The sequence below is a fragment of the Aeromicrobium sp. Leaf272 genome (assembly GCF_001422865.1).
Lineage (GTDB): Bacteria > Actinomycetota > Actinomycetes > Propionibacteriales > Nocardioidaceae > Aeromicrobium.
Genome location: NZ_LMMY01000013.1, coordinates 555,241 through 610,061 on the forward strand (window position 1 = coordinate 555,241; position 54,821 = coordinate 610,061).

Annotated in this window: 57 protein-coding genes and 1 riboswitch (1 of these 58 running past the window's edge); of the genes, 30 read left to right on the forward strand and 27 right to left on the reverse strand. The window is 70.9% G+C overall.

The features are described 5' to 3' along the window. Positions 1 to 275: 275 nt before the first annotated feature. The 3 genes from ASF38_RS11930 to ASF38_RS11940 all read right to left on the reverse strand — a co-directional run bounded on the left by ASF38_RS11930 (position 276) and on the right by ASF38_RS11940 (position 3,228). The gene (locus tag ASF38_RS11930; RefSeq protein ID WP_056576280.1) at positions 276 to 1,775 is read right to left on the reverse strand and encodes a S8 family serine peptidase; all 1,500 of its coding nucleotides are present in this window, start codon (positions 1,773 to 1,775) and stop codon (positions 276 to 278) included. Positions 1,776 to 1,949: 174 nt separating this feature from the next. Next, positions 1,950 to 2,507, reverse strand: a complete 558-nt coding sequence (locus ASF38_RS11935) for a dihydrofolate reductase family protein (RefSeq protein ID WP_056576283.1) — start codon at positions 2,505 to 2,507, stop codon at positions 1,950 to 1,952. A 52-nt stretch (positions 2,508 to 2,559) separates the two neighbouring features. Further along, a complete protein-coding gene (locus tag ASF38_RS11940) occupies positions 2,560 to 3,228 on the reverse strand; it encodes a hypothetical protein (protein WP_056555527.1) in 669 nt (222 codons plus the stop codon). Between the two features lie 143 nt (positions 3,229 to 3,371). Here ASF38_RS11940 and ASF38_RS17260 point away from each other — a divergent pair, with 143 nt between their 5' ends. Then, on the forward strand, positions 3,372 to 4,673 hold the full coding sequence (locus ASF38_RS17260; RefSeq protein ID WP_156366907.1) for a DUF2786 domain-containing protein: 1,302 nt from the start codon (positions 3,372 to 3,374) through the stop codon (positions 4,671 to 4,673). A gap of 60 nt (positions 4,674 to 4,733) precedes the next feature. Here the strand turns inward: ASF38_RS17260 and ASF38_RS11950 are convergent, their stop codons facing one another. Together ASF38_RS11950 and glnA are read right to left on the reverse strand one after the other, a co-directional pair. Continuing rightward, positions 4,734 to 4,988, reverse strand: a complete 255-nt coding sequence (locus ASF38_RS11950; protein ID WP_055965630.1) for a WhiB family transcriptional regulator — start codon at positions 4,986 to 4,988, stop codon at positions 4,734 to 4,736. A 241-nt stretch (positions 4,989 to 5,229) separates the two neighbouring features. After that, positions 5,230 to 6,651: a type I glutamate--ammonia ligase gene (gene glnA, locus ASF38_RS11955; RefSeq protein ID WP_055965632.1), complete on the reverse strand. Its 1,422-nt coding sequence runs from the start codon at positions 6,649 to 6,651 to the stop codon at positions 5,230 to 5,232. Positions 6,652 to 6,850: 199 nt separating this feature from the next. On the opposite strand from glnA, the gene ASF38_RS11960 reads away from it, so the two are divergent. After that, positions 6,851 to 7,234, forward strand: a complete 384-nt coding sequence (locus ASF38_RS11960) for an RDD family protein (protein WP_055965635.1) — start codon at positions 6,851 to 6,853, stop codon at positions 7,232 to 7,234. A gap of 15 nt (positions 7,235 to 7,249) precedes the next feature. Here ASF38_RS11960 and ASF38_RS11965 read toward each other — a convergent pair whose 3' ends face one another. Genes ASF38_RS11965 through lipA form a run of 3 tightly spaced genes read right to left on the reverse strand, consistent with a single transcriptional unit; the run spans position 7,250 to position 9,266 of the window. Further along, on the reverse strand, positions 7,250 to 7,603 hold the full coding sequence (locus tag ASF38_RS11965) for a hypothetical protein (RefSeq protein ID WP_056576286.1): 354 nt from the start codon (positions 7,601 to 7,603) through the stop codon (positions 7,250 to 7,252). Then, positions 7,603 to 8,307, reverse strand: coding sequence for a DUF4191 domain-containing protein (locus ASF38_RS11970; protein WP_055965639.1), 705 nt, complete (start codon positions 8,305 to 8,307; stop codon positions 7,603 to 7,605). Before ASF38_RS11970 ends, ASF38_RS11965 begins: the two co-directional genes overlap by 1 nt. Before the next feature lie 20 nt (positions 8,308 to 8,327). Then, positions 8,328 to 9,266 (reverse strand): lipoyl synthase, encoded by a 939-nt coding sequence (lipA, locus tag ASF38_RS11975; RefSeq protein WP_200914523.1) that lies wholly within the window; start codon positions 9,264 to 9,266, stop codon positions 8,328 to 8,330. Positions 9,267 to 9,372: 106 nt separating this feature from the next. On the opposite strand from lipA, the gene ASF38_RS11980 reads away from it, so the two are divergent. From ASF38_RS11980 to ASF38_RS11995, 4 genes are all read left to right on the forward strand, one after another. Next, a complete protein-coding gene (locus tag ASF38_RS11980) occupies positions 9,373 to 10,644 on the forward strand; it encodes a sensor histidine kinase (RefSeq protein ID WP_156366908.1) in 1,272 nt (423 codons plus the stop codon). Further along, positions 10,641 to 11,294, forward strand: coding sequence for a response regulator transcription factor (locus ASF38_RS11985; RefSeq protein WP_056576292.1), 654 nt, complete (start codon positions 10,641 to 10,643; stop codon positions 11,292 to 11,294). The genes ASF38_RS11980 and ASF38_RS11985 overlap by 4 nt, the downstream gene beginning before the upstream one ends. Before the next feature lie 134 nt (positions 11,295 to 11,428). Continuing rightward, complete coding sequence (locus ASF38_RS11990) at positions 11,429 to 12,307, forward strand: ABC transporter ATP-binding protein (protein ID WP_055965646.1); 879 nt, start codon at positions 11,429 to 11,431, stop codon at positions 12,305 to 12,307. Next, positions 12,304 to 13,497 carry an ABC transporter permease gene (locus ASF38_RS11995; RefSeq protein WP_056576296.1) on the forward strand — a complete coding sequence of 398 codons (1,194 nt, stop codon included), beginning with the start codon at positions 12,304 to 12,306 and terminating at the stop codon, positions 13,495 to 13,497. Before ASF38_RS11990 ends, ASF38_RS11995 begins: the two co-directional genes overlap by 4 nt. A 4-nt stretch (positions 13,498 to 13,501) precedes the next feature. Here the strand turns inward: ASF38_RS11995 and lipB are convergent, their stop codons facing one another. Further along, entirely contained in the window at positions 13,502 to 14,230 is a 729-nt protein-coding gene (gene lipB, locus ASF38_RS12000) for a lipoyl(octanoyl) transferase LipB (protein WP_056576299.1), read from the reverse strand. Between the two features lie 68 nt (positions 14,231 to 14,298). Between lipB and ASF38_RS12005 the strand changes: the two genes are divergently transcribed. Beyond that, complete coding sequence (locus tag ASF38_RS12005) at positions 14,299 to 14,724, forward strand: hypothetical protein (protein WP_056576302.1); 426 nt, start codon at positions 14,299 to 14,301, stop codon at positions 14,722 to 14,724. Here the strand turns inward: ASF38_RS12005 and ASF38_RS12010 are convergent. From ASF38_RS12010 to lpdA, 4 genes are read right to left on the reverse strand one after another with little or no spacing between them, the layout of a single operon-like run. Beyond that, entirely contained in the window at positions 14,716 to 15,222 is a 507-nt protein-coding gene (locus ASF38_RS12010) for a DinB family protein (protein WP_056555787.1), read from the reverse strand. The two genes, ASF38_RS12005 and ASF38_RS12010, sit on opposite strands and share 9 nt — an antisense overlap. Continuing rightward, on the reverse strand, positions 15,212 to 16,117 hold the full coding sequence (locus ASF38_RS12015) for a TIGR01777 family oxidoreductase (protein ID WP_056576305.1): 906 nt from the start codon (positions 16,115 to 16,117) through the stop codon (positions 15,212 to 15,214). Before ASF38_RS12015 ends, ASF38_RS12010 begins: the two co-directional genes overlap by 11 nt. Before the next feature lie 9 nt (positions 16,118 to 16,126). Beyond that, entirely contained in the window at positions 16,127 to 18,049 is a 1,923-nt protein-coding gene (sucB, locus tag ASF38_RS12020) for a 2-oxoglutarate dehydrogenase, E2 component, dihydrolipoamide succinyltransferase (protein WP_056576308.1), read from the reverse strand. Between the two features lie 19 nt (positions 18,050 to 18,068). After that, positions 18,069 to 19,496 (reverse strand): dihydrolipoyl dehydrogenase, encoded by a 1,428-nt coding sequence (lpdA, locus tag ASF38_RS12025; protein ID WP_156366909.1) that lies wholly within the window; start codon positions 19,494 to 19,496, stop codon positions 18,069 to 18,071. A 149-nt stretch (positions 19,497 to 19,645) separates the two neighbouring features. Between lpdA and ASF38_RS18490 the strand changes: the two genes are divergently transcribed. Beyond that, on the forward strand, positions 19,646 to 20,248 hold the full coding sequence (locus ASF38_RS18490; RefSeq protein ID WP_200914511.1) for a hypothetical protein: 603 nt from the start codon (positions 19,646 to 19,648) through the stop codon (positions 20,246 to 20,248). Between the two features lie 10 nt (positions 20,249 to 20,258). Here ASF38_RS18490 and ASF38_RS12035 read toward each other — a convergent pair whose 3' ends face one another. The 3 genes from ASF38_RS12035 to ASF38_RS12045 are packed head-to-tail and all read right to left on the reverse strand — an operon-like array spanning position 20,259 to position 23,588. After that, positions 20,259 to 20,708 (reverse strand): ASCH domain-containing protein, encoded by a 450-nt coding sequence (locus ASF38_RS12035; RefSeq protein ID WP_200914512.1) that lies wholly within the window; start codon positions 20,706 to 20,708, stop codon positions 20,259 to 20,261. Further along, the gene (locus tag ASF38_RS12040) at positions 20,705 to 22,126 is read right to left on the reverse strand and encodes a serine hydrolase (protein WP_235497667.1); all 1,422 of its coding nucleotides are present in this window, start codon (positions 22,124 to 22,126) and stop codon (positions 20,705 to 20,707) included. Before ASF38_RS12040 ends, ASF38_RS12035 begins: the two co-directional genes overlap by 4 nt. Then, a complete protein-coding gene (locus ASF38_RS12045) occupies positions 22,119 to 23,588 on the reverse strand; it encodes a leucyl aminopeptidase (protein ID WP_235497669.1) in 1,470 nt (489 codons plus the stop codon). Before ASF38_RS12045 ends, ASF38_RS12040 begins: the two co-directional genes overlap by 8 nt. Positions 23,589 to 23,651: 63 nt before the next feature. Between ASF38_RS12045 and gcvT the strand changes: the two genes are divergently transcribed. Together gcvT and ASF38_RS12055 are read left to right on the forward strand one after the other, a co-directional pair. Next, positions 23,652 to 24,767 carry a glycine cleavage system aminomethyltransferase GcvT gene (gene gcvT / locus ASF38_RS12050; RefSeq protein WP_056555550.1) on the forward strand — a complete coding sequence of 372 codons (1,116 nt, stop codon included), beginning with the start codon at positions 23,652 to 23,654 and terminating at the stop codon, positions 24,765 to 24,767. A 78-nt stretch (positions 24,768 to 24,845) separates the two neighbouring features. Then, positions 24,846 to 25,040 (forward strand): hypothetical protein, encoded by a 195-nt coding sequence (locus tag ASF38_RS12055; RefSeq protein ID WP_055965659.1) that lies wholly within the window; start codon positions 24,846 to 24,848, stop codon positions 25,038 to 25,040. A gap of 48 nt (positions 25,041 to 25,088) precedes the next feature. On the opposite strand, the gene ASF38_RS12060 is transcribed toward ASF38_RS12055, so the two are convergent. After that, positions 25,089 to 26,075 (reverse strand): YafY family protein, encoded by a 987-nt coding sequence (locus tag ASF38_RS12060; RefSeq protein ID WP_056576311.1) that lies wholly within the window; start codon positions 26,073 to 26,075, stop codon positions 25,089 to 25,091. Between the two features lie 100 nt (positions 26,076 to 26,175). On the opposite strand from ASF38_RS12060, the gene ASF38_RS12065 reads away from it, so the two are divergent. Then, complete coding sequence (locus ASF38_RS12065) at positions 26,176 to 26,631, forward strand: VOC family protein (RefSeq protein ID WP_056576314.1); 456 nt, start codon at positions 26,176 to 26,178, stop codon at positions 26,629 to 26,631. A 31-nt stretch (positions 26,632 to 26,662) separates the two neighbouring features. Here ASF38_RS12065 and ASF38_RS12070 read toward each other — a convergent pair whose 3' ends face one another. From ASF38_RS12070 to ASF38_RS12080, 3 genes are read right to left on the reverse strand one after another with little or no spacing between them, the layout of a single operon-like run. Beyond that, positions 26,663 to 27,229 (reverse strand): DUF3043 domain-containing protein, encoded by a 567-nt coding sequence (locus ASF38_RS12070; protein WP_056576317.1) that lies wholly within the window; start codon positions 27,227 to 27,229, stop codon positions 26,663 to 26,665. A 33-nt stretch (positions 27,230 to 27,262) separates the two neighbouring features. Continuing rightward, entirely contained in the window at positions 27,263 to 27,871 is a 609-nt protein-coding gene (locus ASF38_RS12075; protein ID WP_056555559.1) for a hypothetical protein, read from the reverse strand. Then, positions 27,861 to 29,078 (reverse strand): SGNH/GDSL hydrolase family protein, encoded by a 1,218-nt coding sequence (locus ASF38_RS12080; protein ID WP_162237355.1) that lies wholly within the window; start codon positions 29,076 to 29,078, stop codon positions 27,861 to 27,863. The genes ASF38_RS12075 and ASF38_RS12080 overlap by 11 nt, the downstream gene beginning before the upstream one ends. A gap of 118 nt (positions 29,079 to 29,196) precedes the next feature. Between ASF38_RS12080 and ASF38_RS12085 the strand changes: the two genes are divergently transcribed. The 11 genes from ASF38_RS12085 to ASF38_RS12135 all read left to right on the forward strand — a co-directional run bounded on the left by ASF38_RS12085 (position 29,197) and on the right by ASF38_RS12135 (position 39,766). After that, the gene (locus ASF38_RS12085) at positions 29,197 to 29,910 is read left to right on the forward strand and encodes a PspA/IM30 family protein (RefSeq protein WP_055965671.1); all 714 of its coding nucleotides are present in this window, start codon (positions 29,197 to 29,199) and stop codon (positions 29,908 to 29,910) included. Then, positions 29,885 to 30,781, forward strand: a complete 897-nt coding sequence (gene htpX, locus ASF38_RS12090; RefSeq protein ID WP_056576549.1) for a zinc metalloprotease HtpX — start codon at positions 29,885 to 29,887, stop codon at positions 30,779 to 30,781. The genes ASF38_RS12085 and htpX overlap by 26 nt, the downstream gene beginning before the upstream one ends. A 27-nt stretch (positions 30,782 to 30,808) precedes the next feature. Next, positions 30,809 to 31,381 (forward strand): hypothetical protein, encoded by a 573-nt coding sequence (locus tag ASF38_RS12095; protein ID WP_055965673.1) that lies wholly within the window; start codon positions 30,809 to 30,811, stop codon positions 31,379 to 31,381. A 63-nt stretch (positions 31,382 to 31,444) separates the two neighbouring features. Further along, entirely contained in the window at positions 31,445 to 32,713 is a 1,269-nt protein-coding gene (locus ASF38_RS12100) for an aminotransferase class I/II-fold pyridoxal phosphate-dependent enzyme (RefSeq protein WP_055965675.1), read from the forward strand. Positions 32,714 to 32,718: 5 nt separating this feature from the next. Next, positions 32,719 to 33,819, forward strand: coding sequence for a glycerate kinase (locus tag ASF38_RS12105; RefSeq protein WP_056576320.1), 1,101 nt, complete (start codon positions 32,719 to 32,721; stop codon positions 33,817 to 33,819). Between the two features lie 112 nt (positions 33,820 to 33,931). Then, the gene (locus ASF38_RS12110; RefSeq protein WP_055965679.1) at positions 33,932 to 34,324 is read left to right on the forward strand and encodes an iron-sulfur cluster assembly accessory protein; all 393 of its coding nucleotides are present in this window, start codon (positions 33,932 to 33,934) and stop codon (positions 34,322 to 34,324) included. Positions 34,325 to 34,428: 104 nt separating this feature from the next. Continuing rightward, positions 34,429 to 35,412: a carbohydrate kinase family protein gene (locus ASF38_RS12115; protein WP_055965681.1), complete on the forward strand. Its 984-nt coding sequence runs from the start codon at positions 34,429 to 34,431 to the stop codon at positions 35,410 to 35,412. Positions 35,413 to 35,534: 122 nt separating this feature from the next. After that, positions 35,535 to 36,380, forward strand: coding sequence for a cytochrome c oxidase subunit II (gene coxB / locus ASF38_RS12120; RefSeq protein WP_055965683.1), 846 nt, complete (start codon positions 35,535 to 35,537; stop codon positions 36,378 to 36,380). Further along, a complete protein-coding gene (gene ctaD / locus ASF38_RS12125) occupies positions 36,380 to 38,134 on the forward strand; it encodes a cytochrome c oxidase subunit I (protein WP_055965685.1) in 1,755 nt (584 codons plus the stop codon). The genes coxB and ctaD overlap by 1 nt, the downstream gene beginning before the upstream one ends. Positions 38,135 to 38,137: 3 nt before the next feature. Beyond that, positions 38,138 to 38,542, forward strand: a complete 405-nt coding sequence (locus ASF38_RS12130; protein ID WP_311209294.1) for a cytochrome c oxidase subunit 4 — start codon at positions 38,138 to 38,140, stop codon at positions 38,540 to 38,542. Positions 38,543 to 38,581: 39 nt separating this feature from the next. Further along, a complete protein-coding gene (locus ASF38_RS12135) occupies positions 38,582 to 39,766 on the forward strand; it encodes an Ig-like domain-containing protein (protein WP_235493017.1) in 1,185 nt (394 codons plus the stop codon). Positions 39,767 to 40,423: 657 nt separating this feature from the next. Here the strand turns inward: ASF38_RS12135 and ASF38_RS12140 are convergent. The 4 genes from ASF38_RS12140 to ASF38_RS12155 form a co-directional block, all read right to left on the reverse strand. Next, positions 40,424 to 42,127 carry a cytochrome bc complex cytochrome b subunit gene (locus ASF38_RS12140; protein WP_055965689.1) on the reverse strand — a complete coding sequence of 568 codons (1,704 nt, stop codon included), beginning with the start codon at positions 42,125 to 42,127 and terminating at the stop codon, positions 40,424 to 40,426. Next, positions 42,124 to 43,188 (reverse strand): ubiquinol-cytochrome c reductase iron-sulfur subunit, encoded by a 1,065-nt coding sequence (locus ASF38_RS12145; protein WP_055965691.1) that lies wholly within the window; start codon positions 43,186 to 43,188, stop codon positions 42,124 to 42,126. The genes ASF38_RS12140 and ASF38_RS12145 overlap by 4 nt, the downstream gene beginning before the upstream one ends. Further along, on the reverse strand, positions 43,185 to 44,021 hold the full coding sequence (locus ASF38_RS12150) for a c-type cytochrome (RefSeq protein WP_055966474.1): 837 nt from the start codon (positions 44,019 to 44,021) through the stop codon (positions 43,185 to 43,187). The genes ASF38_RS12145 and ASF38_RS12150 overlap by 4 nt, the downstream gene beginning before the upstream one ends. A gap of 97 nt (positions 44,022 to 44,118) precedes the next feature. After that, complete coding sequence (locus ASF38_RS12155; RefSeq protein WP_055966478.1) at positions 44,119 to 44,697, reverse strand: heme-copper oxidase subunit III; 579 nt, start codon at positions 44,695 to 44,697, stop codon at positions 44,119 to 44,121. Between the two features lie 69 nt (positions 44,698 to 44,766). Here ASF38_RS12155 and ASF38_RS19400 point away from each other — a divergent pair, with 69 nt between their 5' ends. Both ASF38_RS19400 and trpD read left to right on the forward strand, forming a co-directional pair. Then, positions 44,767 to 45,189 carry a response regulator transcription factor gene (locus ASF38_RS19400; RefSeq protein ID WP_056555574.1) on the forward strand — a complete coding sequence of 141 codons (423 nt, stop codon included), beginning with the start codon at positions 44,767 to 44,769 and terminating at the stop codon, positions 45,187 to 45,189. After that, on the forward strand, positions 45,186 to 46,232 hold the full coding sequence (gene trpD / locus ASF38_RS12165; protein ID WP_056576324.1) for an anthranilate phosphoribosyltransferase: 1,047 nt from the start codon (positions 45,186 to 45,188) through the stop codon (positions 46,230 to 46,232). Before ASF38_RS19400 ends, trpD begins: the two co-directional genes overlap by 4 nt. Before the next feature lie 24 nt (positions 46,233 to 46,256). Here the strand turns inward: trpD and ASF38_RS12170 are convergent, their stop codons facing one another. Beyond that, entirely contained in the window at positions 46,257 to 46,532 is a 276-nt protein-coding gene (locus ASF38_RS12170; protein WP_055965697.1) for an Lrp/AsnC family transcriptional regulator, read from the reverse strand. Continuing rightward, positions 46,529 to 48,256: a DEDD exonuclease domain-containing protein gene (locus tag ASF38_RS12175; protein WP_235493018.1), complete on the reverse strand. Its 1,728-nt coding sequence runs from the start codon at positions 48,254 to 48,256 to the stop codon at positions 46,529 to 46,531. The genes ASF38_RS12170 and ASF38_RS12175 overlap by 4 nt, the downstream gene beginning before the upstream one ends. Before the next feature lie 560 nt (positions 48,257 to 48,816). Between ASF38_RS12175 and ASF38_RS12180 the strand changes: the two genes are divergently transcribed. From ASF38_RS12180 to ASF38_RS12190, 3 genes are all read left to right on the forward strand, one after another. Further along, complete coding sequence (locus ASF38_RS12180; RefSeq protein ID WP_055965699.1) at positions 48,817 to 49,038, forward strand: hypothetical protein; 222 nt, start codon at positions 48,817 to 48,819, stop codon at positions 49,036 to 49,038. Between the two features lie 124 nt (positions 49,039 to 49,162). After that, a riboswitch (cyclic di-AMP (ydaO/yuaA leader) is annotated at positions 49,163 to 49,323 on the forward strand. A gap of 127 nt (positions 49,324 to 49,450) precedes the next feature. Then, entirely contained in the window at positions 49,451 to 50,317 is an 867-nt protein-coding gene (locus ASF38_RS12185) for a C40 family peptidase (protein ID WP_200914514.1), read from the forward strand. A 50-nt stretch (positions 50,318 to 50,367) separates the two neighbouring features. Further along, positions 50,368 to 51,609 (forward strand): hypothetical protein, encoded by a 1,242-nt coding sequence (locus ASF38_RS12190; protein WP_056555581.1) that lies wholly within the window; start codon positions 50,368 to 50,370, stop codon positions 51,607 to 51,609. Here the strand turns inward: ASF38_RS12190 and ASF38_RS12195 are convergent. Then, positions 51,576 to 53,363: a long-chain fatty acid--CoA ligase gene (locus ASF38_RS12195; RefSeq protein WP_056555584.1), complete on the reverse strand. Its 1,788-nt coding sequence runs from the start codon at positions 53,361 to 53,363 to the stop codon at positions 51,576 to 51,578. The genes ASF38_RS12190 and ASF38_RS12195 overlap by 34 nt on opposite strands. Positions 53,364 to 53,464: 101 nt before the next feature. Between ASF38_RS12195 and ASF38_RS12200 the strand changes: the two genes are divergently transcribed. The 3 genes in view from ASF38_RS12200 to ASF38_RS12210 are tightly spaced (each overlapping or abutting the next) and all read left to right on the forward strand, a layout consistent with a single transcriptional unit that may run on beyond the window. Then, positions 53,465 to 53,917, forward strand: coding sequence for an SRPBCC family protein (locus ASF38_RS12200; RefSeq protein WP_056555586.1), 453 nt, complete (start codon positions 53,465 to 53,467; stop codon positions 53,915 to 53,917). Beyond that, positions 53,910 to 54,242, forward strand: a complete 333-nt coding sequence (locus ASF38_RS12205) for a hypothetical protein (protein ID WP_156366910.1) — start codon at positions 53,910 to 53,912, stop codon at positions 54,240 to 54,242. The genes ASF38_RS12200 and ASF38_RS12205 overlap by 8 nt, the downstream gene beginning before the upstream one ends. Next, positions 54,239 to 54,821, forward strand: partial view of an ROK family glucokinase gene (locus tag ASF38_RS12210; protein WP_056576329.1) — the 5' portion only. 437 nt of this gene lie beyond the right edge of the window; only the first 583 of its 1,020 coding nucleotides appear in the window; it begins with the start codon at positions 54,239 to 54,241; its stop codon lies off the right edge, out of view. Before ASF38_RS12205 ends, ASF38_RS12210 begins: the two co-directional genes overlap by 4 nt.

Below are 54,821 nucleotides of genomic sequence, written 5' to 3' on the forward strand. Positions count from 1 at the left end.
ATCGGTCACCGTGAGGCGCCCGGTCGTGCTCGTGCTGGTGGTCGGGGGCTTCGTGGTGCCGCCGTCGTCGGACGTGATGCCCAGCTCCGAGACGGCCAGCCACACGAGGGCGAGGATGCCGACGCCCCAGACCAGCCGGCCGGCGCGGGAGGGGGCGGAGCTCACCGGCCCAGCATGGCAGCGGACGGGTGCTCCGCGGGTGGAACGACACGGAGCGGCCCCGAGCGCGTGGCTCGGGACCGCTCCGTCAGGTGGTGCAGTCCGTCAGGCGGGTGCTACCGGACGGCGTCGAGCGCGTCGACCATGCCGTTGCCGGCATAGCTGTTGTTCGCCGCCGACCCCTTGCACGGGGCTCCGCCGGCACCGATCGCCTGCTCCGGCGCGCAGGGCCGCTGATCGGCCTGCTTGGCCAGCTGCTTCAGCATCTTCTTCGGACCCCAGGTCGGGTGCTGCGACTTCATCAGCGCCGCCACGCCCGCCACGTGCGGCGACGCCATGGACGTGCCGCTCTTGAGGCCGTAGCCGTTGTCCTTCACGATCGTCGACAGGATCGACGAGCCGGGAGCCGCGACGTCGATGATGTTCAGACCGCGGTTGGAGAAGTACGACAGCTGGGTCTCGTTGGTCGCACCGATCCGCGCGTACGACGAGACGGTGACGACGTCGGGCAGCTCGGTCGGGATGTCGAGGCACCCGTTGTTGATGGTGCGCTCGATCGGCGTGCTGTCGTTCGGGCTGGTGTCGTTGGTCGTGTTGTTCGTCAGGTCGGTGCCGGAGTTTCCGGCGGCCGCGACGTGCAGCGCGCCCTGGTTGGTCGACCACTTCACGGCACGGCCGACGGCGTCGAGCACGGCGCCCTGGTCGGCCTGGTCCTTGCACCAGTACTCGAACGGGTCGATGTAGTAGCTGTTGTTGGTGACGTCCATGCCCTTGAGGCCGGCCCACATGAAGCCGCAGATGGCGTACTCGGGGTAGATGAATCCGTCGTCGTTGACGACCTTGACCGAGGCCATGCGCACGTTCGGCGCGACGCCGGTGATGCCGACGCCGTTGCGGTCGGCGCCGATGGTGCCGGCCACGTGGGTGCCGTGGTCGCTGGTGGTCGGCTGCCAGCCGGTGGCCGAGCGGTCGACCGTGCCGGCGTCGGTGCAGTTGACCGAGTTCTTGACGTCGATGTTCGCGGCCAGGTCGGGGTGGTCGGCGTCGATGCCGCTGTCGAGCACGCCGACCAGCACCTTCTTCGACCCGTCGGTGATCTCGTGGGCGTGGTCGGCCTTGATGTGCGCCATGTCCCACTGCTCGCCCTCGCGCGGGTCGGGCTTCACGTACTCGTCGGCGGTGTTGGCGAACTCCTCCTTGACCACGCCCTGGCTCTTGCGCAGCGTGGTGGCCTCGGTGCGCTCGCTGACCGGGACGGTGCGGGTGGCGCCGACCGACGCGACGCTCTTGCGACCGAGGCGGTAGACGTCGGCGCGGAAGTCGGCGTGGGTGGAGTGCGCCACGATCACGCCGATCTGCGGCCACTGCTGGATGACGGTGCCGCCGGCCTTCTTGACGATGGCGCGTGCGTCGGCGGTGCCGGTGGCGTTCGCCTTCTTGGCGTTGACCACGTAGGCGCTGACCTGGCCCTCGGGCGTGGCGATCGGCACGGGCGTGGACGGTGCGCGATTGGATGGGGCGGTGGTGGCGGCGCCGGCGCTGGTGAGCGTGGTGGCGACGACCCCGAGGGCCAGAGTGACGGCCCCGATGGTGAGCCCGCGTCGGGCTCGAGACATACCTGTGTTCACGTGTTGTCCCCCCTAGGAACTGCCGGCGGCCGCGAGAACGCGACGCAGAGACCGGCCTGTTCACCTCACCACACGGCACGGACAGCGTCCAGGTCCCGGCGGTTGCGATGTGGTTTCGGCACGCACCGGTCTCGCGGTGCCGAGCGTCGACGTGGGTCGGGCTCAGCGGCGGCGCAGGCGCAGGTACGTGACTGCGTCGAGCCGTCCCTCGTCGACGAGCTCGAGGTCGAGGTTCGCGTCGTCGGGGAAGGCCCGGAGGCCGCTCCCCACGACCTTCGGCACGATGTAGAGGCGGAACTCGTCCACGAGGCCGGCGCGGATGGCCGGTGCTGCGGTGGTGGGGCCGAAGATCTCGACGTCGCCGGGTGCGTCGCGCACGATCTGCTCCAGCTCGTCGAGCTCGAGGTGCGGCACGAGGCGGGCACCCTTCGAGAGGTCGTCCTGCGACAACGTGGACGACGCGACGATCTTCTCGGTCCGCGCCCACAGGCGAGCCCACTCGTGCTCGGCAGGGCCCCAGGCGCCGGGCTCCGGCTCGGCGTCCCAGTACGCCATGAGCAGGTGGGTCTTGCGTCCGTGCACCTCCGTGGACACCTGGGCCAACCGGGCGATGTGTGCGGCGAACACGGCATCGCCCGGTCCGGCCCACTGGAAGTCGCCGTCGGCGTCGGCCACGTAGCCGTCGACGGACATGGTGGCGGTGAAGGTCAGGGTGCCCATGCGGCAGCGTACGTCGGCCCACGGTCGGCGGGCACGGGTCCGAGACTTCGCGTCAGGGAGCGGATGACGGCTCGGGCTCGGCCGCAGGGGTTGAGGCGGAGGTCGTGGGCGTCGGCTCGGGGTCGGGGTTGGTCCCGCACTCGGGGTAGGTGCCGGGCGGCTCGGCGCACGGCCAGAAGATGAGGGTGACGGTCACGCGCACCGTCTCGCCGGGTTCGACGGTGACCACCTTCGCCTGCGACCGGTCGCCCTCGACCGGGTTGGTCTGGCCGTACCAGGCCGACTCCCAGTCGTCGTCGTCCGACCCGGCGCTGACGACGTAGCGGCCTGGGGCGACGCCCTTCAGGGTCCACGACGGACGGTCATTGCCCATGCCGCTGTCGTAGCGCTGGCCGGTGTCGACGTTCGTGGCAGCCACGCCGCTCTCGATCGGACGCTCCCCGGTGGACGTGGCGACGGTGACCACGATCGTGCCGGTCGATGCGCCGCCGGTGCTGGTCTGGTCCGCGCCGGAAGGGTCGTCGGAGGCCTTGACGTCGTCGGTCGGGCTCGCCGAAGCCGTGGGTGTGGTCGACGTGGTCGGGGTCGCCGTCGTGTCCTTCTCGTCCGACCCGCCTGAGGTGAGCGCGAAGGCCGTCCCGGTGCCGAGCGCCAGCACGAGGACCGCACCGACCACGGCGCCCAACCGGGCGCGGCTGCTCATCTGGTTCCACCACGTCATCGTTCGTCCCCCCTCGCGCGGACGGTGTCGTCCACGGCACCGAGTCCACCACCACGTGGGAAGAATGTCCAGGAACATCGTGCGTGCTGTCGAGACCTGGGTCGTCGACCACCATGTCGGAGCCACCTGGCACCGTTCACGACATGAGCGATCCCGACCAGGCCGGCACCTACGCCGCCGAAGACCTCGTGGCCGAGTGGCTCGACGCCGTCTCGCCCGACGACGGCACCGTGCAGGTCCGGCTGAACCGCGGTGGTGGGGCGCGGTGGGTCACGTTCACGCCCGAGCCCGAACCGCGGTTCACGCGCCCATCGGAGGTGCAGCGGTTCGTCGACGCCGCCGGCGAGCGGCTCCGCGCGCAGACCAAGCAGTTCGGTTCGGGATACCGCGGGCGGGAGGCGAAGGAGGTGCGCGTCGTCGCGCACTCGGGCAAGGGGCGTGCGTCGTACCGCGACGGCACCATCTGGCTGCCGCAGCGCGAACGCGGGGGAGCGTGGGCTCTGCGTGCTTTGGTCGTGGCGCACGAGCTGGCGCACCACCTCAACACCGGCCTCGACGGCGCGATCATCGACGAGCACGGCGCCGGGTTCCGAGCCACGTTCGTGCAGCTGCTCGAGGACCTCGGGTGGAGCGAGACCGCGGCGATGCTGCGCGCCGCGTACACCGAGGTCGGCGTGGACCGCCCCGAGGGCGTCGACGACGGCATGGTCGCGAAGGTCGGCAAGCTGCTGCGCCACGCCGAGGGCGCTTCCACCGAGGCCGAGCGCGACGCCTTCCTGGCGAAGGCCCAGGAGCTGGCCACCACGCACTCGATCGAGCTGACGCTCGCGCGCGCCGGGGCCCGCGAGGGTGAGGCGGCGGCGCAGCCGACCTTCGAGACGGTGCGCCTCGGGCACCGCGGTCAGCGCTCGAACGTCCGGTACGTGAGCCTGATGATCGCGGTGTCCCGCGCCAACGACCTGCGTTGCACGATCCGCGGCGACAACACCGGCGTCACTCTGTTCGGCTTCGCCACCGACATCGAGGTGGCCAAGACGCTCTACGCCTCGCTCGTCATCCAGATGGTCACCGACGGCGACGCCTACCTCCGCTCCGGCGCCCACAAGCCGGTGCACGGCAGCACCGCACGGGCGGCGTTCTACGCGGGGTGGACGGAGCGCATCGGCGAGCGCCTGCACGAGGCGCAGTCCCGTGCACAGCTCGAGGCCGGCGCCGCCACGGAACGCGTCGACGACGCCACGGGTGAGGTCTCGCTCGCCAAGGTCCCGGCGCTCATCGCGAAGGATGTCGAGGTCGAGGACTACTACGGCTACATGCTCCGCCAGCACGGCGTCCGCGGCACCTGGCGCGGCGGCTCGCAGGCCCGTGACGTCGGCTCCGTCGTCCGCGGCATGAAGGCCGCCGACCGCGCCCGCCTGGGGCGAGCGGGGGAGATCTCCGCCTGACCGCTCGCCGGTCTCGGCCCGACTCGAACGGATCGACGACGTGCGGACCGTGCCGACGAACTAGGCAGCGAGCCTCAGGAGGTCGCGCCACGCCGTCACGTCGGGTCGCCGGCGCAGCATCTGCCGCCGCTCGCGCTCGGTAGCGCCTCCCCAGACACCCCACTCGATGCGGTTGTCGAGCGCCTCGGCCAGGCACGCCGCCTTCACGTCACACCCGTTGCAGATGCGCTTGGCGATGTTCTGCTCCGCGCCCTTGACGAACAGATCGTCCGTCGCCGTACAGGCGGCTCGCGTCGCCCAGTTCTCGTCCCACATCTTCGTACCCCCCGATCGGCCTTCTGACGGGGATGAGACGCGCGGCTTGCCGGGACGTGACGCGATGGCGGACTCATTGTTCTGTCGCGATGAGTTGTCGAGCCGGGGCCGTCTTGCGGCGGGGTGCCAGCTGTCCGCACACGCAACGACCCCTGCCCGCGCAACGCGTCTCCGCGCCGCAGGACAGGGGTCGTTGTCGACCGTCGAGAGGTGGCTCAGTCGTGCTCAGCCACCCCGTCGATCAGATGTCGTAGTACAGCTCGAACTCGTGCGGGTGCGGACGCAGCTGGACCGGGAGGATCTCCTCGGTGCGCTTGTAGTCGATCCACGTCTCGATGAGGTCGGGCGTGAACACGTCGCCCTGGGTCAGGAACTCGTGGTCCTGCTCCAGGTTGTCGAGCACCGCGTTGAGCGACGTCGGGACCATGTCGATCTCGTTGTACTCCTCCGGCGGCAGCTCGTAGATGTTCTTGTCGATCGGGGCCGGCGGCTCGATCTTGTTCTTGATGCCGTCGATGCCGGCCATCATCAGGGCCGAGAACGCCAGGTACGGGTTGCTCGACGGGTCGGGGCAGCGGAACTCGATGCGCTTGGCCTTCGGGTTCGAGCCGGTGATCGGGATGCGGACGCAGGCCGAACGGTTGCGGGCCGAGTAGACCAGCGCGATCGGGGCCTCGAAGCCCGGGACCAGACGGTGGTAGCTGTTCACCGAGGGGTTGGTGAACGCCAGCAGCGACGGGGCGTGCTTCAGGATGCCGCCGATGTAGTGGCGCGCCAGGTCGGACAGTCCGCCGTAGCCGGCCTCGTCGTAGAACAGCGGCGAGCCGTCCTTCCAGATCGACTGGTGCACGTGCATGCCCGAGCCGTTGTCGCCGAAGATCGGCTTCGGCATGAAGGTCACCGTCTTGTCCGCGGCCCAGGCCGTGTTGCGGACGATGTACTTGAACTTCATGACGTCATCGGCTGCCTTGAGCAGCGTGTCGAACTTGTAGTTGATCTCGCCCTGGCCGGCGGTCCCGACCTCGTGGTGGCCACGCTCGAGGACGAGGCCCGCGTCGGCGAGGTTGGACATCATGTCGTTGCGCAGGTCGGCCGTCTGGTCGGTCGGCGCGACGGGGAAGTATCCGCCCTTGTAGCGGACCTTGTAGCCACGGTTGTCCGTCAGGTCCCCACCGGTCGACCAGGCCGACTCCAGCGACGTGATCTCGTAGAACGACTTGTTGGCGCTCGTGCCGAAGTTGACGCGGTCGAAGATGTAGAACTCGGCCTCGGGGGCGAAGAAGGCGGTGTCGCCGATGCCCGTGGTGGCCAGGTACGCCTCGGCCTTGCGGGCGATGTTGCGGGGGTCGCGCGAGTACGCCTCGCCCGTGATCGGGTCGTGGACGAAGAACTCCATCGCGAGCGTCTTGCGTGCCTTGAACGGGTCGAGGTAGGCCGTGCCGAAGTCGGGGAACAGCACCATGTCGGACTGGTCGATGCTCTGGAAGCCGCGGATCGACGAGCCGTCGAAGGCCACACCGTTCTCGGCGGCGTCGGCGTCGAACGTCCACGCCGGCAGCGTCACCTGCTGCTGGATGCCGGGCAGGTCGGTGAAGCGGACGTCGAGGTACTCGACGCCTTCGTCCTTGACGTACTTGAAGAACTCGTCGGCATTGCCGAACATGGGGCCTCCTCGGCCACGCGTGGGTGGCCAGATCGTCGATGTGGCGGGAGCGGCGCCTCGGCGTCCGCGTCACCGACGCTAGGCAGCGGCAGTTTCCCGGTCGTCACTCCATTGTTTCCGGCATGTTACAAGTCCCTGTGACACGTGAACCAGCGGTGACGGCCTCAGTGGCTCGGGCCGGGCCGATAGGCTCAGCGACGTGTACGACGTCTCGTTCGGCCGCCGCCTGGTCTCGCTCCTCATCGACTGGGCCGTCGCGACGCTGAGCGTCGTGGCCGTCACCCGCACGCCGCTCGCGGGGGAGGGAGCGGTCAGCTCGTTCTACACGCTCGGCGTGTTCTTCCTCGAGGTCACGCTGCTCACCGGCACGCTCGGCTTCTCGATCGGCAAGCGGATCATGAGCATCGGCGTCGTCGGCCCCGACGGCCGCCCCATCGGGGTGCCGAGGGCAGCGCTGCGCACCGCGCTGCTGTGCCTCGTGGTCCCTGCGCTCATCCAGAACGAGGACCAGCGCGGGCTGCACGAGATCGTGTCGGGCTCGCGGGTCGCACGTCGCACCCCGCCGTCCGCGTCGCGCACCTGAGCGTACGCGCGTGACCTACTGGTCGAGGTCGGCGCGGTTGCGCTCCACGGAGACCGCCCGGTCGCCCTCGAAGCAGAAGCGCGCCACGCCTCGGTAGGACTCGCGGTACGACGTCTTGGCGTACAGGCACTGGGCGCCGGACGGCTCGGGCGCGCCACCCTCGTCGAGGAAGGTCTGCGCCAGCTCGTCGTCATCGGTCGCGCCCCGGTCCTTCGCCGTCTCGGGCGTCAGCTGGTCGCCGCGCGCCTCGAGGGAGCGGTACGTCTGCGCCGACATCTCACCGGGGGTCGCACTACCTCCGCACCCGGCCAGCACGGCCGCAGCTGCGAGTCCGGTGGCCAGGCCCCGCCAGCGCGTCGAGCGGTGCATCAACCGCGCATCGCCCGGCGCGCACCCTTCATGCTCGTGGGCACGGGCCCACGCGGCATGGGTGCGGTCGGACGCATCGCGTCGAGCGCCTTGAGCTTGTTGATGATCGCCGTCTGCTCGGCCGGCTTGACCGACTTCGGCATCTTGCGCAGGTGCTTGACCAGCTTGGGCAGCGGCACCTCGCCGTCGCCACGGCCCACGACGACCTCGATCACCGGGACGTCGTCGCCGACGATGCGCACGTGCTTCTTGCGCTCGGCCGCGAGCAGGCTTCGCACGCGCGAGCCGTTGCCCTCACCCACGAGGACGATGCCCGGGCGACCGATCACGCGGTGCATGACGTCCTGGTTCTTGGTGAACCCGGCAGCAGGCTTGACGTTCCAGCCGCGCTTCATCATCTGCAGCGCGCCGGCGGCGGCACCGGGCTGGCCCTCCACCTGGGCGTAGGCGGCCTTCTCGGCGCGGCGGCCGAAGACCGCCAGCAGCGCGAGGATGCCGATGAGGATCGAGAAGACGACCGTGATGATCGTCCCGAACAGGCCCGTGCCCAGCACGAGCACACCGAGGATCGCTGTCACACCGGCGCCGATCAGGAACGTCAGCAGCAGGATCAACCCGATGTTGCGGTCGTTCTGCTTGGTGATCGTGTACGCCTGGCGCAGCTGGGCCAGGCGTCCCTTCGGTGGCGCGGCGGGGTTGGACATGACCCCATCCTACGATGCGGCTACGCGACGCCGTCCGTGTGGCGGAGCACGACCTCGCCCGTGGTCTGACGCTTCTCGACGGCCTGCTGGTACAGGCGGCCGGCGCGGTAGGACGAGCGCACGAGCGGGCCGGACATGACGCCGGCGAAGCCGATCTCGTCGGCCTCGTCCTTGAGCTCCACGAACTCCTCGGGCTTGACCCAGCGCTCCACGGGGTGGTGGCGCGGGCTGGGCCGCAGGTACTGCGTGATGGTGATCAGGTCGCAGCCGGCCTCGTGCAGGTCGCGCAGCGCCTGCGAGACCTCCTCGCGGGTCTCGCCCATGCCGAGGATCAGGTTGCTCTTGGTGACCAGCCCGTAGTCGCGGGCCTGCGTGATGACGCCGAGCGACCGCTCGTACGTGAACGCCGGACGGATCCGCTTGAAGATGCGCGGCACGGTCTCGACGTTGTGCGCGAGCACCTCGGGGCGGGAGTCGAAGACCTGCTCGAGCAGGTCGGGCTTGCCGTTGAAGTCGGGGATGAGGTTCTCGACGCCGGTTCCCGGGTTCAGCTCGTGGATCTTGCGCACCGTCTCGGCGTACAGCCACGCGCCGCCGTCGGGCAGGTCGTCGCGCGCCACACCGGTGATGGTGGAGTAGCGGAGCTGCATCTTCTGCACGCTCTCGGCCACGCGACGCGGCTCGTCGAGGTCCAGCGCGGACGGCTTCCCGGTGTCGATCTGGCAGAAGTCGCACCGCCGCGTGCACTGCTCACCACCGATGAGGAAGGTGGCCTCGCGGTCCTCCCAGCACTCGAAGATGTTGGGGCAGCCGGCCTCCTGGCAGACCGTGTGGAGCCCCTCGCCCTTCACGAGCTTCATCAGCTCGTTGTACTCCGGCCCCATCTTGGCGCGGGTCTTGATCCACTCGGGCTTCTTCTCGATGGGGGTCTGCGCGTTGCGGACCTCGAGCCTGAGCATCTTGCGGCCTTCGGGTGCGATCGTCACGCCCTCCACAGTACGCCGCCGACCCAGCCCCATCTCGTCCGCGGGGCTACGCACGCGTAGCACTGGGTAGGGTCGCGGCGTGGGGAGACTCGACCGCTCGTGGACGCGTCCGCGACCGACCCGTGCCCAGGTGCGCACCGACGTCCTGGTCGGTCTCCTCGCGGCTGTCGTCAGCGTCGCGTCGGTCGAGGTCTTCGCCAGCGCGTCCGGTGCCTCCACGGGCTGGAAGGGCATCGAGGCCTACGTGTGGTTCGGGATCTGCGGCCTCGCCCTGTGCGGTCGCCGACGCTTCCCCATCACGGTGCTGCTCGTCGTGTCGGCCGTCTTCATCGTCATCGGCGAGCGGCTGCTGGAGCTCGGGGTCGTGTTCACCGTCCAGATGACGCTCTTCGCCGCCCTCTACGCCGCGTGGGCGTGGTCGCGGCGGCCGAGAGCCTTGTGGGCGGTGACCGGGCTGGTCCTCGTCGGCATGTTCGGCTGGTTGGTGTGGTCGCTGAACAACGGGACCATGGGGCCTCTCGGCGAGCAGACCGGGTTGCTCCCGCCGAAGGTGGCGCTCGTCGTCTACAGCCTGGCCATCAACGTCGCGTACTTCTTCGGTGCCATCGCGTGGGGGCAGTCGGCCTACCTCAGCGCACGCCGCAGCGCCCTCGTCGAGGACCAGCGCGAGCGCGAGCGCGCCGTGCAGGGTCTCGAGCAGCAGCAGGCGGTCCAGGCCGAACGCGTCCGCATCGCCCGCGACCTGCACGACGTCGTGGCGCACCACGTCAGTGGCATCGGGGTCCAGGCGGCCGGAGCCGGGCGGCTCCTCGAGGCCCGCCCGGAGCGGGCCCGCGAGGCGCTCACCGCCATCGAGACGTCGTCGCGGCAGGCGGTGTCCCAGATGCACCAGATCGTCGGGCTGCTGCGGTCCGCCGAGGAGGCCGGTCCCGCCGACCGCGGCCCGCAGCCGGGGATCGCCGACATCGAGGCGCTCGCCGTCACGACCGAACGCCCCGCCGTCGTGGTCGACGTCGTGGGCGCGCCGTTCCCCGTCCCCGACACCGTGGGGCTGTCGCTCTACCGCGTGGCCCAGGAGGCGCTCAGCAACGTGCGGCGCCACTCGGGGGCGCCGTCGGCAAGGATCACGCTGCGCTACCTCACAGACTCGGGCGAGCGTCCGGCCGTCGAGGTCGAGGTGCTCGACGACGGTCCCACCCGCACCGCCCCCGACGAGGCCTCGGGCGGCTTCGGTCTCGACGGCATCCGCGAGCGCGCCGCCATGCACGGCGGCATCGCCGACATCGGCCCACGACCCACCGGCGGGTACCGCGTCCGGGTCCGCATCCCCGTCGACCAGGAGGACGCATGAGCGACCAGACCACCCGGGTGCTGCTGGTGGACGACCAGGAGCTGATCCGCGCCGGGTTCTCGATGATCCTCGAGGTCGAGACCGACATCGAGGTCGTCGGCGAGGCGCGCGACGGCGACGAGGCGCTGCGCCAGGTCGCGGCGTTGAGGCCCGACGTGGTGCTCATGGACGTGCAGATGCCCGGCACCGACGGCATCACCGCCACCGCCCGCATCGCGCAGGACCACCCCGACACGCGCGTGCTCATCCTCACCACCTTCGACGACGACGAGTACCTGTTCGCCGCCCTGCAGGCCGGTGCCAGCGGGTTCCTGCTGAAGAACTGCCCGCCCGAGGACCTGGTGAGCGCCATCGGGCTCGCCGCCCAGGGTCACGCGCTCCTCGCCCCCGAGGTGACCCAGCGGGTCATCGCCCGCTCCACCGGCCGGTCGCGGGGCGACGCGAGCGTGCTCGACGACCTCACCGAGCGCGAGCGCGACGTCCTGAAGGCGCTCGGCCGCGGACTCAGCAACGCCGAGATCGCGGCCGAGATGTTCGTCAGCGGCGCCACCGTGAAGTCGCACGTCTCGCGCATCCTCACCAAGCTCGGCGCCCGCGACCGGGTGCAGGCGGTCATCGTCGCGTTCGAGTCGGGGTTGATGGACGACTGAGTCGGGCCTGCTTCCCGGGAAGAGCCGTCCGGTGAGGCGACCGCCTGACGACGCCTCCACGTAGCCGCGTGGGGGAGGCAGGTGTGGCCGCGCGGCCGATGCGCCACCGCCCTTCGGATCCCTAGCGTGGACGCATGATCACCGTCGAGAAGCTCACCAGACGCTATGGGGACACCACCGTCGTCGACGACGTGTCCTTCCAGGTCCGACCGGGGCGCACCACGGGATTCGTGGGGGCCAACGGCGCGGGCAAGACCACGACCATGCGCATGATCATGGGCGTGCTCGCACCCAGCGCGGGGGAGGTGCTCTGGAACGGCGAGCCCGTGACGGCCGAGGTCCGCCGCTCCTTCGGCTACATGCCCGAGGAGCGCGGCCTCTACCCGCGCATGAAGCTGCGCGACCAGCTCGTGTACTTCGCCCGGCTGCACGGCATGACCCCCGACGAGGGACGCAGCCGCACCGACGAGCTGCTCGGCCACTTCGGCCTCGAGAGCCGCGCCGACGACCTGCTCGACGAGCTGTCGCTCGGCAACCAGCAGCGCATCCAGATCGCTGCCTCCCTCGTCCACCGGCCCGCAGCCCTCGTGCTCGACGAGCCGTTCAGCGGTCTCGACCCGCTGGCCGTCGACTCCATGGTCGACCTGCTCCAGCGTGAGGCGGGCGACCTGCCCCTGCTGTTCTCCAGCCACCAGCTCGACCTCGTCGAGCGCCTCTGTGACGACCTCGTCATCCTGTCCGGCGGTCGCCTCGTCGCCGCCGGCCCCGTCGAGGAGCTCCGTGGACGCGGCGCCGACCGCTATCGCGTGGTCCTCGACGGCGAGGACGCCGCCTGGCTCCGCGACCTGCGCGGCGTCGTCGTCCGCGACGTCGACGGCCCGACGGCCCTGCTCGACCTCGACGGCCTCACCGCGCCCGAGCTCGTCCGCCACGTGGGGGAGCGCAGTGCCGTCATCGAGATCGCCCGCGACCACCAGCCCCTCTCCGAGATCTTCAAGGAGTCCGTCCGATGAGCACCTCCAGCCCCCGCGGCACGCGCAACCTCTGGCGCGTCGTCGCGCAGCGAGAGATCACCACCCGTGTGTGGGAGAAGTCGTTCCTGATCACCACGGTCCTGTCCTTCGTCATCATCCTCGGCGGCATCATCGGTGCCGACTTCTTCCAGGGGCGCGACCAGGACCGCACCGTCGCCGTGGTCGACCCGGCAGCCGCCGAGGTGGTCGACGCCGCGTCCGCGGTCGCGACCAATCTCGACGACCGGGTGACGATCAAGGCCGACCGGGTCGACGACGCCACGGCGGCCGAGCGTCTGGTCGAGGACGGGGACGCCGACGCGGCGCTCCTGGCCACCAACGACGGCTACGAGGTCGTGGGCGACCGCGACGTCGACTCCACCGTCTCCCAGGCCCTCGAGATCGCCGTGTCCTCGCAGGCGCTGGAGAGCAACGCCGCCGCGCAGGAGGTCGACCTGAGCGCCTTGCAGTCCGGGACGACCACGCAGGAGCGTCTGCTCGACCCCGCGTCGAAGGACGCGGGCCTGCGGCAGGCGGCCGCCTTCGGCTTCATCCTGCTGTTCTTCCTGACGGCGATCGGCTTCGGCATGGCCATCGCGGGCAGCGTGACGCAGGAGAAGGAGAGCCGCGTCGTGGAGATCCTCGCCGCCGCCGTCCCGATCCGGCAGCTGCTGTGGGGCAAGATCGCCGGCAGCACCGTGCTGGCGATCGGGCAGATCGTCCTGTTCGTCGCCGCCGCGGCGATCGGGCTCGCGGTCACGGGCCAGCTGTCCGGGCTCGAGGTCGTGGCCCCGGCGATGATCAGCTACATCGGCTTCTTCGTGATCGGCTTCGCCGCGCTGGCGAGCCTCTGGGCCGTCGCCGGCTCCCTGGCGTCGCGCCAGCAGGACCTGCAGTCGACCACCATGCCCGCGCAGATGCTGCTGATGGTGCCGTACTTCGTGTACTTCTTCGCCGGGGACGCGGTCAAGGAGGTCCTGTCGATGGTCCCGATCATCTCCACGATGCTCATGCCGGCGCGGATGGCCGAAGGAGCGGTCCCGGCCTGGCAGATCGCGCTCGCGCTCGGCGGCACGATCGTGGTCGCCGCGGTCATGGTCCGGGTCGGGGCCGCCGTCTACGAGCGGACCCTGCTGCGCACGGGGGACAAGATCTCCTACCGCGAGGCGCTGGCCAGCTCCGACGCCTGAGGCGTCAGCCGGCCAGTCCGGGAAGACCGAGCACGGGCACCTCCGGGGGGTGCCCGTGCTCGGCCGTCTGCAGGTCCGGCGACGGCGTGTAGGGCTCCCACGCGAGCAGGTCCACCAGGTGCGGGCGGACGGCCGCCGCGGCCTCGGGGACGGTCACGTCGCGCCCGAGCTCCTTCGACAGCGTGGTGACCCCGGCGTCGGCGATGCCGCAGGGGACGAACCGGTCGTACCAGTCGAGGTCGACGTCGGCGTTGAGCGAGAAGCCGTGCATCGTGACGGCGCGGGTCACGCGGATGCCGATCGCCGCGACCTTGCGCTCCGGGCCACGGGCGTCGGCCGCGAGCCACACGCCCGAGCGGCCCTGGACCCGACCGGCCGCGACGCCGAGGTCGGCGACCGCACGGATGAGGGCCTCCTCCACGCGCCGGACGTAGTCGACGACGAGCACGTGCGACGGGAGCTTCGTGATCGGGTACCCGACCAGCTGGCCCGGGCCGTGGAAGGTGATCTTGCCGCCGCGGTCGACGTCGACGACGGGGGTGCCGTCGAACGGACGCTCGTGCGGCTCGGTGCGCTTGCCGGCCGTGTAGACGGGCGGGTGCTCGAGGAAGAGGGCGGTGTCGTCGATCTCGCCGGCCACGCGCTGGGCGTGCAGCTCGCGCTGCAGCTCCCACGCCGCCTCGTAGTCCAGAGCGCGCTCGCCGTACCAGTCGTCGATGATCTCCAGGGTCACGCCTCCTACGGTAGCCCGCCTGTGGACACGCGTTCGACCCTCGTGACCGCGCCGGGCACGCTGCGGGGATGACTGCGTGGTTCGCTGCCCTCGTCACCTGGTGGGGCACCCTGCTCGGGCCGGGCGACACCGCCGAGGAGTGCCTGCTGCTCGGTCGTCTCGACGCGGAGCGGGCGCACGCGTTCGTGCACGCCGACGTCGACCGGCTCGCTGCGGTCTACGCGTCCGACGGCCTGCGCGAGCGCGACGTCGAGGTGCTGGAGGACTACGCCGAGCGCTCGCTGCGGCTCGAGGGCATGGCCCAGCTGCGGTCGTCGTGCCGGGTGGTCGAGCGCGACGCCGACCGCGTCGCCCTCGACGTGGTCGACCGGCTCGGGCCCACGAGGGCCGTGAACGCGGGCGGGGCCGTGCCGCTGCCGACGGACGAGCCCACCCGACGGCGGGTCACCCTCGAGGAGAGCGCGAGCGGCTGGCGGGTCGTGGCCTCACGCTGACGCGTCCTCGCCCACCGCGCCGTCGACCAGCTCGCGCACCACGTCGAGATGACCCGCGTGCCGGGCGTACTCCTGCAGCACGTGGAAGCCGATGGTGTGCAACGTGGGCGGGTCCGCGTCGAAGCGACCACCGAGGGCTGCTCGTGCGTCGAGCGGGTGCTCGCGCAGCACGGACTCGGTGCGCACCGCGCCCGCCTCGAGCCGTGCGAGCAGCGACTCCGGCGAGTCCGTGGTCGACCAGCGTCCGTCCGGTCCCTGGTCGCCCCAGGGGTCGGGCAGCGGCTCGCCGAGGAAGCCCCACACGAACCACCGTCGCTCCATGTGCACGAGGTGCGACAGGAGCTCGAGCGGCGTCCAGCCCGACGGCAGCACGGTCGTGCGGAGCGCGTCCGGCTCGAGACCGTCGAGCTTGCGCCGGACCTCGGCCCGGAAGAAGGCGAGGTACCGGACCAGCGACCCAGCGGTGTCGGGGTGCGTCCCGGTGGGCTCAGGAAGCACGGTCGTCGGCGAGTGCCGACGCGAGTGCACTGCGCAGGTCGGGGTCCTCGAAGACGAACCCGGCCGCCTGCAGGGCGGCGGGCACCATGCGCAGCGAGCCCAGCAGGTCGTCGGACAGCGCTCCGAGCGCCACCTTCAGTGCGGGCGCCGGGGCGACGAGGAACGTCGGCCGGCCCAGGGCGTCGCCGAGGGCGTCGGTGAACTCCGCGTTGGTGGGGGCGTCGGGCAGGGAGAGGTTGACGGGGCCGGAGAGGTCGTCGCGCTCGAGCAGGAACGCCACGGCCCGGACCCAGTCGCGCCGCGACATGACCGACATGCGCTGCGTGCCCTTGCCCAGCCGCGGACCCAGCCCCGCCTTGAACGGCAGCAGCATGGGGCCGAGCAGGCCGCCCTCGTCGTCGAGGGGGAGGCCGGTGCGCAGCAGGCAGACCCGCTGCCCGGCCTGGACGGCAGGCTCGGCGGCGGCCTCCCACGCGACGCACAGGTCGGCGAGGAAGCCGTCGCCGTGGGCAGCGCCCTCGGTGAGCGGCTCCTGACCACGGTCGGCGCCGTAGATCCCCATGGCAGAGCCCGACAGCAGCACGGTGGGGGAGTCGGAGGCGGCCACGGCCTTGGCCAGCGTGGTGGTGGCGTCGACGCGCGACGACCACAGCTCCTTCTTGTAGGAGCTGGTGCGCGGCCACCGGGCGATGGACGCCCCGGACAGGTTGACGACCGCGTCGGCCCGGTCGATCAGCACCTGGTCGACCCGACCCTGGCTCGGGTCCCACAGGGAGGCGTCCGGGCCGGGGCTTCCCGACCGGACGAGGCGGGTCACCTGGTGACCCTCGTCCCGCAGGTGCGAGACGAGGGCCGAGCCCAGGAAGCCCGAGGAACCGCCGATGACGACGTGCATGTCAGCCGATCACAGCTCGCCCTCGAACGAGCCGCTCTGCAGCCGCTCCTTGACCGCGGTCAGGAACCGGCCGGCGTCGGCACCGTCGATGAGGCGGTGGTCGTAGGTGAGTGCGAGGTAGGCCATGCTGCGCACCGCGATGCTGTCGCTGCCCTGCGCGTCGGTGATGACGACCGGACGCTTGACCACGGCACCGACACCCAGGATCGCGACCTGCGGCTGGTTGATGATCGGCGTGTCGAACAGGGCGCCGTTGCTGCCCAGGTTCGTGATCGAGAACGTGCCACCGGAGAGCTCGTCGGGCGAGATCTTGTTGGTGCGCGTGCGCTCCGCGACGTCGGCGATCTTGCGGGCGAGGCCTGCGATCGAGAGGTCGCCGGCGTCCTTGATCGTCGGCACGAGCAGACCGCGCTCGGTGTCGACCGCGATGCCGAGGTGCTCACCGGACGGGTAGGTCACGGTGCCCTCCTCGAGGTCGAGGGCGGCGTTGAGCGTCGGGTGGGCCTTGAGCGCCTCGACGACGGCCTTCGCGAAGAACGGCAGGAACGTCAGCTTGACGCCCTCGCGCTCGAGGAACGCGTTCTTGTGCTTGGCGCGCAGTCGCGCGATCTCGGTGACGTCGACCTCGTGCACCTGCGTGAGCTGGGCCGAGATCTGCAGCGACTCGGTGAGCCGCGAGGCGATGACCTTGCGCAGACGGCTGACCTTCTCGGTCTTGCCGCGCAGGGGCGACGGCTCGGTCGAGGCGGCGGCCGCCGCGGGTGCCGAAGCGGCCGCAGGCGCCTGCTCCGCGGGCTTGCTCTGCTCCTCGGCCTTCTTGGCCGCGTCGAGCACGTCCTGCTTGCGGATGCGACCGCCCACGCCACTGCCGGTGACGGCGGCGAGGTCGACGCCGTGCTCCTTGGCCAGCTTGCGCACGATCGGCGTCACGTAGGTGTCGCCGCCGCTCTGGGTCGAGGCACCGGAGCTCTGCTGCGGGGCGTCCTTCGTCGGCTCGGGGCGGGCCTCGTTCTCGGGGTGGGCCTGCTTCTCCGGCTCTGCGGTCGGGGCGGGTGCGCTGGAGCCCGAGTCGGACTTCGCGACCTCGTCGGCCTTCTCCGGCTGGCTCTTCTCGGCCTCGGCGGCCTCCTCGAGCTCCTCGGCCTTCTGCGGGTCCTCTGCGGGGTCGGTCTCGCCGGAGTCGGCCGCAGCCTCGTCCTTCGACGAGCCGGAGTCGCCACCGGACGAACCGGCCGCGGAGGCGTCGCCGACGATGGCGAGCACGGCGCCCACCTCGACGGTCTCGTCCTCGTCGACCTTGATCTCGAGGATCGTGCCGGCGACCGGGGAGGGGATCTCGGTGTCGACCTTGTCGGTGGAGATCTCGAGCAGGGGCTCGTCGACCTCGACGGTGTCGCCGACGGCCTTCAGCCACGTGGTGACGGTGCCCTCGGTGACGCTCTCGCCGAGCTCGGGCAGCTTGACCTCGGTGCCCTCGCCGGTCTGGTTCGTCTCCAGGTGGGGCTCCTCGCCGTCCTGGTTGGTGGGCGTGCCGTCGGACTCGCGGGCCGGCTCCTCGCCGGGCTGCTCGGCCTGTGCCTGGTCGTCGGACGAGCCCTCGTCGTCGGAGGAGCCCTCTTCGACGTCGGCGTCCTCGGTGTCCTCCGGCTCGGCGGGCGCCTCGTCGGAACCACCGTCGTCCGACGGGCTCTCGTCGGCGTCACCGATCACGGCGAGGTCGGCGCCGACCTCGACGGTCTCGTCCTCCTCGACCTTGATCTCGAGGATGGTGCCGGCGACGGGGGAGGGGATCTCCGTGTCGACCTTGTCGGTGGAGATCTCCAGCAGGGGCTCGTCGACCTCGACGGTGTCGCCGACGGCCTTGAGCCACGTGGTGACGGTGCCCTCGGTGACGCTCTCGCCGAGCTCGGGAAGGGTGACGGTCGTTGCCATGGTGTCGTCCTCGTTCGGGTCAGGCGTGCGAGTGGAGGGGCTTGCCGGCCAGGGCGAGTGCAGCCTCGCCGAGAGCCTCGTTCTGCGTGGGGTGCGCGTGGATCAGCTGCGCGACGTCCTCGGGGTAGGCCTCCCAGTTGACGATCAGCGAGGCCTCACCGACCTGCTCGCCGTAGCGGGCGCCGATCATGTGGACGCCGACGATCGGGCCGTCCTTCTCGCGCACCAGCTTGATGACGCCGGCGGTGCCGAGGATCTGGCTCTTGCCGTTGCCGCCGAGGTTGTACTCGACGGTCTCGACGTTGTCGTCGCCGTACTTCTCCTTGGCCTGCGGCTCGGTGATGCCCACCGAGGCGAGCTCGGGGTCGCAGTAGGTGACGCGCGGGATGCCCGGGTCGAGCACGGGCTGGGGGTTGAGGCCGGCGATCTCCTCGGCCACGAAGATGCCGTGGGCGAAGCCGCGGTGGGCCAGCTGGAGACCGGGCACGAGGTCACCCACGGCGTAGACGCCGTCGACGTTGGTGTGCAGGCGCTCGTCGGTGGGCACCCAGCCGCGGTCGACGGTGACGCCGACCTCCTCGAAGCCGTTGCCGTTGCCGTTCGGGCCTCGGCCGACCGCCACGAGGACGAGGTCGGTCTCGATGGTCTTGCCGTCCTCGAGAGTCACGATCACGCCGGAGTCGGTCTGCTCGACACCGGAGAACTTGGTGCCGGTCTTGAAGGCGATCTTGCGCTTGCGGAACGCGCGCTCGAGGTTCTTCGAGAGCGTCGGGTCCTCGAGGGGCACGAGCGTGGGGAGGGCCTCGATGATCGTGACGTCGGCCCCGAAGGACTTCCAGACGGAGGCGAACTCGACACCGATGACGCTGCCGCCGATGATCACGACACGCTCGGGGACCTCGCTCATCGTGAGGGCCTCCTCGCTCGTGACGACGCGACCGCCGATCTCGAGACCGGGCAGGCTGCGGGCGTAGGAGCCGGTCGCCAGCACGACGTTCTTGCCGGTGTACCGCTGGCCGTCGACCTCGACGGTGTCCTTGGCGACGAGCACGCCCTCACCCTCGACGACCGTGATGCCGCCGGACTTGATGAGGCCCTGCAGACCCTTGTAGAGACGGTCGATGACGCCGTCCTTGTAGGCGTTGACGGCGGCCATGTCGATGCCCTCGAACGTGGCCTTGACGCCGTAGTTCTCGCTGTGGCGGGTCTCGTCGGCGACCTCGGCCGAGTGCAGGAGCGCCTTGGTGGGGATGCAGCCGTTGTGCAGGCAGGTTCCCCCGACCTTGCCCTTCTCGACCAGCGCGACGCTGAGGCCAAGCTGCACCGCGCGGAGGGCGCAGGCGTAGCCGCCGCTGCCGCCGCCCAGGATGACGATGTCGAAGGTGTTCTGGTCGCCCGGGCTGTCCGCCACAGTGTCCTCCCGCGTGGATGAGTCGTTCTCCGTCATCTTGTCACCCTCGCGTGCGACCGCACCACGGGGGGAGCGACCGGCGAGTAGGTTGCGGTGTGACCCGTGGGGCGCCGCCCGGCGACCTGCCGCGCGGGTCCCTGCGCGATTCTCCCGGTCGTCCACCAGTCGTCGGGCAGAATGTCGCCATGGCTCTGTTCGGCCGCCGACGCGGCAGCTCCGATCGTCGCGCGACGCGTGACGACATGGCCACGCTGCGCGCCTGGGCGGGGGAGCGTGACGGCGTCGAGGCGTACGTCGAGCCGCGCACGTCGTTCAACGAGCCGACGGTCGTCCTCGTGGCGTCGGACGGTGAGTCCATCCGCCGTCGGGTCGAGTCGCCCAAGGCGGCCGCCGACCTCGCCCGCAAGCTGGCGATCCCCGTCTACGACGCCAACCGGGTGGGGTACCCGCAGCGCATGCGCGACTACGCCGTGCGCAAGCAGGCCCGCGACACCGGTCGGGCGCGCTCGTCCGCGCCGGGCCCGCGTCGCTCCACGCCCGGTGGCTCCACGGCGCCGGCGCCGTCGGGCCCGCGTCCGCTCTCGCCGCGCGAGCGCGACGCGATCGCCACCCTCCAGGTGTCGGCCGACGTCACGGGCGACGCCACCGTCCGCCCCGACGACGAGGTGCTCCGTCGCTGGTGGAAGCAGGCGCGTGCCCGCTCCCACCCCGACCGCCGCGGTGGCGACCGCAGCGAGTGGGACGAGGTCGAGCAGGCCGCCCGCACCCTCGGCCTCGCCGGCGACTGACCCGCACGCCTCAGTCGGCGTGCTCGGGGGGCCAGACGACCGTGAACCGCTCGAAGACGACCTCGACGTGGTCGACATCGGCGTCGTCGGCCAGCCCGAGTCCGCGCGCCACGTAGCGGCGGTGCTCCCGCAGCCAGGAGTCACGGGTGCGGTCGTCCTCGCCCTCGTCCCATGCGAAGACGTCGTCGACGGAGTCGAGCCGTCCCGAGCGCACGTCGGTGGTGCGCAGCACGACGCGTGACCGCCCGGAGCCGTCCTCCACCACCCAGTGGCCGCCCAGCACGACGGGCTCGTCGGGGTCGGGCAGTCCGCAGGTGGCCCGCTTCGGGCCGTGGAGCACGTAGTCGAGGAGCCGGTCCGCCATCGCGGCCGAGCTGCCGAACGGTCCGACAGCGGGCACCTCGTCGCGGTGCTGCGGGTGCGCCGCGACGTAGGCGGCCCAGAGCGGATCGTCGCTCACGACCAGCCCGCCTCGTCGAGCCCGCCCGGGACCTCGACGTCGGGCGACGCGTCGTACGGGGTCCGGGTGAACGCGAACGTGGCGAGGTCCAGCTGGACGGGTCGGCCGTCGGCGTCGCGGCGCACCGTGAGCCGCTCGTTCTCGTAGTAGCCCTCGAGACCGACCCACGCACCGTCGGCGGTGGAGGCGAAGCGCGCACCGCGGCCCTGCCCGGGCTCGCCGAGGACGAGCCGGTCCCCGTCGAGCCGGACGGTGTAGCGGGACGTTCCCCAGAACCAGTCACCCACGAGGTCGAGCCTCTCCCGCTGGGCAGTCGCACGGCGCCACGGCGCCGAGGCGACCGGCTCGCGATCGCGCACGAGGTCCAGCAGGTCGGTCCCGACCGGGCCCAGCCCCGAGGTGGTGTTGGCCAGCACCACGACGCCGTCGCCTGACTCGACGTCGACGCGCAGCGAGGCCAGGAAGCCCGGCATGGATCCGCCGTGGCCGACGTACCGGCGGCCCGCGACGTTCCAGACCTGCCACCCGAGCGCGTGGGCGCCTGTCCACGGCTGTCCGGTGACGTCGCTCACCGCGACGGGCCGGAGCATCTCGCGCAGCGTGGCGTCATCGAGCAGCCCGGCGGTGTGGCCGGCGGCGAAGGCGGCCCACCGGGCCAGGTCCTCGGCGCTGGACCAGAGCTGGCCGGCCGGGGCCAGGGCAGCGGCGTCGTGCTCGGGCTCGACGTGCGCCAGGTCGGCGAACGGGTGGACCGCGAGTCCGGGAGCGGCGTCGTCGGTCGGCCGGTGGCTGGTGGCCACCATGCCGAGGGGATCGAGCAGGTCCTCGTGCACGGTGTCGTGCCAGGGCTGACCCCGCAGCCGGGAGACGAGCTCACCGAGCACGCCGAAGCCGGTGTTGGAGTAGTGGAAGCGGGTGCCGGGCGTGAACAGCAGGCGCGGTCCCGACGCCAGCAGCTCCTCCCAGGCCTGGCCGGGCGTCCGCTCCCACCACGGTCCGTTGGTCTCGGCCTGCAGGCCCGACGTGTGGCTCAGGAGCTGGGCGACCGTGACCGGTAGGTCGGTGCCGCTCGCCGCCCGGGGCCCGGCACCCCCGCCGAGCTCCGGCAGGTGGTCGCCGATCCGGTCGTTCAGGTCGAGCAGGCCGGCGTCGCGCAGCTGCAGCACCTGGGTGCCGACGAACGTCTTGGTGATGGACCCGATCCGGTACTGGGTCTGCGGCGTGGCGAGCGGGGAGTCCGCCGTGCCGTCGAGGTGGCCGGCCGCACCGCTCCACACCACCGCACCTCCGCGCACGACGGCCGCCGTGACCGAGGGGACGCGGCGGCGGACCTGCTCCTCGGCGAGGCGGGCGTCGAGCGCACGACGGGTGCCCTCCAGCAGTGGTCCGTCGTCGGTGGCGGGTCGGTCCTCAGGCACCGGCGGCGGCCAGGTCGCTCGCCAGACGCACGAGCGTGCGGACCGACACCCCGGTCCCGCCCGACGGCGTGTAGCCGTGCTCGGCGCCGTCGTTGAACGACGGACCGGCGATGTCCAGGTGCGCCCACGGGGTCTCGCCGACGAACTCGCGCAGGAAGGCGGCCGCGAACAGGGTCCCGCCGTACGGCTTCGGGTTGTGCTGGCGGATGTCGGCGATCTTGGAGGACGTGACGGCGGACTTCATCTCCTCGACGATCGGCAGCGGCCACATCGACTCCCCGGTGGCCTTCGCGGCGTCGAGGACCGACTCGCTCAGCGCGTCGTCGTTGCCGAGCACGCCGCTGGTGCGCTCACCGAGCGCCACGACGCACGCACCGGTCAGCGTCGCGACGTCGATGATGCGGTCGGCGCCGGCCTCCACCGCCAGGGAGAGACCGTCGGCGAGCACGAGGCGACCCTCGGCGTCGGTGTTGTGCACCTCGACGGTGGAGCCGGAGCGCATCGTGAGCACGTCGCCGGGGCGGGTGGCCGAGCCGCTGGGCATGTTCTCGGCGAGGCAGGCGAACGCCGTGACCTTGATCGGCAGCCCGAGCTCGGCGATGGCCAGGGTCGCGGCCACGACCGCAGCCGCGCCCGCCATGTCGATCTTCATGGTCTGCATGCCGGCGCCGCTCTTGATCGAGAGGCCGCCCGAGTCGAAGGTGATGCCCTTGCCCACGAGGGCGAGGTGGGTGACGGGCTTGCGGGGCTCGTAGCTGAGGCGCACCAGCCGGGGCGGCGCGTCGGACCCGGCGCCCACGCCGAGGATGCCGCCGCAGTGCTCCTTCTCGAGGCGCTTCTCGTCCCACACCGAGACCTTGACGGGGGTGCCACCGGCGCGCTCGACGATCTGGTCGGCGAAGGCCGGCGGCCGCAGGTCGCCGGGCGGGGTGTTCACCCAGTCACGCGCCAGGGCCGTGGCGCGGGCCACCACTGCGGCGCGCTCGACGGCGTCGACGACCGTCGACTGGCGGGCGAAGGCGGACAGCACGGTCAGGGTCCGCACGCGATCGTCGTCGGACGTCGGCTTGGTCTTGTAGGCCTCGTAGCGGTAGGAGCCGAGCAGGGCGCCCTCCGCCACGGCCGTGACCTCGTCGCCCTCGGCCGGGTGCAGGGCCAGCGCCACGGACGTGGCCTTGGTGCGGGCCGCCGCACGCACGCCGCTCGCGGCCGCACGGCGCAGCTCCTCCGCATCGGGCTCGGCGCTCAGGCCCACGGCCACCACCGTCGAGACCTTGGCGGCCTCGCCGGCAGGGACGGTGACGACCTGGCCCTTCTCGCCGGTGAAGCCCAGCAGGGCCAGCGTCGAGGCGTGGTCGCCGGCGTCGTCGTCGTTGCGCACGCCCAGCACGAGGACGTCGGCCTTGACCGACGACGGCTTGGCTGTGCTGACCGAGACGTCAGGCAGAAGGGACTCGTTCACGCGCGACGGCGTCGAAGGGGCCATGGATCCCATGTAATCACGCAGGCCGCTAGGTTGAGTCGCATGGACCTGCTCCGCTCGCCGCTGCACGACCACCACGTGGCCCTGGGGGCCAAGATGGCCGAGTTCGGCGGGTGGACGATGCCGCTGGAGTATCCCTCGGAGTCCGGCGGCGGGGTGCTCGCCGAGCACGCGGCCGTGCGGGAGGCTGCGGGCCTGTTCGACGTGAGCCACCTGGGCAAGGCGAGCGTGCGGGGGGCGGGCGCCCTCGACCACGTGAACGCCGTCCTCACCAACGACCTGCGGCGCATCGGCCCCGGACAGGCGCAGTACACGCTCTGCTGCGACGAGACCGGTGGCACGGTCGACGACCTCATCGCCTACGTCCGCAGCGAGTTCGACGTCTTCCTCGTGCCGAACGCCGCGAACACCGCCGCCGTGGTCGCGCAGCTGCAGGCGTCGGCCCCGGAGGGGGTCGAGGTCGTCGACCGGCACCGCGAGCTCGCCGTGCTGGCGGTGCAGGGTCCGTCGAGCGAGGCCGTCCTCGAGGCGGTCGGCGTGCCCGTCGACCACGCGTACATGTCGTTCGTCGAGGCGCCCGTGGGTGGGGCCGAGGCCATCGTGTGCCGCACCGGCTACACCGGCGAGAAGGGCTACGAGCTCGTGGTCCGGGCCGACGACGCCCCCGCGGTGTGGGAGGCGCTCCTGGCGGCCGGCGCGCCGCACGGTCTGCGGCCCTGCGGCCTCGGTGCCCGCGACACGCTCCGAACCGAGATGGGGTATCCGCTGCACGGCCACGAGCTGTCCCTCGAGATCTCGCCGGTCATGGCGCGCGCGGGCTGGGCGGTCGGCTGGGACAAGCCCACGTTCGCCGGCAAGGACGCCCTGACCCGCCAGCGCGAGGAGAAGACCGTTCCCCTGGTGCGCGGCCTCGTCGCCGCAGGACGCGGCATCCCGCGTCCCGGCATGGTCGTGCGGTCCGTCGGCCCCGACGGCGAGCCCGGCGACGTGGTCGGCGAGGTCACGTCGGGCACCTTCTCGCCGACGCTGCGCCAGGGTGTCGGCCTGGCCCTCCTGGACCGGTCCGTCGGCGACGGTGACGACGTGGTCGTGGAGGTCCGCCGGCGTGCGGAGCGCTTCACGGTGACCAAGCCGCCGTTCGTGACGACCTCGACCTGACGACTTCCGACGCGACACGGGCCGTGGCCTGCGCGACGATGACCGGACCGACTGCTGGACCGAACGAGGAGGACGGCGATGAGCTGGAGCTGGGTGCTGGAGACCGCCGACGGGCAGGACAAGGGCCGGTCGGAGGAGTTCGACAGCCGCGGTGACGCGGAGTCGTGGGTGGGGGAGACGTTCTCCGAGCTGATCGACCAGGGCGTCGACCAGGTCCGTCTGCTCGACGGCGACACCGAGGTCTACGGACCGATGTCGCTGCACAGCGCATAGCCGTCCGCCGCCCGCCGCTCGAGGTGCGCGACGCGTGACCCGGCCGCTTCACGGGTGCGCGGACGCGCCGCCGGCCCGGTCGTAGCGCTCCGCGAGGAGGGCGAAGGCCGAGACCAGCTCCGGCGGACCGACGACGTCCATCGCGGACTCGAACCTCCCGAACCAGGCGGCCAGCGCGCCCCAGGACCAGGAGCCGGTCTCGATGCTGCAGCGGTGGTCGTCGAGTGCGACGAGCACCCCGTCGTCCACGAAGGGGCGTACCTCGTGCGCCGGCCGGTGCAGCACGACCGTGCCGCGGCAGGGCCACTCGTCCAGGTCCGACCCCTTGAACCGTGCCGACACGAACGCCTGCACGTCGCCGCCCGGCACGGACCGTGGCCGGAACCGCGGCCCGGTCGGCGTGCGCGGGCCGACGCGGTCGGCGCTGAAGATCCGCCAGTCCTCGCGGTCGAGGTCCCACCCGACGAGGTACCACCGTCCGGAGGAGCTGACCAGGTGGTGCGGCTCGACACGTCGCGCTGCAGGGACGTCGTCACCCGCGTCCGGTGCTCCTCTCGCGACGTAGTCGAAGCGGAGGACCTCGCGATCCCGTATCGCGTTGGCGAGGGTGACGAGGACGTCGACCGCCACGCTCGGGCGTGCCGTGCCCCGGGATCGGATCGTGGTCACCTGCAGCGCGTCCAGGCGGTGCCGCAGCCGCGCGGGCATCACCTGACGGATCGTGACGAGGGCGCGGACCGCGGCCTCCTCGATGCCGACGCCGGAGGCCGGTGCGGTCTGCAGCGCGACGGCCACCGCGACGGTCTGGTCGTCGTCGAAGAGCAACGGGGGCAGCTCGGAACCGGCAGCGAGCCGGTAGCCGCCGTCCGGGCCCGTGGCGGCCTGGATGGTGTAGCCCATCTCACGGAGTCTCTCGACGTCGCGGCGCACCGTGCGGTCGCTGACCTCCAGCCGCGAGGCGAGGAGGGGACCCGGCCAGTCCCGCCGTGCCTGGAGCAGCGACAGCAGACGCAGGAGCCTGGCGGTGGTGGTCACAGGGTCGAGATTACGTGGAGTTCAGGACAGAAGCTGGCCTGAACGGGTGTCACGGTGGGTCCACCGGCCGACGCGGCCGGCCACCACCGAAGGAGAAGACATGACCATCCAGACCGTCACCCACCTGAACTTCCGCGGCGACGCCCGCGCGGCGCTCGAGCTCTACCAGTCCGTGTTCGGCGGCCACCTCGCCATCACCACCTACGCCGACGCCGGCATGCCGGCCGACGCGCCCGGGGCGGGTGCGGTCCTCTTCGGCCTGGTGTCGGCCGACAACGGGTTCCGCGTGATGGGCTACGACGTCCCCGGCCGGACCGAGGGCATGCTCGTCGGCGGAGGCACCACCCGCCGGGAGAACCACACGACGCTCACCGACCAGGCGGTGTTCGTCTCGGTCGGGTCGGACACCCTCGAGGAGCTCCAGGGCTACTGGGACGACCTCGCGGTGCAGGGCGTCGTCGTCGAGCCGCTCGCGGCCTCGGCCTGGAGCGCAGGGTTCGGCATGCTCACCGACCGCTTCGGCGTCACGTGGAGCTTCAGCGTCGTGCCGTCCTGACCGCGTCGCGGCGGCCGCGCGACCTGGTCGTCTAGTAGCGGTCGCGCAGCGGGGAGCCGCGATCGATGGAGACGGCCGGCAGCCGGAAGCGACGCAGCTGGGTGCTGCGCAGCACCGCGTAGCCGACGGCACCCTTCGTGGGGGTGTCGGGGAAGCGTTCACGCAGTCCGCGCTTGAGCCCACGGACCATGACGACCTCGTCGAGGATGGTGAGCAGCAGCATGACCGCCCACGCGTAGAAGACGACGAGCTGGGCCCAGGGCTGGTTGATGAAGCTCAGCACCAGCACGAGCAGCAGGATCGGGAGCAGGTACTCGGCGACGTTGCGACGGCGGTCGACGAAGTCCCGGGCGAAGGCGCGGACCGGGCCACGGTCACGGGGCGGCAGGTCGGAGCCCTTGCCGGCCCGGAGCGCCTCCTGCTGCCGCTGGCGCAGCTGCGCGCGGGCGTCGCGCTCTCGACGCATCTGCTCCTTGCGCGTCAGGGGCGTCTTCATGGCCTTCTTGCGGGCGGCCTCGGCCTCCTTGCGACTGGGAGTCGCGCGGCCCTTGGCGTTGTTGCTCTGGCGGTCGTCCGGGGCGGCGTTGTCCTGCGTCACGGCGTCACCCTACACAGGAGGACCTCGCCATCCTCACCCCTGCAGGCGGTCGTCCACGTCGCGCGCGATGGTCGCCTGCTCCTGCGTCGGGACCGACGTGTCACCCGTCGCGACGAGGACCACGACGACCTCGGCGCGCCGGAACACGACCACGCGGAACCGGTTGCCGGCGCCGTCGTCGTAGTCCCAGCCCACCTGCTGGTCGCCGAGCCCGTCGAGCTCGTCCTCGGGGACGGGCTCGGTCGTGAACCCCTCCTCCTCGCACGTGGTCCGGACCGCCACGAGAGCGTCGAGGGTGTCGGTGGCGGCCTGCTCGTCCGCGACCATCCCGTACTCGAGCACGGAGCGCGGCAGCCCCTCCTGCTCGTAGTAGGAGACGCGACCCTCCTTGACGTCTGCGGGCTCCGCGGGGACGCCGCAGTAGCGGGGCTTGCCGGGGTTGCCCGAGATGCGCTCGCTGGCCGGCACGCGGACCCAGCCCTTCGGCAGCCCGTCCTCCGGCAGGATCGTGAGGTCGGCGCGCTGGTCGGCGGACGTGCGCTCGGGCGCGGCGGGCTCGTCGCCGCCCGTGCAGCCGCTCACCGTCACCAGGAGGGTGACGGCGAGCAGCGACGCGACGCGGGTGAACGGGTCACGGACCATTGCGGATCGCCTCCTCGAGGATGGCGGCCATCTCCTCGTGTCCTCGGTCGTTGGGGTGGTAGCTGCCGTTCTTGTCGGGCTTGCCGTCGGCGATGCGGACCTCGATGTTGTTCATGCAGGCGTTGGAGGTGCCGATCTCGCACCCGTTGAAGGCGTCGTACATGTCGACGTACTGGAAGGCACCGGGGTTCTCCTCGTTGAGCTCGTTCACGAGGTCCTCGATCTGGCCGTCCATGTCCTCGACCAGGTCGTTGATGGCCAGGATGTCATCGGTGTCGATCTGCGTCCCGTCGCTCCACGCGCTGCCCGGGTCCTCGGGGAAGAAGCGCGGGTAGCCGAGCACCAGGATCCTCGCGTTCGGGGCCTGCTCTCGGATCTGCGGCAGCAGCTCGCGCATGTTCTCGATGGCCTGGGCGATGTTCTCGTCGGCCTCGTCGCGCTCGGACTGGTTGTCGAAGCAGCTGTGGAACGGGTTCATCCCGTCCTTGATGCACTGCTCGAGCGTGTTCGCGAACTTCGCGTCGTTGCCACCGATGGTGAAGGTGACCAGGCTGGTGTCCTCGTCGAGGTTGTCCAGCTGCGCCGGTTCGTCGTCGTTGTCGCTGTTGGGCTCGGTGAAGTCCTCGGTGACGGCACCGGAGCAAGCCGCGAAGGTGTAGCCGCCGGCGAAGTCGAACGTGTCGTTGATCTGCTGGGAGTACGCGCCCTCGGACCGGTGACACATGTTGTTGTACGGCGCCTCGGTCTGGGTGACCGGGACCTCGACGCAGCCGTACTGGTGGCAGTAGAGCTGCGGCTGGGGGTTGCCGTCCTCGTCGAGGTTCTCGTAGTAGTCCTCGGCCTCGGAGGCATAGTTCTCGTCGGTGTCGGGGTCGTACTCCGAGCCGCCCTCCCCGGAGGAGAAGGAGTCGCCGAGGGCGACGTACTCGCCGGCCTCGGCCTGCTCCTGCGGTGTGAGCGAGGGGTCGAGATAGGTCGGCACCGTCGAGTCGCCGGGCAGGGGCGCGGTGGGCTCCGGCACCTCGCCGCAGTCGCTGCCGCCGGTGATCTCGCAGATCTTGGTGCTGACGGTGGCCCTGATGGGCTCGCTGTTCGCCGTGATGGTCCAGACGATCCCGCCGACCAGGATCGCGGCGAGGACGATGACGCCCACGAGCTCGAGCGAGCCTTGGCCCCGCTCGAAGCGTCGTGGTCGCACTGTCTGCATGGCTCCATGGAAGCGAGACGGGTACCCGGGCGCCCAGGGCCCTGGGACCCAGATGCTCCGCTGCGGCGTCCGTCGGTCGTGCAGCCCCGGTCGTGCACGGTGCCCGTACTCTGGCGCCATGGGGATCGGACGCAGGATTCGCGACATCTGGCGGTCGCGGTCGCACCAGGAGCTCGACGGCGACGCGTTGCGCAGCTCGCTCGACGACACCTACCGCGGTCAGCTGGCCCACCTGCAGCGCGTGCGTCGCGGCGTCGCGGACGTCACCACGAGCCGCAAGCGCGTCGAGGTGCGGCTCCGCCAGCTCGAGCAGCAGTCCAGCACCTTCGAGGGGCAGGCGCGCGAGGCCGTCGCCCGGGGTGACGACGACGCGGCCCGCGCGGCACTCGGGCGCAAGGTCGGGCTCGAGGAGGCCCTGGCGGACCTGCGCGAGCGGCACGCCGCCCTCCAGAAGGAGGAGGCCACGATCACCGACGCGGCGACCCGCCTCGAGCAGAACATCGAGGACTTCCGGCTCCGCAAGGACACGCTCACGGCCCGCCAGTCCGCGGCAGAGGCCCGTTCGCAGCTGACCAGCGCCGACTCCGGCATCACCTCCTCGCTCAGCACCGTCAACCAGCAGATGGAGGCGGCCGAGCGGCACACCCGAGAGCTCGAGGCCAAGGCCGACGCCGTGGACGAGCTCGTCGCCGACGGGGTCGTCGCGCGGCCGGGCGAGGACACCGCCGACCTCGAGGCGCGCCGCTTCGACCGCGAGCTCGGGATCGACCCGTCCTCCACGGACACCGAGTCAGGGGAGGATGGCCGTGGCCCGCACCAGATTCAGGCCTGACGCGGGGCTCTCCCGACGGATGTTCGGGGTGAGCCTCGGGCTCGGCGCCCTCTACGTCGCCTTCGGCGCGATCCTGATCAACTTCTCCGGCAGTGCGGTCGTCGGGCTCGTCATCGTGATCGCCATGGCCTGGGGCCAGTGGTACTTCTCCGACAAGCTCGCCCTGCGGTCCATGGGCGCGAAGGTCGTGACCCCGGAGCAGGCCCCCGAGCTGCACGCCATGATCGACCGGCTGTGCGTCATGGCCGACATGCCCAAGCCGACGGTGGCCGTCGCGGTCACCGACATGCCGAACGCCTTCGCGACCGGCCGCACGCCCAGCCACTCCGCGGTGTGCGTCACGACCGGCATCATGCAGCGCCTCGACGCCGACGAGCTCGAGGGCGTGCTCGCGCACGAGCTGGCCCACGTGGCCAACCGCGACGTCTCGGTCATGACGGTCGCCTCGTCGCTCGGGCTGCTGGCCGGATTCATCACCCGCTGGGGCCTGTACTTCGGCCGGGGCGGCAGCAACCGCAACGGCAACAACCTGCCCTTCATCGCCGTGTTCCTCGTGAGCATGGTGGTGTACTTCATCAGCTTCCTGCTGACCCGGGCGCTGTCGCGGTACCGCGAGCTCAGCGCGGACCGCAGCGGCGCGTACCTCACGGGGCGTCCCTCGAAGCTGGCGTCGGCCCTCACCAAGATCTCGGGCGACATGAGCCGCATCCCCAACAAGGACCTGCGCGACTCCCAGGCCCTGAGCGCGTTCTTCTTCGCGCCGGCCATCAGCCGCGCGTCGGCCGGTGCCCTCATGGCCACCCACCCGCCGCTGGAGCAGCGCCTGGCGCAGCTGGCCAAGGTCGGCGCCGAGCTCTCGGATCCGATCTGATGGGCCCGATCTGATGGGCCCGATCTGATGGGCTGGCTCGACGGGATCCTCGGGCGCTCCAAGCCGCCGGAGGCCGACCTCGACGTGCTGTTCGGCGTGCCCCAGGCGGGGTTGTCGCTGCAGGCTGCCGGCTTCACGGCCACGGGCGCCGGAGCCGTGTGCTTCCGCGACGTCGATGGCGTGAGCGACGACCAGGTCGTGGCCGAGGTGCAGCAGGTCATCGGGACCGACGCCTCGGCGGCGGTCGAGCTGAGCGACGACGGGCGAGGCTTCCGCTGGATGCAGGTGACCCGGTCGCCGGGCGACCTCACCGGCCTGGTCACCGATCTTCACGCGGCGAACTCCTCGCTCGCCGACGCCGGGTACGGACCCCAGCTCCTGTGCTCCACGGTCCTGTTCACGGCACCTTCCGGCGGAGCGCTGGCGCTGGTCTACCTGTTCAAGCAGGGCACCTTCTACCCGTTCGCGCCGGTCGCCGGCCAGCGTCGGGACAACCCGGTCGAGATCCAGGTCCGCGCGCTCGTCGAGGGTGACGTCCCGGTCGAGCCGAAGCTCGAGCGGTGGCTCGCGCTGTGGGGTGCGCCGGGCCTGTCCGTCTAGGGCACTCGGGCGCGCACTGCGGCTGGGGCGTCCGGGTCGGCCGGTCTTGGGTAGGTTGGGACCGTGAGCCTCGACACCCTCTCGACCGCAGAGATCAGCGCCCTCCACGACGAGCAGACGGCCGCCTACGAACGCCTCAAGGCAGCCGGTCTCGCCCTCGACATCACGCGCGGCAAGCCGTCCGCGGCCCAGCTCGACCTGTCGAACGCCCTGCTCGACCTCCCGGGCCAGGACTACAAGGACGGCGCGGGCACCGACACCCGCAACTACGGCGGCATCGTGGGCAACGCCGACCTGCGCGGGATCTTCGCCGAGCTGCTGCACGTGCCGGTCGACCAGGTGGTCGCGGGCGACAACGCGAGCCTGGCGATCATGCACGACCTGGTGGTGCTCGCCATGCTCAAGGGCACGGTCGGCTCGACGCGTCCGTGGTCGCAGGAGGACGAGGTCGTCTTCCTCTGCCCCGCGCCCGGCTACGACCGGCACTTCGCGATCTGCGAGCAGTACGGCATCACCATGCGCACCATCGAGATGCACGACGACGGCCCCGACATGGCCGCCGTGCGCGAGGCCGTCACCGACCCGGCCGTCAAGGGGATCTGGATCGTCCCCACGTACGCCAACCCCACGGGTGCGGTCGTCAGCGAGGCGAAGGCCGCCGAGCTGGCCGCCCTCGAGACCGCCGCACCCGACTTCCGCATCTTCTGGGACAACGCGTACGCCGTGCACCACCTGACCGAGGAGCGCACCAAGACCGCCGACATCGTCGGCCTGTGCGCCGCCTCCGGGCACCCGGACCGTCCCTTCGTGCTCGCGTCGACCTCCAAGATCACCTTCGCCGGGTCCGGGGTCAGCTTCTTCGCCTCGTCGCCGGAGAACGTCGCCTGGTACACGGGACTCATCGGCAAGCGGACGATCGGTCCCGACAAGGTCAACCAGCTGCGCCACCTGCGGCACCTCGTCGACGTCGACGGCGTGCACGCGCTCATGGACCGGCACCGCGAGATCCTCGCCCCGAAGTTCGCGGTGGTGCTCGAGGTCCTGTCCGAGCGACTCGGCGGACACGACGTGGCCACGTGGACCGAGCCCAAGGGCGGCTACTTCGTGAGCCTCGACGTCCCGGACGGCTGCGCGACGAGGGTCGTGCAGCTGGCCAAGGAGGCCGGCATCGCCCTCACCCCGGCCGGTGCCTCGTTCCCGTATGGCAAGGACCCGCGCGACCGCAACATCCGCATCGCGCCGTCGTTCCCGCCCATCGAGGAGCTGCGGACGGCCATGGAGGGACTCGCCACGTGCGTGCTCCTCGCGGCCACCGAGCAACGACTGGCCTGACGACCGTGCGGGTGCTCGTGGCGCCGGACAAGTTCGCCGGGACGCTGGGCGCCCCCGAGGCGGCCAGGGCGATCGCGCGCGGCTGGGCCCGTGCGGCGCCCCACGACGAGATCGTGCGGCTGCCCATGGCCGACGGTGGCCCCGGCTTCGTCGACGCGCTCCACGACGCCCTCGGCGGTCACCTCCACGTCGTGACGGTGACCGGGTCGACCGGGGTCGACGTCCCGATGACGGTCCTCGTCGTCGACGACGTCGCGTACCTGGAGTCGGCACAGGCCTGCGGGCTCCAGCTCGGACCGCCGTCGGCGAGGTCGGCGAGCACGTGGGGCGTGGGTCAGGCGATCGCGGCCGCCGTGGAGCTCGGCGTCGAGTCGGTGGTCGTGGGTCTGGGCGGCAGCGCCACCAACGACGGGGGCGCCGGACTGCTGGGCGCGCTCGGAGCGGTGGCCGACCGCCCGCTCGACGCCGGGCCCGACGGGCTCGGCGGCATCACACGGGTCGACCTCGAGCCGGCTCGCGCGGCAGTCGGCCAGGTGCGCCTCGTGGCGGCGAGCGACGTCGACGTGCCCCTGCTCGGGATGTTCGGTGCGACCAAGACCTTCGGGCCGCAGAAGGGCCTCTCCGACGCCGACGTGGTCGAGGTCGACGGACTGCTCGACCGGTTCGTCGAGGCGGCCTGCGGCTCGACCCCGGCGGAACGGCGGGTCGCGGACTCGCCGGGTGCCGGCGCTGCGGGCGGCCTCGGGCTCGCGCTCCTCCTCCTGGGCGCGGAGCGCCGGCCCGGTGTCGCGGTCGTGGCCGACGCCGTGGGTCTGGACGCCGCGTGCGCCGCGGCCGACCTGGTGGTCTCGGGGGAGGGTGCCTACGACCACACGTCGCGCAGCGGCAAGGTCGTGCACGGCGTGGCGCAGGTGGCAGCACGCCATGCCCGTCCGTGCGTGGCGATCGCCGGCCAGGTCACGGTGGGCGCGCGCGAGATGCGCGCCATGGGCGTGGAGTCGGCGTACGCGGTGCTCGACGTCGTGGGGGAGGAGCGTGCCTTCGCCGATCCGGCCGGCTCGCTGAGCGAGGTGGCCGAGCGGGTCGCCCGCACCTGGTCCAGGTGAGCCCGCGGCGGAGCACGTGGTGATCGCGCCCAGGTCGAGCACGTACGATGGAACAGAACCGGCCTCCTCCTGGTTTGCACCAGGGAGACCACCCGAGACCGACGGAGATGACATGAGCGTCGACAGCAGCACGACCCCCGACACGGCCACCACCGCCACCGACGGCGTCACCGCGCCCGCCGAGGGCGTGACGTTGTCCGCCAACGCCGCCGACAAGGTCCGGAGCCTGCTCGCGCAGGAGGGTCGCGACGACCTCGCCCTGCGGATCGCCGTGCAGCCCGGTGGCTGCTCCGGCCTGCGCTACCAGCTCTTCTTCGACGAGCGCACGCTCGACGGCGACGAGGTCCGCGACTTCGACGGCGTCAACGTCGTCGTCGACCGCATGAGCCTGCCCTACCTGGGCGGAGCCACCATCGACTTCGTCGACACGATCGAGAAGCAGGGCTTCACCATCGACAACCCGATGGCCACCGGTTCCTGCGCCTGCGGCGACTCGTTCCACTGACCTTTCGAGGGGTCGCCCACGAGCGGCGACGCCCGAGGTCACGCACGACCTCCTCACACGACGGCCTCCTGCGCACGCAGGGGGCCGTCGTCTAGTCTCGTCGGGTGCATCTCGCGATCGCCGGTTCCGTGGCCACCGACCACCTGCAGGTCTTCACGGGAAGGTTCTCGGACTCCCTGGTCCCCGACCAGCTGGACAAGCTGTCCGTCTCCTTCCTCGTCGAGGACCTCGACATCCGCCGAGGAGGGTGTGCGGCGAACATCTCCTTCGCCCTGGCCGCACTCGGCCACCGACCGACGCTCGTGGCCTCGGTCGGCACCGACTTCGTGGAGCAGGGCTACCGCACCTGGCTCGAGGACGCGGGCGTCGACTGCTCCCTCGTCCACGTCTCGCCCACGGCCCACACGGCCCTGTGCACCATCACGACGGACGACGCCCACGCGCAGATCGTCACGTTCTACCCCGGTGCCATGGCCGAGGCGCGGCGCATCGACGTGGGGGAGATCCACCGCGAGCGTCCGATCGACCTGCTGCTCATCGGACCGGACGACCCGGCCGGCATGCAGCGCCACACCGAGACGGCCCGGTCGCTCGGCATCCCGTTCGCCGCGGACCCCTCGCAGCAGCTCGCCTGGGCCGGCGGCGACCTGATCCGTGACCTCGTCGACGGTGCCGCCTACCTGTTCAGCAACGACTACGAGGACGCCCTCATCCAGAGCAAGACCGGCTGGTCGGCCGACGACGTGCAGGCGCGCGTCGGCACCCGCGTCGTCACGCGCGGCAAGGACGGCGTCACGGTGTACCCGTCCGAGGGCCCGGCCGTCGAGGTCGCGGCCATCCCGGGCGTGACGTCGGTCGACCCGACCGGTGTGGGCGACAGCTTCCGCGCCGGGTTCCTCGCCGGTGTGGCCGCGGGCCTGACCCTCGAGCGGTGCGCCCAGATCGGCTGCACCATCGCCGCGAGCGTCGTCGAGACGACCGGCACGCAGGAGTACCGCCTGACCCGCGAGGCGTTCCTCGGACGACTCGAGGGAGCCTACGGCGAGGCCGCCCGGGTCGAGGTCGGCGCCGCCCTGAGCCTGGTGTGAGCTCACCCCGTGAGGGCACCCTAGGAAGGGTGCCCTTACCTCCTCGTCACGGACGACGTCGGGGTACTGTTCTTGTGTCATCGCATGACTGGTGTGGACTAGAAAGGCGCCTCGTGGGTCGGATGAAGTTGGCGGCTGCTGTCGTCCTCGCGGTTCTCCTCAGTGCTTGCTCGCCCGTCGCGGACAACGACATCGAGCGGCTCGCGCTGCCGGTCGCCGCGAGCGATCGGTCGCAGCCCGTGTGGGACCTGTGGCTCGGCGCCTGGATCGCCGTCCTCGTCGTGTTCGTGCTCGTCTTCGGCCTGATCGTCTACGCGTCGGTCCGGTACCGGCGTCGCAGCGACGACGAGATCCCGACGCAGGTGCGCTACAACCTCCCGCTGGAGGCGCTGTACACGATCGCACCGGTCGTGGTCGTCGCGGTCTTCTTCTTCCACACCGTCACGAGCCAGAACGAGGTGCTCGAGGAGGTCGAGAACCCCGATCACACGATCCAGGTCGTCGGCTCCAAGTGGCAGTGGGCCTTCAACTACCTCGACGAGCAGGCCACGCAGGGCGAGGACGTGTACGACTTCGGCACGCCCGCCCAGCCGGCCGAGCTGTGGCTCCCGCTGGGTGAGTCGGTGCGGTTCAACCTGACGAGCCCCGACGTGATCCACTCGTTCTGGATCCCGGAGTTCTACTTCAAGATGGACGTCGTGCCGGGCCGTGAGAACAGCTTCGACATGACGCCGACCCGCGAGGGCACGTTCACGGGCCGCTGCGCAGAGCTCTGCGGCCTGTACCACTCGCGCATGATCTTCAAGGTGAACGTCGTGTCGCCCGAGGAGTACGAGGCGCACCTGCAGGACCTGGTCGAGATCGGCCAGGTGGGTGCACCCGCCGGACAGAAGGAGGCCGACACGGTCGCCGGTCTGCGCGGCGAGGAGAGCGGCGACGAGAGCGTCCAGGAAGGTGCGGGTAACTGATGGCTACGACTGCGGCATTCGACGACGGTCGGGAGACCACCGTCGTCCGTGAGACGACGCTCGGCCAGAAGGTCGTGGGCGTGCTGACGACGACCGATCACAAGGTGATCGGCAACATGTACCTCGTCACGTCGTTCATCTTCTTCCTGATCGGCGGCGTCCTGGCGCTGGCGATCCGCGCGAACCTCGCGCAGCCGGGATCGAACTTGCTGAGCGACGAGGCCTACAACCAGGCCTTCACCATGCACGGCACGATCATGCTGCTGATGTTCGCGACGCCGCTGTTCTTCGGCTTCGGCAACGCGATCATGCCGCTGCAGATCGGTGCGCCCGACGTCGCCTTCCCGCGCCTGAACATGTTCAGCTACTGGCTGTACCTGTTCGGCTCCACCATCGTGGTCGGCGGACTGTTCGTCCCCGGCGGCGCCGCCAGCTTCGGCTGGTTCGCGTACGCCCCGCTGTCGGACGGCGTGAACTCGCCCGGCATGGGCGGCGACCTCTGGGTCATGGGCCTGTGGATGTCGGGCCTGGGCACGATCCTGGGTGCGGTCAACTTCATCACCACGATCTTCTGCATGCGCGTGCCCGGCATGACGATGTTCCGGATGCCGATCTTCGTCTGGAACACGCTCGTCACCAGCCTGCTGGTGCTCATCGCGTTCCCGATCTTCGCCGCCGCGCTGCTCACCCTCGCGGCCGACCGCATGCTCGGGGCCCACGTGTTCGACGCGGCCAACGGGGGGCCGATCCTCTGGCAGCACCTGTTCTGGTTCTTCGGGCACCCAGAGGTCTACATCATCGCCCTGCCGTTCTTCGGCATCATCTCCGAGATCCTGCCGGTCTTCAGCCGCAAGCCGATCTTCGGCTACGTCGGCCTGGTGGCCGCCACGCTGCTCATCGCGGCGCTCTCGGTCGCCGTCTGGGCGCACCACATGTTCGTCACCGGGGCGGTCGATCTCGCCTTCTTCAGCTTCATGACGTTCTTGATCGCAGTGCCGACAGGCGTGAAGTTCTTCAACTGGATCGGCACGTTGTGGGGCGGAAGTCTGTCCTTCGACACCCCGATGATCTTCTCGATCGGCTTCCTCACGACCTTCCTCTTCGGTGGTCTGACCGGCGTCATCCTGGCCTCGCCCACGCTCGACTTCCCGCTGTCGGACTCCTACTTCGTGGTGGCGCACTTCCACTACGTGGTCTTCGGCACCGTGGTGTTCGCGATGTTCGCGGGCTTCTACTTCTGGTGGCCCAAGCTCACGGGTCGGATGCTCGACGAGAAGCTGGGCAAGATCCACTTCTGGCTGCTGTTCATCGGCTTCCACCTGACGTTCCTCGTCCAGCACTGGCTGGGCGTGGAGGGCATGCCGCGTCGCTACGCCGACTACGGCCCGAACGACGGCTTCACGACGCTCAACGAGATCTCCTCGATCGGCGCGTTCCTGCTCGGCGCCTCCACGCTGCCGTTCTTCTGGAACGTCTGGAAGTCGCGCAAGAACCCGCTCGTCAAGCTCGACGACCCGTGGGGCTGGGGACGGTCGCTGGAGTGGGCCACGAGCTCGCCCCCGCCGCGCCACAACTTCCACTCGCTGCCGCGCGTGCGCAGCGAGAGCCCCGCGTTCGACCTGCACCACCCGGAGATCGCGGAGCTGGAGCTGCTGCACAACCCCGACGAGGGCGGTGTGTTCGCTGACGCTCCCAACACCAACGGCAAAGAGTCGGCCATAAGAGATGCCAAGCAGCAGAAGGACGGTCACTGAGCCATGAAGGGCATGAAGGCCGAGTACTGGACGATCATCTCCTGCGGGATCTTCTTCGTCTTCATCGCGCCGGTGTACTGGGTGCTCACCGAGGACCCCACAGGCACCACGGCGCTCGTCATGACGTTCCTGCTGTGCGCCCTGCTGGGCTTCTACCTGTACGTGGTGGCCAAGCAGATCCCGAGCCGTCCGGAGGACCTGGACGACGCCGAGATCGCCGACGGCGCCGGCGAGCTGGGCTTCTTCCCGCCGTACAGCTGGTGGCCGCTCTACTGCGCCCTGGCGCTCGGCACGATCGTGCTCGGCGTGGTCATCGGCTGGTGGCTGTTCATCATCGGCGCGACGATCGGTGCCGTGACCCTCTGCGGCTGGATCTTCGAGTACTACCGCGGCGTCCACGCCCACTGATCAGCCTGGATGTTGGTCCCCGCCGCGTAGGATGACGCGGTGAGGTCAACGTTCTTGGGGCACCGCGTCGTGCTCGTCGTCGTGGCGATCGCGTCGCTCCTGGCAGCCTGCACCTCGGGCGGATCGCTCCGTGAGGCCGTGGCCCCCAAGGAGCCGGCCGTCGTCACGGCCAACGTCAAGGACAAGGCGGCCGACGTGCCCGTCGACACCCTCGTGGAGGTCGACGTCGAGCACGGGACGATCGTCGAGGCCTCCCTGTCCACCGAGGACGGCGCCGACGCCATCGAGGGCGAGGGTGGCGAGTCCGGCTGGACGGCGGCCTCGCGGCTCGAGCCCGGCACGGCCTACACGCTCACCGCGCAGGTTCGTGGCGACGACGGCAAGGACGTCGACCTCGTGCGCACGTTCACGACCCAGACATTGACCCTGGACGACCAGACCTATCCGTCGGTGGCTCCGCTCAAGGGCGAGACGGTCGGCGTGGGCATGCCGGTCATCGTCACCTTCGACATCCCCGTGAAGAACCGGGAGCTGTTCGAGGAGAACATGCACGTCCGGTCCACCCCCGAGGTCGAGGGGTCGTGGCACTGGATCAGCGACTCCGTCGTGCACTACCGCCCCGAGCGCTACTGGCCCGCCGGGACGAAGGTGACGGTGGACCTCGACCTCAACAGCCTTCCCGCCGGGGGAGGGGTGTACGGCCAGCAGGACCAGGACATCCCCTTCACGATCGGCAAGAAGGTCGTGACCACGGTCGACGTCGCCAAGCACACGCTGACGATGAGCGTCGACGACGAGAAGCTGCGCACGATCCCGGTGTCCACCGGCAAGCCCGGGAACGAGACCCGGCGCGGCACCAAGGTGATCATGGAGAAGTTCTCCTCGGTCGACATGGACGCCGCCACCACCGGCGTGGACTCCTCCGATCCCGACTACTACGACATCAGCGACGTCCGCTGGGCCATGCGGGTCACGAACTCCGGGGAGTTCCTGCACGCCGCCCCCTGGTCGGTCGGCTCGCAGGGTCGCGAGAACGTGAGCCACGGCTGCGTGGGCATGAGCACGGCCGATGCCAAGTGGGTCTACGACCGCTCCCGCCGCGGCGACGTCGTGCGCTTCGTGAACAGCCCCCGGTCCCTCGAGGACAACAACGGCTGGACCGACTGGAACGTCGACTGGAGCGAGTGGACCAAGGGGTCGGCGCTGAGCTCTGCGGCGTCCTGAGGGGCGTTCTGAGCCGCTGAGGGCGCTCTGGGACGTCCGGGTGGCTGCGCCCCGCTCAGGGTGGGCATCGCGGATGCTGCTGCGCCGCTGTAGCTGCGAGTCGGGGTGGTCTCCGAGAGGGCCTCGACCGGGGCGGTGGGTCTCGAGTCGGTTGGGTCTGCCGGGCGCGGCGGGGTTCGCGCTCGCTGCTGCGTCGCTGCGGCTGCGAGTGGACCTGCGCTCCGAAAGGCCTCGACCGGAGCGGGGGGTCTCGGTCCGGGTGGGTCTGCGGGGCGCTGCCACGATTCTCCATCGGTGCGTGATCCACGCACGATTCTTCCTTCGCGTGGACCGTGCCACGCGAAGGAAGCATCGTGACGACGAAAAAGACCCCCGTACGGGCAGTGATTCTCCCTTCTCGTGGACCGTCCCTCGCAAAGGAAGAATCCCTGCCCACCCGACGCACGAGAGGCCCCCGGCGGACGCAGGATTCTGCCTTCGCGTGCAGAAGCCCGAACGATGCTGCGTTCACGACGGGATACCGCCACGAACGCAGAATCCTTCGACCTCCCACGCACGAACGCAGAATTCTGCGTCGCCCGGGAACGCAGAATCCTGCGTCCCCCGGGAACGACGAAGGCCCCCGCCGGAGCGGGGGCCTTCGTGCGGTGATGGTGCTCAGTGCGACTTCGGGATGCCGGTCTCCGACACGCCCTGGAAGTCCTCGCCGAGGTGCACGGGGTGCCCCTCGATCTCACCGAGGTGCTCCTCAGCGTGCTCGACCTCGGCCACGGTCGGCTTGTCGATCGCGCCGTGGTAGTAGAACGAGCGAGCCTTGTGGCGCAGCTTGGCCTTGCGTCCGGCCGGAGCAGCCACACCGTTCTCGTCCGTCTCGGCCGGGGCCTCGAGAGCCGGGACCCGGTCGTGGGCCGTGAGGCGGTACTGCTCGAGGACCGGGAGCGGAGCGTGACGCTCGGCGTAGCTGCCGTCGGGCGAGCGCTCGATGACACCCGTCTCGTAGCCGTGCAGGATCTTGTTCTGGTCGGCCCGCTGCAGCCCGATGCAGATGCGACGGGTGATGAAGAACGCCGCGACCGGGAAGAGGAACAGGCCGAACCGGAAGATCCAGGTCAGGGCCATGATGTCGAGACCGAACTGGGTGGCGATGATGTCGTTGCCGCCCGCCGCCCAGCCGACGCCGTAGAACGTCATGCCGGCCACGCCGAACGCGGTGCGCGTCGGGGCGTTGCGCGGACGCTCGAGCAGGTGGTGCTCACGCTCGTCGCCGGTGATCCAGCGCTCGATGAACGGCCACAGGAAGAGCGTCGTGAACAGGACGCCCAGGCCACCCACGCCGGGGATGAAGACGTTCCAGCTCCAGGTGTAGCCGAGGAAGGTGGTCTCGAGCGCCGGCATGAGGCGCACGAGGCCCTCGGAGAAGCCCATGTACCAGTCCGGCTGGGAGCCCGCCGTGACTTCCGACGGGTTGTACGGGCCGTACGCCCACACCGGGTTGATCTGGATGATGGCACCCATGAGGGCGGTGAAGCCGAAGACGACGAAGAAGAAGCCGCCGGCCTTGGCCGCGTACACGGGGAGCATCGGGTAGCCCACGACGTTGTCGTTGGTGCGTCCGGCGCCGGGCCACTGCGTGTGCTTGTGGTAGATCAGCAGCAGCATGTGCGCGGCGATGAGGCCGAGCAGCAGCGCCGGGATCAGCAGGATGTGCGCCATGTACAGACGGGGGATGATCTCCTCGCCCGGGAACTCGCCGCCGAAGATGAAGAACTCCACGTAGGAGCCCACGATCGGGACCGAGCGGATCATGCCGTCGACGAACCGCAGGCCCGTGCCCGACAGCAGGTCGTCGGGCAGGGAGTAGCCGGCGAAGCCCTCGACCATGCCGAGCGTCAGCAGGCCGACGCCGATGACCCAGTTGATCTCACGCGGCTTGCGGTACGCGCCCGTGAAGAACACGCGGAGCATGTGGGCGATCATCGCGCCAACGAACAGCGCCGCCGCCCAGTGGTGGATCTGCCGCATGAGCAGACCGCCACGGATGTCGAAGGAGATGTGCAGCGTCGAGGCGTAGGCCTGCGACATCTCCAGGCCCCGGAAGGGGGCGTAGGAGCCGTCGTAGACGACCTCGGCCATGCTCGGCTGGAACCAGAACGTCAGGAAGACGCCGGTCAGCAGCAGGACGACGAAGCTCCAGAGCGCGATCTCTCCGAGCATGAAGGACCAGTGCTCCGGGAAGACCTTGCGCAGGTTCTTCTTCGCCACACCGGCGAGCCCCAGACGGTCGTCGAGCCAGCCCACCGGACCGGCGGCCTTCTTGCCGAAGGCCGTGTCCTCGACCGGGGTGTAGGTGTCGTTGCTCATGACTCACCATCCAGTCTCTTCTGGTCGCGCGCAAGCTCGGGGTAGCTCGGCGCCACGATGTCGGGGAAGTCGCTCATGGCGATGATGTAGCCCTCGGAGTCGACACCCAGCGGCAGCTGGGGGAGAGGGCGGTGCGCCGGGCCGAAGATGACCTTGCCGTTGTCGGCCAGGTCGAAAGTCGACTGGTGGCACGGGCAGAGCAGGTGGTGCGTCTGCTGCTCCCACAGGGAGATCGGGCATCCGACGTGCGTGCAGATCTTGGAGTAGCAGAGGATCCCGTCGATGCCCCAGTTCTCCTTGCCCTGCTCGGGCGTGATGTCCTCCGGGCGCATGCGCACGACGATGATCGCGGCCTTGGACTTCGCGGCCAGGAGCTCGTGGCCGTGGTACTCGGCCTCCTCCTCGCCCTCGGCGGGGAAGAACACGGCCGGCTCGGCGTTGATGAGCTGACCGACCTCGATCTCCTCCGGACGCATCGGCAGGCCGGACACGTCGTTGACGACCCGCATGCCCTTCTTCCACACCGTCTCGTCCTGGCCGTGGGGGAGCGGACCGAGGTCACGCAGGAGCACCACGGACGGCAGCGCCAGCGCGCCGACGGAGAGGAACAGGCTGTTGCGGATGAGCGGGCGTCGGCCGAAGGTCGACTCCTCGATGCCGGCGTTGATGTCGGCCATGACCGCCGCGCGGTCCTCGTCGGAGGACTTGGCGGGGTGGCGCATCTCGACCATCTCGTGGTCGCCCATGAGCTTCTTGGCCCACTGGATGATGCCGACGCCGATGAGCAGCATGCCGCCGCCGAGGGTGGCGCCCAGCGCGAAGTTCGAGGCGGACCAGTTGAGGAACGTCTGGTCCTCGTCGATCAGGAAGTAGGAGAAGCAGAACACCACGAAGAGCAGGGCCGCGGCGAAGAACATGCCCGAGACCTGACGCTCGGCGCGGCGCTCCTGCGCCGGGTCGACGTCGGTCGGACGCCACTGGTGCGGCTGCAGGCCCGGGTCCTGGATGGGCTCCGTGGTGGCGGGGGTGCTGCTGCCGTGCTGCTCGAGGTCGTCGCTCATGCTGCCTTCTTCTTGGTCTTCACGCGCGCGCCGTGGGCGCCGATCCAGATGGCGAATCCGACGAGGCCGCCGATGCCGACGACCCAGACGAAGACGCCGTCGACCACGGGACCGAGGCCGCCGCCACCGACGCCGCCGTAGTTCGGCTGCTCCTGGACGTTCTTGATGTAGGCGATGATGTTGCGCTTGTCCTCAGGCGTGACGATGTCGTCGTTGAAGACAGGCATCTGCTGCGGGCCGGTCTGCATGGCCTCGTAGAGGTGCTTGGCGCTCACACCCTTCAGGGTAGGCGCGTATCGGCCGTTCGGCAGGGCACCGCCGGCGCCGACGGAGTTGTGGCAGGCGGTGCAGTTGGTGCGGAAGAACTCGCCGCCCTCCTTGAGGCCCTCCTCGTCGACGTTCTCGTAGTCGAGGACGTCCTCGGCGGGGATGGCCGGGCCGGGGGCCAGCGAGGCGATGTAGGCCGCCAGCTGCTTGGTCTCCTCGGCGTCGTACTCCGGTGCCTTGCGCGGCGCCTGGGGGCCCGACTGCGCCATCGGCATGCGGCCGGTGCCGACCTGGAAGTCGACCGCGGCGGCGCCCACGCCGATCAGCGACGGACCGTAGTTCCCGCCGTCCTTCGTCGTGATGCCCTCGGCGTTCTGGCCGTGGCAGCTCGCGCAGCCGATGAGGAAGAGCTCGCGCCCGACCTCGACGTCGCGCGCGGTGTACTCCTCGGCCTGTGCGGCCTTGGGTGCGGCGGCGGCCCAGAGGGCTCCTACCGTCACGAGTCCCAGCAGCAGGACAGCGAGTCCGGCGAGGGGATGACGGCGGCGGGTCGACAGAGTGCGCACCGAGAACCTCATTCCTGTCAGGGGTGTCCAGCGTACCTAGCGATGTCGCAGGTCCGCAGGGTTAGGTTGGGCTAACGCCGTGCCGGTGAGCGAGGCGTCAGCGGATCAGGTAGATCGTCGCGAAGAGAGCGACCCAGACGATGTCGACGAAGTGCCAGTAGTAGGACACGACGATCGCCGAGATGGCCTGCTCGTGGGTGAAGCGGCGCGCGACGAAGGTGCGGCCGATCACGAGCAGGAAGGCCAGCAGACCGCCCACGACGTGGATGCCGTGGAAGCCGGTGGCGAGGTAGAAGAGCGAGCCGTAGGCCGAGGACGGGATGGTCACGCCCTCGTGCACGAGCTCGGCGTACTCGGTGGCCTGGCCGCCGATGAAGATCGCGCCCATGACGTACGTGAGGACGAACCACTCACGCATGCCCCACTTGCCCATCTGCAGCAGCGTGCCGGTGCGTCCGGCGCGACCGCGCTCGGCGGCGAAGACGCCGAACTGGCAGGTCAGGGACGACAGCACCAGGATCGCGGTGTTGATCGTCGCGAACGGCACGTTCAGCAGCTGCGTCTCCTGGGCCCACAGCTCCGGCGTCACGTTCTTGACCGTGAAGTAGGCGGCGAACAGTCCGGCGAAGAACATCAGCTCGCTGGAGAGCCAGACGATCGTGCCGACGGTCACCATCGAGGGACGTCCCTCGGTGCCGTGGAGTCGGGACGCGGGGATCACGGAAGTAGTGGCCACGCGCTCATTATGTACGATTCGAACGTGACCGAGAGCAGCAGGTTCCACGTCCTCGTCTACAGCGACGACCGAGACGTCAGGAATGCCGTCATCACAGCGCTCGGCACGCGTCCGCACCCGGACCTTCCGCCCTTCGAGTACGTGGAGTGCGCCACCGAGCCGGTCGTGTGGCAGCACCTCGACGACACCCGCCGCCGACCCGACCTCGTGATCCTCGACGGCGAGGCCAACCCGGCCGGTGGGCTGGGCGTGGCGCGCCAGATGAAGGACGAGATCTTCCAGGCGCCGCCGGTGCTCGTGCTCACGGGTCGCCCGCAGGACGCCTGGCTCGCGACGTGGTCGCGGGCCGAGGCCGCCGTCTCGCACCCGATCGACCCGCTGCGGCTGGCCGAGGCGGTCATCGGGCTCGCGCGGTCCGTGCTCACGGCGTGAGCGCCCACACCTGGCCCGACGTGCTCGATGCGCTCGTGCTCGGGCACGACCTCGACGCCCGGTCGACGGCGTGGGCCATGGCCTCGATCCTGGACGGGGAGAGCACGCCCGCGCAGATCGCGGCCTTCGCGGTCGCGCTGCGCGCCAAGGGGATCTCCCAGCCCGAGCTGCAGGGCCTGGTCGACGCCCTCCTGTCGAAGGCCGTCCTCGTCGACGTGCCCGGCCGGGTCGTCGACATCGTCGGCACCGGGGGAGACCGGGCCAAGACGGTGAACATCTCGTCGATGTCGGCGGTCACGGCAGCCGGTGCGGGCGTGCCCGTGGTCAAGCACGGCAACCGGGCGGCTTCCAGCGACAGCGGCACGGCCGACGTCTTCGAGGTGCTGCAGATCCGTCTCGACGTTCCGGCCGAGGCGGTGCCGACGGTGCTGGAGCGCGCCGGCATCACCTTCTGCTTCGCCCCCCTGTTCCACCCCGGGCTGCGCTTCACGGGGCCGCCGCGACGCGAGATCGGCATCGCGACCCCGTTCAACGTGCTCGGCCCGCTCGTGAACCCGGCCCGCCCGGCGGCGTCGGCCGTGGGGTGCTCGGACCTGCGGACCGCTCCGCTCATGGCGCGGGTGTTCGCCGACCGCGGTGACGACGCATTCGTCTTCCGGGGCGACGACGGTCTGGACGAGATCACCACCACCTCCACGACGCGGGTCTGGACCGTCGCGGACGGACAGGTTGTCGAGGAGCTGCTGGACCCGCGGGACCTCGGCGTCGCCCTCTCCTCGCCCGAGGCATTGCGTGGAGGAGACCCGACCTACAACGCCGACGTGTTCCGGCGCGTGCTCGACGGTGAGACCTCACCCGTGCGCGACGCCGTGCTGCTCAACGCCGGAGCGGCCCTGGCGGCCCACGCCGGGGGGAGCGGGCCGCTGATCGAGCGGCTGGGGGCCGGGATGGAGCAGGCGCGCACGTCGATCGACAGCGGCGCAGCGCGCGAGGTGCTGGCGCGCTGGTCGACCGTGACGCAGGAGCTCGCGCCCCCTCGCTGACGGTGCGTCGTGCGCGTTCGGACGTCAGAGGCCGATGCTGAACGCGTCCTCGAGGTCGTGGCGGCTGAACGTCTGGAACGCGATCTGGGTCTGCGTCGACAGCACGCCCTCGACCTTGTTGAGCCGGTCGGCCACGACGGCGGCGACGTCGTCGATGCGCTGCACCCGCACCATGGCCACGAGGTCGTGGTCGCCGGTGACGGAGTAGACCTCGCTGACGCCGTCGAGGTCGGCGATCTGGGCGGCGGTCTCGGGAAGCCGCGAGACCTCGGCCTGGATGAAGACGATGGCGGTGATCACGCCGTCAGCCTAGACCGGTTCGCCCGGTGGACGTCGGACTCGACCGGCAGGTCGGCGACGTGCCGCGCGGCGCCGGCGACAGGCACGTGCCAGCTGCCTCGCACCATGCGCACGCCGGGCGTCTCGAGCCACCGCAGGAGGGTCTCGGTCTCCTCGACCGAGGCGACCGGGGCGGGGTGGGCGGCGTGCGCAGGAGCGGCTACCTCCTCGGCGGTGGCCAGGAGTGCCTCGACCCACGCGGACGGGTGGACCGTGCGGGGCAGGAGCCCGGCGGCGGCGAGGCGACCGTGCCGAACCACGTGGACCTCCCAGCCCCGCTCGCCGGGCGCCGCCGCCACGAGCTCGTCGACCTCGGTGAGCTGGCGCAGCCGCTGGGTGCGGTCGACCGCCCGCAGGGACGCGGTGAGCCGGTCGCGAACGGCGGCGGCGTCCTCGTAGCGCTGCTGGTCGCCCAGCTCGGTCATCCGCAGGCGCAGCCGGTCGACGACCTCGAGCGGGTCGCCGGTGAGCGCCTCGCGCAGGCGTGCGACCTCGGCGTCGTAGATGGCGGGGTCGAGGTCGCCGGTGCAGGGCGCGAGACAGCGGCCGAGGTCGGCGAGGGCGCACGTGCTGCCGCGCGGGCGTCGGCCCATGCGGGTGGTGCACTGACGCACGAGGAAGGTCTCGTGCAGCGCGGCGAGGGCGAGCTCGCTCTGGCGTCGGTTGCCGAACGGCCCGACGTAGTCGGCATCGTCGTCGAGGACGCGGCGCACCACCGACAGGCGGGGCCAGGGCTCGCGGGTGAGCTTGATCCACGTGAGGCGCTCGGGAAACCGCGAGCGGCGGTTGTACGGGGGACGGTGCGCCGCGATGAGGCGGAGCTCGCGCACGTGCGCCTCGAGCGCCGTGGCGCAGACGACGGAGTCGACCCGCTCGGCGAGGCGGACCATCTCGCCCATGCGGGTGCGGGTCTCCGACGCCGTGAAGTAGCTCGCGACCCGCTTGCGCAGGTCGCGTGACGTGCCGACGTAGAGCACGTGGTCGCGGACGTCGCGGAACAGGTAGACGCCGGGCTCGTGCGGCAGGTGCTGCGCCAGGTGGCGCTTGCGACGTTGCTCGGGGGAGACCCGCGACGTGAACGTGACGGCGTCCTCGAGGCTGTTCACGCCGAGGGAGCCGAGCCGCTCGAACAGGCCGTGCAGCACGTCGACGGTGGCGCGCGCGTCGTGCAGGGCCCGGTGGTCGGGCGTGGTGGTGGCGCCGAAGTGGGCGGCGAGGGTGGAGAGCTTGACGTTGCGCACCTCGTCGCGCAGCAGCGCCCGCCGGGCCAGCACGGCCGTGTCGAGCACCTCGAAGCGCGGCCAGGGGATCCCGAGCTCCTGCGCGGCGTGCTTGAGGAAGCCGACGTCGAAGGGGGCGTTGTGCGCCACGAGCACGCTGCCGGCGGCCAGCTCGAGGAAGCTGGGGAGAACCTCGGCGATGCGGGGCGCCTCGACGACCATCGCGTCGGTGATCCCGGTGAGCACCGTGATGAACGCCGGGATGCTCTCCTCGGGGTTCACCAGCGTCTGGAGCTCGCCCAGCACCTCGCCACCGCGCACCTTGACCGCACCGATCTCGGTGATGCGCGATCCTGTCTTCGGCGAGCCGCCCGTGGTCTCGAGGTCGACGACGCAGAACGTGACGTCGCTCAGTGCTCGACCGAGGTCGTCGAAGCTGGCCTGGTGGGGGAAGGGGCTCGTCACGGCGCCGACGCTAGGCGCGGCGTCCGACAGAGTGGGCGATTCCGTTGGTGTCGTCGGTGGGGTGGGTCTTCTCCTCGACGCAGCCGCAGGGTGGGTCTGCGGGGCGCGGCCACGATTCTTCATCTGTGCGGGATCCACGCACGATTCTGCTTTCGCGTGCTGAAGCCCGAACGATGCTGCGTTGGTGACGGGATCCGACCACGAACGCAGCATCCTTCGCCCCCTCACGCACGAACGCAGAATCTTGCGTCCCCCCGAGCCACGCTCCGAGAGGCCGACCGAGCCCGGACTCGTCCGCCGGTCGAGGCCCTTTTCGGAGAGCAGGTCGACGACGAGCCACAGCGACGCATGAGCAAGGAACGACCTATCCGGAGCAATGCAGCCGCAGGTCGAGACCGAGCCAGAGCGACGCAGCCGCAGGTCGAGACCCAGCCGGAGCGACGCAGCCGCAGGCGAAGACCCACCCCGAAGCCCCGCAACCGTCGGGGGACCACTCACGGCAACCCCGACGCATGACGACTGAACGGTTTCTGTCGGGACGCCTGCCTAGCGTCGGCGACATGAACCCCGAATCCGTCGTGATCGACTGCGACAGCTGCCTCGTCCGCAGTCCCAGCGCGTGCGGCGACTGCGTGGTCAGCGTGCTGCTCGGCGGTCCGCCCCAGGGTGTCGAGGTCGACGCCGAGGAGATGGCCGCACTCACCGCCCTCGCCGACGAGGGTCTCGTGCCACCGCTGAGGCTCGTCACCCCCGTCTCCGGACCTGACGTCCAGGCCGGGTGACGCACCTCACCCCGCACAGGGCCCACGCGGTCCGTCGAGGGGTCGGGTCGTCGCCCGCTTCCTCGCGCCCTCGGTTAGACTCGGCAACCGTGCGTCCGGAGCATGCTGCTCACCCAGAGCGACATCGGAGGCACCGCCGAACCGCCGCGGACGTGGGGAAGACGTCCAGGGCGGACCGGGGAACCACGTTCCTGGGGTGAATCGCACGGGCGCTCGCGCCCGTGGGTAGGGCAGACCTTGGCCCGAACCCGTCAGCTCACCCGGTAGGCGTCGAGGACACTGGAGGGTGCACGTGCACCGACGAGGCCTGGCCCGTACACGCAGCACACGATCGACCCTGGCCACCGCAGCGGTGGCGGCCCTGACCATCGGCGTCACCGTCGGAGTGGTCGGCCCCGCGCAGGCGGACCCGGTGACCACCGAGGACGTCGAGGCCGCGTTCCACGACGTCGAGGTGGTGGCCGAGCAGGTCAACCAGCTCGACGAGGACGTCAAGGACACGCGCGCCGAGATCGCCGACCTCGACGACGACATCGCCGACCAGCTGGCCGTCTACCGCAAGCAGCGCGACGCGTTGGGCGCCTCGGTCGTGCAGCAGCAGCTCGACTCGCCGCTCGGCCCCACGGTGAGCCTGTTCGGCAGCCAGGACCCCGAGGAGTTCCTCGAGGGCCTCGGTGCGGTCCAGGCACTCAACAGCACGCGCGCCGACGCCGTCGAGTCCTTCGCCGCCACGGCCAAGGAGCTCAAGAACCGACGCGCCAGCCTGAAGGACCGCAAGACCGAGCTCGAGCGCGATCGCAAGAAGGCTGACGCGAAGCGCGCCCAGATCAAGGCCAAGTACGAGGACGCCAAGGCCGAGCTGGCCCGTCTGACGGCCGCCGAGCAGGCCGCCTTCAACACCAGCGACGTCGAGATCGGCTTCGAGGTCGACGCGAGCGGCCGCGCCAAGGCCGCGATCGACTTCGCGACCGCCCAGCTGGGCAAGCCCTACATCTACGGCGGCACCGGGCCGAAGGGCTACGACTGCTCCGGCCTGGTCATGAAGGCCTTCGCCGCGGCCGGCGTCTCGCTGCCCCGCGTCGTGGGTCCGCAGTACGCCGCGTCGCGCAAGATCTCCATGAACGAGCTCCAGCCCGGCGACATCGTCTTCTACGGCGACATGTCGCACGACGGCATCTACATCGGCAACGGCAAGGTCATCCACGCGCCCCGGCCGGGCAAGAGCATCGAGGTCACGAGCGTGTCCTACGGGTTCACCAAGGCCGGACGCGTCGTCTGAGCCGACCCGTGCCGGGTGTCGGATGACGGCGAGATCATGACGGGCGCCCCGTGAGGAGGCCTTCGGCCAACATCACGGCCGCGCTCGTCCTCCTCGGGGTCGCGCTCGCGGTGCTGCTCTGGCAGCGGCCCTGGTCAGGCGGGTCGGAGGACGCGGACGTCGTCGCGATCCCCGACGACGCACGTGTCGTGCTGGCGGACCAGCTGACCGCGCTCTCACGGGCCACGACGGAGCAGGAGTTCGTCGCCGCAGCCGGCGAGGGGTCCCGGGCGCGCACGTTCGCCGAGCAGGCCTGGCAGGCGCGCGAGGCGCTCTCGGTGACCGACGTGTCGCTGCGCTACGTCTCGGGCGGTGACGTGGCGGACCGCGCCGACGGCTCCACCCTCGCGACGGTCGAGGTCTCGTGGCGAGCCGGTGACGCGTCGCCCGTGGCCGGCACGAGCGTCCGGTCCACGCAGGTGGGGCTGCGCCTCGACCCCCGGGACGACGGCACCTTCGCCGTGCGCGGGGCCGCGGCCGTAGGGGACCGCCTCCCGCTCTGGCTGGCGGGCGACGTGCGTGTCCAGTCGGCAGGCGACGCGGTCCGCGTGGTGAGCATCGACGGTGGCGTGCCCGACCTCGACGCCCTGGCCGCGGCCAGGGCTGCGGACCGCAGCGTGCGGGCGACGGTGCCGGAGGCCGACGGTCGGCTCACGGTGATCGCCCCCAGCAGCAGGGCCACGACCGCGGCGCTGGTGGGCCAGTCCCAGGAGGACGTGGCCGCGATCGCCGGTGTCACGACCACCGTCGACGGCTCCACCGGGACCGCGCGGGTCGTGGTGCTCAACCCCGACCTCTTCGCCGGCATGGACGCCCGCGCCCGGCAGGTCGTCATCACGCACGAGGCCGCGCACCTGCTCACCGGAGCGGTCGGGACCTCGATGGTGACGTGGGTGGCCGAGGGCTTCGCCGACTACGTGGCGCTGCGCGACGACGACGCGCCGCTCGCGGTGAGCGCCGGGCAGATCCTCGCCCAGGTCCGTGCCGACGGCCCGCCTGACGCCCTTCCCGACGCCCAGGCCTTCGCCTCCGCCGGCGGGCACGGGCTCGGCGCGGTCTACGAGTCCGCATGGCTCGTCTTCGAGATGCTCGCCGACGAGACGTCGAACGACCGGATCGTGGCCTTCTACGAGGACGTGCGTGACGGTGGCGACGTCGCGGACGCCGCCCGGGAGCGCCTCGGGCTGAGCGTCGAGCAGATCACCGCCCGGTGGCGCGCCTACCTGGAGAAGAGCGCCTCGACCGTGTCGTGAAGGTCGCGCAGCACCGCGGTCCGCTTGACCTTGAACGACGGCGTCAGGTAGCCGTTCTCCTCGGTCCAGTCGTCGTCGAGGATGACGAACTTGCGGATCGACTCCGCCTGCGAGACCAGGGCGTTGGCGTCGTCGACGGCCTGCTGGACCTGCGTCTCCAGCTCGGGGGAGTCCAGGGGGCCGGTCCAGGCCTCCCGGTCGATCGTCACGAGCGCGGCGATGAACGGCTTGCCGTCGCCGACCACGAGGCACTGGCTCACCAGCGGGTGGGCGCGGACCCGGTCCTCGAGCACCGCGGGGGCGACGTTCTTGCCGCCGGCGGTCACGATGATCTCCTTCTTGCGACCGGTGATGCGGACGAAGCCGTCGTCGTCGACGTCGCCGAGGTCGCCGGTGGCGAACCAGCCGTCGGGGTCGAGCGCCCCGGCCGTGGCCTCGTCGTTGTTCCAGTACCCGGTGAACACCTGGGGGCCGCGGAACAGCAGCTCGCCGTCGTCGCCGACCCGTACCTCGGTCTCGGGGAACGGACGCCCGACCGTCCCGATGCGCTGGTCGGACGGCGTGTTCACGCACAGAGCCGCCGTGGTCTCGGTGAGGCCGTAGCCCTCGAGCACCGTGACGCCGATGCCCCGGTAGAAGTGCGCCAGCCGGTCGCCGAGCGGCGCGCCGCCGGAGATCGCCCACTCGGCGTGGCCACCCAGCGCCTGACGCAGCTTGGCGAACACCAGCCGGTCGAAGAGGGCGTGCTTGGCGCGCAGGGCCGCCCCCACCCGCTTGGGCTTCCCGCGCCTCGTCGTCGCGTCCTGGGCCTTGCTGTAGGCGATCGCCGTCGCCACGGCCCGGTCGAAGATCGGACCCTTGCCGTCGGCGTAGGCCTTGGTGCTCGCGGAGTTGAAGACCTTCTCGAAGACGCGGGGGACCGCCAGGACGAACGTGGGCTGGTACTCGCCGAGGTCGGCCACCAGGTCCTTCACGTCGGCCGTGTGGCCCAGCCGGGTGCCGGAGCGGATGGCGCCGACCTGGATGATCCGCGCGAACACGTGCGCCAGCGGCAGGAAGAGCAGTGTCGAGGCGTTCTCGCGGCCGAACAGATCGGGCAGCTGCTCGAGCGCCCCGGAGAGCTCGGCCCGGAAGTTGCCGTGCGTGAGCCGGCAGCCCTTGGGACGGCCCGTGGTGCCCGACGTGTAGATGAGGGTGGCGAGCGAGTCCGACGTGAGGGTCGCCCTGGCCTGCTCGAGCTGTGCGTCGCTGACGCCCGCGGCGGCGGAGCGGACCTCGTCGAGGCCGCCCTCGTCGATGGTCCACACGTGCTTCAGGTCCGGGGCGTCGCGACGGGCCTCGTCGACCCGTCCGAGGTGCTGTGCGCTCTCCACGACGGCTGCGACGGCGCCGGAGTCGGAGAGGATCCACGCCACCTGGTCGGTCGAGGACGTCTCGTAGATGGGCACGGTGACCGCTCCGGCCCACCAGACGGCGTAGTCCACGAGCGTCCACTCGTACCGCGTGCGCGACAGGAGGGCGACCCGGTCGCCCGGCCGGACGCCTGCCGCGAGGAGTCCCTTGGCGACGGTGACGACGTCGGCGTGGAACGCGCCGATCGTCACGTCGGACCAGCCGTCCGGCCCACGTCGGGCGAGGGCCACGGCCTCCGGATCGGCCGCGAGGCGGTCGAGCACGTCGTCGGTCAGGTTGCCCCGGTCGGGGCGTCCGTCCGACGCGGCAGGGTCAGGTCGGTCACCGTCCGCAGCGTTCACGTACGGCAGGCTACTCGGCGTCGAACGGGCACGGGAGCCGCGGGGCGGACGTGGAGCGGCGTCCCACTACGATGAGGATCCCGAGGAAGCGAGGAGGGCCCATGGCGCGCACCACGAGCGACATCGTCATCGATGCCGCACCGTCGGACGTCATGGCCGTGATCGCCGACTTCGACGCCTATCCGTCGTGGGCCACCGGCGTCCGCAGCGCCGAGGTGGTCGAGCCGGGAGCTGCCGGCGACTCCGTCGGCGATCGGGCCGACCGGGTCCGTTTCACCCTCGACGCCGCACCCATCCGCGACACCTACGAGCTGCTCTACACCTGGGACGGCGACCGGTCGGTGTCGTGGAGCCTGGCGGAGAAGGCCACGGTGCTGACCGCGCTCGACGGCACGTACGCGCTGGCCGAGGTGGCCGGCGGGACGCGGGTGACCTACCAGCTCGCCGTCGACGTCGCCGTGCCGCTGCTTGGCACGCTCAAGCGCAAGGCCGAGAAGGTCATCATCGACGCGGCCCTGAGCGGCTTGAAGCAACGGGTCGAGACTCTTGGCTGACGACGAGGTGGGGTCGCTGGGACAGGAGACCCTCAAGCTGTTGCGAGCGCTCGCCGTCGACGCCGACACCACGGCGCCCCGGCGGAACGACGCCGACGCCGGGTCGCCCGACGCCGACGCGCACGTGTGCACCACGTCGTGGTGCCCGGTGTGCCAGGTGGTGGGCTTCGTGAAGACCAACCCCGACGTGGTCGAGGAGGTCGCCGTGGCGGCGCTGCACCTCGCGCGCACCGTGCGCGACGCGTTCGAGACCGCGTTGCGCCAGGGCGACGGCACCCACGACACGAGCGACCGACGTACCGACGAGGGAGAGGCGAGCCGATGAGCTCGACGCACGACCACGACACGCGCCTCGGCGTGGGGGTCGACATTGGCGGCACCAAGATCGCCGCCGGCCTCGTGGGGCCCGACGGCACCATCCTGGCCAGCGTCTCGGAGCCCACGCCCGACGCCGACGCCATCGCCGGGCTCGTGGCCGACCTGGTGGGCCGGCTCCGCGCGCAGGCGCAGCACCCGGTCGCCGGGATCGGTGTGGGTGCGGCGGGGTTCGTCGCGGCGGACCGGTCCACGGTCACCTTCGCCCCCAACATCGACTGGCGCGACGAGCCGCTGGGCGAGCGGATCGCCCAGCTGGTCGAGCTGCCCGTCGTCGTCGAGAACGACGCCAACGCCGCGGCCTGGGGCGAGTACCGGTTCGGCGCCGGCGCCGACTCCGACGACCTGCTGCTCGTGACCATCGGCACCGGGGTCGGTGGTGGCGTGATCCAGGACGGCGACCTCATGCGCGGCGGGTTCGGCGCGGCGGCCGAGATCGGGCACCTGCGGCTCGTCCGCGACGGGCGCCTGTGCGGGTGCGGTCAGCACGGGTGCTTCGAGAAGTACGCGAGCGGCAGCGCCCTCGTGG

What these genes read in the sequence shown, in the direction of transcription:
- ASF38_RS11930 (WP_056576280.1), bottom strand. Translation starts at nt 1,775, where the DNA reads ATGTCTCGAGCCCGACGCGGGCTCACCATCGGGGCCGTCACTCTGGCC.
- ASF38_RS11935 (WP_056576283.1), bottom strand. Translation starts at nt 2,507, where the DNA reads ATGGGCACCCTGACCTTCACCGCCACCATGTCCGTCGACGGCTACGTG.
- ASF38_RS11940 (WP_056555527.1), bottom strand. Translation starts at nt 3,228, where the DNA reads ATGACGTGGTGGAACCAGATGAGCAGCCGCGCCCGGTTGGGCGCCGTG.
- ASF38_RS17260 (WP_156366907.1), top strand. Translation starts at nt 3,372, where the DNA reads ATGAGCGATCCCGACCAGGCCGGCACCTACGCCGCCGAAGACCTCGTG.
- ASF38_RS11950 (WP_055965630.1), bottom strand. Translation starts at nt 4,988, where the DNA reads ATGTGGGACGAGAACTGGGCGACGCGAGCCGCCTGTACGGCGACGGAC.
- glnA (WP_055965632.1), bottom strand. Translation starts at nt 6,651, where the DNA reads ATGTTCGGCAATGCCGACGAGTTCTTCAAGTACGTCAAGGACGAAGGC.
- ASF38_RS11965 (WP_056576286.1), bottom strand. Translation starts at nt 7,603, where the DNA reads ATGCACCGCTCGACGCGCTGGCGGGGCCTGGCCACCGGACTCGCAGCT.
- ASF38_RS11970 (WP_055965639.1), bottom strand. Translation starts at nt 8,307, where the DNA reads ATGTCCAACCCCGCCGCGCCACCGAAGGGACGCCTGGCCCAGCTGCGC.
- lipA (WP_200914523.1), bottom strand. Translation starts at nt 9,266, where the DNA reads ATGCTCAGGCTCGAGGTCCGCAACGCGCAGACCCCCATCGAGAAGAAG.
- ASF38_RS11985 (WP_056576292.1), top strand. Translation starts at nt 10,641, where the DNA reads ATGAGCGACCAGACCACCCGGGTGCTGCTGGTGGACGACCAGGAGCTG.
- ASF38_RS11990 (WP_055965646.1), top strand. Translation starts at nt 11,429, where the DNA reads ATGATCACCGTCGAGAAGCTCACCAGACGCTATGGGGACACCACCGTC.
- ASF38_RS11995 (WP_056576296.1), top strand. Translation starts at nt 12,304, where the DNA reads ATGAGCACCTCCAGCCCCCGCGGCACGCGCAACCTCTGGCGCGTCGTC.
- ASF38_RS12005 (WP_056576302.1), top strand. Translation starts at nt 14,299, where the DNA reads ATGACTGCGTGGTTCGCTGCCCTCGTCACCTGGTGGGGCACCCTGCTC.
- ASF38_RS12015 (WP_056576305.1), bottom strand. Translation starts at nt 16,117, where the DNA reads ATGCACGTCGTCATCGGCGGTTCCTCGGGCTTCCTGGGCTCGGCCCTC.
- sucB (WP_056576308.1), bottom strand. Translation starts at nt 18,049, where the DNA reads ATGGCAACGACCGTCACCCTTCCCGAGCTCGGCGAGAGCGTCACCGAG.
- lpdA (WP_156366909.1), bottom strand. Translation starts at nt 19,496, where the DNA reads ATGACGGAGAACGACTCATCCACGCGGGAGGACACTGTGGCGGACAGC.
- ASF38_RS18490 (WP_200914511.1), top strand. Translation starts at nt 19,646, where the DNA reads ATGGCTCTGTTCGGCCGCCGACGCGGCAGCTCCGATCGTCGCGCGACG.
- gcvT (WP_056555550.1), top strand. Translation starts at nt 23,652, where the DNA reads ATGGACCTGCTCCGCTCGCCGCTGCACGACCACCACGTGGCCCTGGGG.
- ASF38_RS12055 (WP_055965659.1), top strand. Translation starts at nt 24,846, where the DNA reads ATGAGCTGGAGCTGGGTGCTGGAGACCGCCGACGGGCAGGACAAGGGC.
- ASF38_RS12065 (WP_056576314.1), top strand. Translation starts at nt 26,176, where the DNA reads ATGACCATCCAGACCGTCACCCACCTGAACTTCCGCGGCGACGCCCGC.
- ASF38_RS12075 (WP_056555559.1), bottom strand. Translation starts at nt 27,871, where the DNA reads ATGGTCCGTGACCCGTTCACCCGCGTCGCGTCGCTGCTCGCCGTCACC.
- ASF38_RS12080 (WP_162237355.1), bottom strand. Translation starts at nt 29,078, where the DNA reads ATGCAGACAGTGCGACCACGACGCTTCGAGCGGGGCCAAGGCTCGCTC.
- ASF38_RS12085 (WP_055965671.1), top strand. Translation starts at nt 29,197, where the DNA reads ATGGGGATCGGACGCAGGATTCGCGACATCTGGCGGTCGCGGTCGCAC.
- ASF38_RS12095 (WP_055965673.1), top strand. Translation starts at nt 30,809, where the DNA reads ATGGGCTGGCTCGACGGGATCCTCGGGCGCTCCAAGCCGCCGGAGGCC.
- ASF38_RS12110 (WP_055965679.1), top strand. Translation starts at nt 33,932, where the DNA reads ATGAGCGTCGACAGCAGCACGACCCCCGACACGGCCACCACCGCCACC.
- coxB (WP_055965683.1), top strand. Translation starts at nt 35,535, where the DNA reads ATGAAGTTGGCGGCTGCTGTCGTCCTCGCGGTTCTCCTCAGTGCTTGC.
- ctaD (WP_055965685.1), top strand. Translation starts at nt 36,380, where the DNA reads ATGGCTACGACTGCGGCATTCGACGACGGTCGGGAGACCACCGTCGTC.
- ASF38_RS12130 (WP_311209294.1), top strand. Translation starts at nt 38,138, where the DNA reads ATGAAGGGCATGAAGGCCGAGTACTGGACGATCATCTCCTGCGGGATC.
- ASF38_RS12140 (WP_055965689.1), bottom strand. Translation starts at nt 42,127, where the DNA reads ATGAGCAACGACACCTACACCCCGGTCGAGGACACGGCCTTCGGCAAG.
- ASF38_RS12145 (WP_055965691.1), bottom strand. Translation starts at nt 43,188, where the DNA reads ATGAGCGACGACCTCGAGCAGCACGGCAGCAGCACCCCCGCCACCACG.
- ASF38_RS12155 (WP_055966478.1), bottom strand. Translation starts at nt 44,697, where the DNA reads ATGGTGACCGTCGGCACGATCGTCTGGCTCTCCAGCGAGCTGATGTTC.
- ASF38_RS19400 (WP_056555574.1), top strand. Translation starts at nt 44,767, where the DNA reads ATGTACGATTCGAACGTGACCGAGAGCAGCAGGTTCCACGTCCTCGTC.
- ASF38_RS12180 (WP_055965699.1), top strand. Translation starts at nt 48,817, where the DNA reads ATGAACCCCGAATCCGTCGTGATCGACTGCGACAGCTGCCTCGTCCGC.
- ASF38_RS12200 (WP_056555586.1), top strand. Translation starts at nt 53,465, where the DNA reads ATGGCGCGCACCACGAGCGACATCGTCATCGATGCCGCACCGTCGGAC.